This is a genomic window from Streptomyces sp. AC602_WCS936 (genome assembly GCF_019049125.1).
GTDB lineage: Bacteria > Actinomycetota > Actinomycetes > Streptomycetales > Streptomycetaceae > Streptomyces.
Genome location: NZ_JAGMUF010000012.1, coordinates 56,842 through 113,354, shown reverse-complemented (window position 1 = coordinate 113,354; position 56,513 = coordinate 56,842). Strand labels below are relative to the sequence as shown.

54 protein-coding genes (2 of these 54 only partly in view) are annotated in these 56,513 nt (G+C 71.3%); 26 read left to right on the top strand and 28 right to left on the bottom strand.

Going from position 1 to position 56,513, the window contains the following annotated elements; genetic code table 11:
- A protein-coding gene (locus KUM03_RS06395) for a D-arabinono-1,4-lactone oxidase (protein ID WP_217246017.1) crosses the window boundary here: on the bottom strand, positions 1–676 show its 5' portion. It extends 662 nt beyond the left edge of the window; 676 of the gene's 1,338 nt are visible here — the first part of the coding sequence; its start codon is at positions 674–676; its stop codon lies off the left edge, out of view.
- Complete coding sequence (locus KUM03_RS06390) at positions 618–1,874, bottom strand: MFS transporter (RefSeq protein WP_217246016.1); 1,257 nt, start codon at positions 1,872–1,874, stop codon at positions 618–620. The genes KUM03_RS06395 and KUM03_RS06390 overlap by 59 nt, the downstream gene beginning before the upstream one ends.
- A gap of 209 nt (positions 1,875–2,083) precedes the next feature.
- On the opposite strand from KUM03_RS06390, the gene KUM03_RS06385 reads away from it, so the two are divergent.
- Both KUM03_RS06385 and KUM03_RS06380 read left to right on the top strand, forming a co-directional pair.
- A complete protein-coding gene (locus tag KUM03_RS06385; protein ID WP_217246015.1) occupies positions 2,084–3,205 on the top strand; it encodes a ferrochelatase in 1,122 nt (373 codons plus the stop codon).
- 198 nt (positions 3,206–3,403) lie between these two features.
- Positions 3,404–4,222, top strand: a complete 819-nt coding sequence (locus KUM03_RS06380) for an inositol monophosphatase family protein (RefSeq protein ID WP_217246014.1) — start codon at positions 3,404–3,406, stop codon at positions 4,220–4,222.
- 183 nt (positions 4,223–4,405) lie between these two features.
- On the opposite strand, the gene KUM03_RS06375 is transcribed toward KUM03_RS06380, so the two are convergent.
- Complete coding sequence (locus KUM03_RS06375; RefSeq protein WP_019325850.1) at positions 4,406–4,579, bottom strand: hypothetical protein; 174 nt, start codon at positions 4,577–4,579, stop codon at positions 4,406–4,408.
- Between the two features lie 415 nt (positions 4,580–4,994).
- On the opposite strand from KUM03_RS06375, the gene KUM03_RS06370 reads away from it, so the two are divergent.
- From KUM03_RS06370 to KUM03_RS06355, 4 genes are all read left to right on the top strand, one after another.
- Positions 4,995–5,648, top strand: coding sequence for a response regulator transcription factor (locus KUM03_RS06370; RefSeq protein WP_003993508.1), 654 nt, complete (start codon positions 4,995–4,997; stop codon positions 5,646–5,648).
- Positions 5,649–5,654: 6 nt separating this feature from the next.
- The gene (locus tag KUM03_RS06365) at positions 5,655–6,899 is read left to right on the top strand and encodes a HAMP domain-containing sensor histidine kinase (RefSeq protein ID WP_217246013.1); all 1,245 of its coding nucleotides are present in this window, start codon (positions 5,655–5,657) and stop codon (positions 6,897–6,899) included.
- Between the two features lie 406 nt (positions 6,900–7,305).
- Positions 7,306–7,602 (top strand): DUF4193 domain-containing protein, encoded by a 297-nt coding sequence (locus KUM03_RS06360; protein ID WP_003993510.1) that lies wholly within the window; start codon positions 7,306–7,308, stop codon positions 7,600–7,602.
- 13 nt (positions 7,603–7,615) lie between these two features.
- A complete protein-coding gene (locus KUM03_RS06355) occupies positions 7,616–8,584 on the top strand; it encodes a hypothetical protein (RefSeq protein ID WP_217246012.1) in 969 nt (322 codons plus the stop codon).
- Between the two features lie 19 nt (positions 8,585–8,603).
- Here the strand turns inward: KUM03_RS06355 and KUM03_RS06350 are convergent, their stop codons facing one another.
- Complete coding sequence (locus KUM03_RS06350) at positions 8,604–9,065, bottom strand: DUF3093 domain-containing protein (protein WP_073731794.1); 462 nt, start codon at positions 9,063–9,065, stop codon at positions 8,604–8,606.
- A gap of 57 nt (positions 9,066–9,122) precedes the next feature.
- Here KUM03_RS06350 and KUM03_RS06345 point away from each other — a divergent pair, with 57 nt between their 5' ends.
- The 8 genes from KUM03_RS06345 (at position 9,123) to KUM03_RS06310 (ending at position 16,495) form a co-directional block, all read left to right on the top strand.
- Positions 9,123–9,707, top strand: a complete 585-nt coding sequence (locus KUM03_RS06345; RefSeq protein WP_217246011.1) for a PaaI family thioesterase — start codon at positions 9,123–9,125, stop codon at positions 9,705–9,707.
- Positions 9,704–10,282: a dUTP diphosphatase gene (dut, locus tag KUM03_RS06340; RefSeq protein WP_308406264.1), complete on the top strand. Its 579-nt coding sequence runs from the start codon at positions 9,704–9,706 to the stop codon at positions 10,280–10,282. Before KUM03_RS06345 ends, dut begins: the two co-directional genes overlap by 4 nt.
- Before the next feature lies 1 nt (position 10,283).
- Positions 10,284–11,036 carry a DUF3710 domain-containing protein gene (locus KUM03_RS06335; protein ID WP_073731797.1) on the top strand — a complete coding sequence of 251 codons (753 nt, stop codon included), beginning with the start codon at positions 10,284–10,286 and terminating at the stop codon, positions 11,034–11,036.
- A 157-nt stretch (positions 11,037–11,193) separates the two neighbouring features.
- Complete coding sequence (locus tag KUM03_RS06330; protein WP_073731798.1) at positions 11,194–11,892, top strand: ABC transporter ATP-binding protein; 699 nt, start codon at positions 11,194–11,196, stop codon at positions 11,890–11,892.
- A 123-nt stretch (positions 11,893–12,015) separates the two neighbouring features.
- The gene (locus KUM03_RS06325) at positions 12,016–14,562 is read left to right on the top strand and encodes a sensor histidine kinase KdpD (RefSeq protein ID WP_217246010.1); all 2,547 of its coding nucleotides are present in this window, start codon (positions 12,016–12,018) and stop codon (positions 14,560–14,562) included.
- Entirely contained in the window at positions 14,559–15,242 is a 684-nt protein-coding gene (locus tag KUM03_RS06320; protein WP_217246009.1) for a response regulator, read from the top strand. Before KUM03_RS06325 ends, KUM03_RS06320 begins: the two co-directional genes overlap by 4 nt.
- Before the next feature lie 62 nt (positions 15,243–15,304).
- Positions 15,305–15,703, top strand: coding sequence for an OB-fold nucleic acid binding domain-containing protein (locus tag KUM03_RS06315; protein ID WP_217246008.1), 399 nt, complete (start codon positions 15,305–15,307; stop codon positions 15,701–15,703).
- Positions 15,704–15,706: 3 nt separating this feature from the next.
- Positions 15,707–16,495, top strand: coding sequence for a DUF3159 domain-containing protein (locus KUM03_RS06310; protein ID WP_217246007.1), 789 nt, complete (start codon positions 15,707–15,709; stop codon positions 16,493–16,495).
- 107 nt (positions 16,496–16,602) lie between these two features.
- Here the strand turns inward: KUM03_RS06310 and KUM03_RS06305 are convergent, their stop codons facing one another.
- The 3 genes from KUM03_RS06305 to KUM03_RS38835 form a co-directional block, all read right to left on the bottom strand.
- Entirely contained in the window at positions 16,603–17,280 is a 678-nt protein-coding gene (locus KUM03_RS06305) for a TrkA family potassium uptake protein (RefSeq protein ID WP_100047212.1), read from the bottom strand.
- Positions 17,280–17,951: a TrkA family potassium uptake protein gene (locus KUM03_RS06300; protein ID WP_217246006.1), complete on the bottom strand. Its 672-nt coding sequence runs from the start codon at positions 17,949–17,951 to the stop codon at positions 17,280–17,282. Before KUM03_RS06300 ends, KUM03_RS06305 begins: the two co-directional genes overlap by 1 nt.
- A gap of 235 nt (positions 17,952–18,186) precedes the next feature.
- Entirely contained in the window at positions 18,187–18,309 is a 123-nt protein-coding gene (locus KUM03_RS38835; RefSeq protein WP_274535687.1) for a hypothetical protein, read from the bottom strand.
- Positions 18,310–18,517: 208 nt separating this feature from the next.
- Here KUM03_RS38835 and KUM03_RS06295 point away from each other — a divergent pair, with 208 nt between their 5' ends.
- Together KUM03_RS06295 and KUM03_RS06290 are read left to right on the top strand one after the other, a co-directional pair.
- Positions 18,518–20,581 carry an APC family permease gene (locus KUM03_RS06295; RefSeq protein WP_217246005.1) on the top strand — a complete coding sequence of 688 codons (2,064 nt, stop codon included), beginning with the start codon at positions 18,518–18,520 and terminating at the stop codon, positions 20,579–20,581.
- Positions 20,582–20,659: 78 nt separating this feature from the next.
- Positions 20,660–21,988 carry a class I SAM-dependent RNA methyltransferase gene (locus tag KUM03_RS06290; protein WP_217246004.1) on the top strand — a complete coding sequence of 443 codons (1,329 nt, stop codon included), beginning with the start codon at positions 20,660–20,662 and terminating at the stop codon, positions 21,986–21,988.
- 143 nt (positions 21,989–22,131) lie between these two features.
- Here the strand turns inward: KUM03_RS06290 and KUM03_RS06285 are convergent, their stop codons facing one another.
- The 3 genes from KUM03_RS06285 to KUM03_RS06275 form a co-directional block, all read right to left on the bottom strand.
- Positions 22,132–23,280, bottom strand: a complete 1,149-nt coding sequence (locus tag KUM03_RS06285) for a transposase (protein ID WP_302185837.1) — start codon at positions 23,278–23,280, stop codon at positions 22,132–22,134.
- 815 nt (positions 23,281–24,095) lie between these two features.
- Positions 24,096–25,484: a 3-carboxy-cis,cis-muconate cycloisomerase gene (pcaB, locus tag KUM03_RS06280; RefSeq protein ID WP_308406263.1), complete on the bottom strand. Its 1,389-nt coding sequence runs from the start codon at positions 25,482–25,484 to the stop codon at positions 24,096–24,098.
- On the bottom strand, positions 25,481–27,487 hold the full coding sequence (locus KUM03_RS06275; RefSeq protein ID WP_254398916.1) for an FAD/NAD(P)-binding domain-containing protein: 2,007 nt from the start codon (positions 27,485–27,487) through the stop codon (positions 25,481–25,483). The genes pcaB and KUM03_RS06275 overlap by 4 nt, the downstream gene beginning before the upstream one ends.
- A gap of 189 nt (positions 27,488–27,676) precedes the next feature.
- Between KUM03_RS06275 and KUM03_RS06270 the strand changes: the two genes are divergently transcribed.
- Positions 27,677–28,654 carry an NADPH:quinone reductase gene (locus tag KUM03_RS06270; RefSeq protein WP_217246001.1) on the top strand — a complete coding sequence of 326 codons (978 nt, stop codon included), beginning with the start codon at positions 27,677–27,679 and terminating at the stop codon, positions 28,652–28,654.
- Positions 28,655–28,682: 28 nt separating this feature from the next.
- On the opposite strand, the gene KUM03_RS06265 is transcribed toward KUM03_RS06270, so the two are convergent.
- Genes KUM03_RS06265 through KUM03_RS06250 form a run of 4 tightly spaced genes read right to left on the bottom strand, consistent with a single transcriptional unit; the run spans position 28,683 to position 33,293 of the window.
- On the bottom strand, positions 28,683–30,599 hold the full coding sequence (locus KUM03_RS06265) for an anthranilate synthase family protein (protein WP_217246000.1): 1,917 nt from the start codon (positions 30,597–30,599) through the stop codon (positions 28,683–28,685).
- A complete protein-coding gene (locus KUM03_RS06260) occupies positions 30,596–31,276 on the bottom strand; it encodes an isochorismatase family protein (protein WP_217245999.1) in 681 nt (226 codons plus the stop codon). The genes KUM03_RS06265 and KUM03_RS06260 overlap by 4 nt, the downstream gene beginning before the upstream one ends.
- A gap of 15 nt (positions 31,277–31,291) precedes the next feature.
- Entirely contained in the window at positions 31,292–32,080 is a 789-nt protein-coding gene (locus KUM03_RS06255) for a 2,3-dihydro-2,3-dihydroxybenzoate dehydrogenase (RefSeq protein ID WP_217245998.1), read from the bottom strand.
- Positions 32,073–33,293, bottom strand: coding sequence for a 3-deoxy-7-phosphoheptulonate synthase (locus KUM03_RS06250; protein WP_217245997.1), 1,221 nt, complete (start codon positions 33,291–33,293; stop codon positions 32,073–32,075). Before KUM03_RS06250 ends, KUM03_RS06255 begins: the two co-directional genes overlap by 8 nt.
- 284 nt (positions 33,294–33,577) lie before the next feature.
- Between KUM03_RS06250 and KUM03_RS06245 the strand changes: the two genes are divergently transcribed.
- Positions 33,578–35,197, top strand: a complete 1,620-nt coding sequence (locus KUM03_RS06245; RefSeq protein ID WP_217245996.1) for a carboxylesterase family protein — start codon at positions 33,578–33,580, stop codon at positions 35,195–35,197.
- A gap of 23 nt (positions 35,198–35,220) precedes the next feature.
- Here KUM03_RS06245 and KUM03_RS06240 read toward each other — a convergent pair whose 3' ends face one another.
- A complete protein-coding gene (locus KUM03_RS06240; RefSeq protein WP_217245995.1) occupies positions 35,221–36,042 on the bottom strand; it encodes a VOC family protein in 822 nt (273 codons plus the stop codon).
- The gene (locus tag KUM03_RS06235) at positions 36,042–36,710 is read right to left on the bottom strand and encodes an NAD(P)H-dependent oxidoreductase (RefSeq protein ID WP_217245994.1); all 669 of its coding nucleotides are present in this window, start codon (positions 36,708–36,710) and stop codon (positions 36,042–36,044) included. Before KUM03_RS06235 ends, KUM03_RS06240 begins: the two co-directional genes overlap by 1 nt.
- Positions 36,711–36,907: 197 nt before the next feature.
- Here KUM03_RS06235 and KUM03_RS06230 point away from each other — a divergent pair, with 197 nt between their 5' ends.
- Entirely contained in the window at positions 36,908–37,303 is a 396-nt protein-coding gene (locus tag KUM03_RS06230; protein WP_217245993.1) for a DUF4440 domain-containing protein, read from the top strand.
- Between the two features lie 16 nt (positions 37,304–37,319).
- On the opposite strand, the gene KUM03_RS06225 is transcribed toward KUM03_RS06230, so the two are convergent.
- Together KUM03_RS06225 and KUM03_RS06220 are read right to left on the bottom strand one after the other, a co-directional pair.
- Positions 37,320–38,120, bottom strand: coding sequence for an arylamine N-acetyltransferase (locus tag KUM03_RS06225; protein ID WP_217245992.1), 801 nt, complete (start codon positions 38,118–38,120; stop codon positions 37,320–37,322).
- Positions 38,121–38,133: 13 nt separating this feature from the next.
- On the bottom strand, positions 38,134–39,069 hold the full coding sequence (locus KUM03_RS06220; protein ID WP_217245991.1) for an amidohydrolase family protein: 936 nt from the start codon (positions 39,067–39,069) through the stop codon (positions 38,134–38,136).
- Positions 39,070–39,346: 277 nt separating this feature from the next.
- On the opposite strand from KUM03_RS06220, the gene KUM03_RS06215 reads away from it, so the two are divergent.
- From KUM03_RS06215 to KUM03_RS06200, 4 genes are read left to right on the top strand one after another with little or no spacing between them, the layout of a single operon-like run.
- Positions 39,347–40,384: a 3-oxoacyl-ACP synthase III family protein gene (locus tag KUM03_RS06215; protein ID WP_217245990.1), complete on the top strand. Its 1,038-nt coding sequence runs from the start codon at positions 39,347–39,349 to the stop codon at positions 40,382–40,384.
- A 55-nt stretch (positions 40,385–40,439) separates the two neighbouring features.
- Positions 40,440–40,991, top strand: coding sequence for an SRPBCC family protein (locus tag KUM03_RS06210; protein ID WP_217245989.1), 552 nt, complete (start codon positions 40,440–40,442; stop codon positions 40,989–40,991).
- A gap of 41 nt (positions 40,992–41,032) precedes the next feature.
- Entirely contained in the window at positions 41,033–42,625 is a 1,593-nt protein-coding gene (locus KUM03_RS06205; protein ID WP_217245988.1) for a class I adenylate-forming enzyme family protein, read from the top strand.
- A complete protein-coding gene (locus tag KUM03_RS06200) occupies positions 42,622–43,950 on the top strand; it encodes an FAD-dependent monooxygenase (protein WP_217245987.1) in 1,329 nt (442 codons plus the stop codon). Before KUM03_RS06205 ends, KUM03_RS06200 begins: the two co-directional genes overlap by 4 nt.
- Before the next feature lie 177 nt (positions 43,951–44,127).
- On the opposite strand, the gene KUM03_RS06195 is transcribed toward KUM03_RS06200, so the two are convergent.
- The 5 genes from KUM03_RS06195 to KUM03_RS06175 form a co-directional block, all read right to left on the bottom strand.
- Positions 44,128–45,138 (bottom strand): hypothetical protein, encoded by a 1,011-nt coding sequence (locus KUM03_RS06195; RefSeq protein ID WP_217245986.1) that lies wholly within the window; start codon positions 45,136–45,138, stop codon positions 44,128–44,130.
- A gap of 370 nt (positions 45,139–45,508) precedes the next feature.
- Complete coding sequence (locus KUM03_RS06190; protein ID WP_217245985.1) at positions 45,509–46,237, bottom strand: NAD(P)-dependent oxidoreductase; 729 nt, start codon at positions 46,235–46,237, stop codon at positions 45,509–45,511.
- Between the two features lie 51 nt (positions 46,238–46,288).
- On the bottom strand, positions 46,289–47,050 hold the full coding sequence (locus KUM03_RS06185; protein WP_217245984.1) for a class I SAM-dependent methyltransferase: 762 nt from the start codon (positions 47,048–47,050) through the stop codon (positions 46,289–46,291).
- A 30-nt stretch (positions 47,051–47,080) separates the two neighbouring features.
- Positions 47,081–48,073, bottom strand: a complete 993-nt coding sequence (locus KUM03_RS06180) for an isopenicillin N synthase family oxygenase (RefSeq protein WP_217245983.1) — start codon at positions 48,071–48,073, stop codon at positions 47,081–47,083.
- Positions 48,074–48,104: 31 nt separating this feature from the next.
- Positions 48,105–49,598, bottom strand: a complete 1,494-nt coding sequence (locus tag KUM03_RS06175) for an MFS transporter (RefSeq protein WP_308406262.1) — start codon at positions 49,596–49,598, stop codon at positions 48,105–48,107.
- A gap of 252 nt (positions 49,599–49,850) precedes the next feature.
- Here KUM03_RS06175 and KUM03_RS06170 point away from each other — a divergent pair, with 252 nt between their 5' ends.
- From KUM03_RS06170 to KUM03_RS06160, 3 genes are all read left to right on the top strand, one after another.
- The gene (locus tag KUM03_RS06170) at positions 49,851–50,579 is read left to right on the top strand and encodes a TetR/AcrR family transcriptional regulator (protein ID WP_217245981.1); all 729 of its coding nucleotides are present in this window, start codon (positions 49,851–49,853) and stop codon (positions 50,577–50,579) included.
- Positions 50,580–50,732: 153 nt separating this feature from the next.
- Positions 50,733–50,927: a ribbon-helix-helix protein, CopG family gene (locus tag KUM03_RS06165; RefSeq protein ID WP_007445201.1), complete on the top strand. Its 195-nt coding sequence runs from the start codon at positions 50,733–50,735 to the stop codon at positions 50,925–50,927.
- Complete coding sequence (locus KUM03_RS06160; RefSeq protein WP_217245980.1) at positions 50,924–51,316, top strand: type II toxin-antitoxin system death-on-curing family toxin; 393 nt, start codon at positions 50,924–50,926, stop codon at positions 51,314–51,316. Before KUM03_RS06165 ends, KUM03_RS06160 begins: the two co-directional genes overlap by 4 nt.
- Before the next feature lie 109 nt (positions 51,317–51,425).
- On the opposite strand, the gene KUM03_RS06155 is transcribed toward KUM03_RS06160, so the two are convergent.
- The 5 genes in view from KUM03_RS06155 to KUM03_RS06135 are tightly spaced (at most 10 nt apart) and all read right to left on the bottom strand, a layout consistent with a single transcriptional unit that may run on beyond the window.
- Positions 51,426–51,875 (bottom strand): hypothetical protein, encoded by a 450-nt coding sequence (locus tag KUM03_RS06155; protein WP_217245979.1) that lies wholly within the window; start codon positions 51,873–51,875, stop codon positions 51,426–51,428.
- 10 nt (positions 51,876–51,885) lie between these two features.
- The gene (locus KUM03_RS38150) at positions 51,886–52,953 is read right to left on the bottom strand and encodes a hypothetical protein (RefSeq protein ID WP_254398914.1); all 1,068 of its coding nucleotides are present in this window, start codon (positions 52,951–52,953) and stop codon (positions 51,886–51,888) included.
- Positions 52,950–54,938 (bottom strand): hypothetical protein, encoded by a 1,989-nt coding sequence (locus KUM03_RS06145; RefSeq protein WP_217245978.1) that lies wholly within the window; start codon positions 54,936–54,938, stop codon positions 52,950–52,952. The genes KUM03_RS38150 and KUM03_RS06145 overlap by 4 nt, the downstream gene beginning before the upstream one ends.
- On the bottom strand, positions 54,935–55,687 hold the full coding sequence (locus KUM03_RS06140; protein ID WP_217245977.1) for a toll/interleukin-1 receptor domain-containing protein: 753 nt from the start codon (positions 55,685–55,687) through the stop codon (positions 54,935–54,937). The genes KUM03_RS06145 and KUM03_RS06140 overlap by 4 nt, the downstream gene beginning before the upstream one ends.
- Positions 55,684–56,513, bottom strand: partial view of a helix-turn-helix transcriptional regulator gene (locus KUM03_RS06135; RefSeq protein ID WP_254398913.1) — the 3' portion only. It continues 433 nt past the right edge of the window; only the last 830 of its 1,263 coding nucleotides appear in the window; the start codon falls outside the window, past its right edge — the gene reads right to left on this strand; it ends in the stop codon at positions 55,684–55,686. Before KUM03_RS06135 ends, KUM03_RS06140 begins: the two co-directional genes overlap by 4 nt.

Genomic DNA, 56,513 nt, shown 5'->3' with positions numbered 1-56,513 from the left:
ACTCGAAGTGCTCGTTCTCGGACCACAGTTCGTCGAACGCGGCGAGGACCCGCTCGAAGGGCATCGGTTCCTCGCGGGCCGTGAGCAGGAAGACCGGCTCGACGGCGAAGGTGATCGCGGTGACGACACCGAGCGCCCCCAGGCCGATCCGGGCGGCGGCGAAGACGTCGGGGTTCTCCCGTTCGGAACAGGTCAGCACCGAGCCGTCCGCGGTGACCATCTCCAGGCCCCGGATCTGGGCGGCGATGGAGGCGGAGTCGCGGCCGGTGCCGTGCGTGCCGGTGCTGGTGGCCCCGGACACCGTCTGCTCCATGATGTCGCCCATGTTCGTCAGCGACAGGCCCTCCCGCGCGAGGGCCAGGTTGAGGCGCTTGAGCGGGGTGCCGGCCTCGACCGTGACGGTCATCGCCTCGCGGTCGATGCGGCGGATCCCGGTCAGCAGGTGCGGGCGTATGAGCACGCCGTCCGTCGCCGCTATGGACGTGAAGGAGTGGCCGGTGCCGACGGCCTTGACCCGCAGCCCCTCGTCGGCCGCCCCGCGGACGGCCTCGGCCAGTTCCTCGACGGAGGCGGGAGCGACCTCCCGCGCGGGGCGCGCGGAGACGTTGCCGCCCCAGTTACGCCATGTGCCGTTCTTCCCGCTCGCCGTCCCGCTTGCCGTGCGTGTGCTGCTCAACGGTCCCTCCCCGACGCTGAGCCGGCCGCTTGAGCCGGCGGTACCCGAGGAAACCGACCGCGACCGCGACGGCACCGGCCACCGCCGGAACCCCGTACCCGGCACGCGCCCCGGAGGCGTCGATCACCCAGCCGCCCGCGGAGGAGCCGAGCGCGACGCCGACCGCGAGGCCGGTGCTCACCCAGGTCATGCCCTCGGTGAGCTGCGTGCGTGGTACGTGCTGGTCGATGAGGGACATCGTCGTGATCATCGTGGGAGCGATGGACAGACCCGCAACGAACAGCGCCGCGGCCAGAAACAGCAGGTTTCCGACCAGTAGGAGGGGGATCATACTCACGGCCATCGCACAGACGCCCAGGAGCCAGCGACGCTCGGGCGGTCCGGCGAAGCGCAGCAGTCCGAAGATCATGGCCGCCGTGCACGATCCCGCCGCGTACAGGGCGAGCACGACACTGGCGAGGGCCTTGTGGCCCTCCTCCTCGGCGAAGGCCACGGTGACCACATCGATGGACCCGAAGATCGTCCCCGTCGCCACGAAGGTGGCGACCAGGACCTGGAGCCCCCGGGAGCGCAGCGCGGTGCCGCCGCCCTTCTCCTCGCGCGGGTGCGGCTCCGGCTCGGTGGCGCGCTGCGAGGTCAGCCAGAAGACGCCCGTCGCCAGGAAGCAGGCGGCCAGCAGCGGTCCGGCCTCCGGGAACCAGGCCGTGGACAGGCCGATGGAGATGATCGGCCCGAAGATGAAGCAGACCTCGTCCACCACGGACTCGAACGAGTACGCGGTGTGCAGCTGTGGGGTGCCCCGGTACAGCGCCGCCCAGCGGGCGCGGACCATCGCGCCGAGGCTGGGCACGCAGCCGATGCCGACGCAGGCCACGAACAGCACCCAGTCCGGCCACCCGTAGTGCGCGGCCGGCAGCAGCACGGCCGCCGCGGTCAGCGACACCAGGGTCGCCGGGCGCAGCACGCGCCGCTGGCCGTACCGGTCGACCAGGCGGGAGACCTGCGGTCCGGCCAGGGCGGCGGCGAGCGCGATGGTGGCCGACAGGGCACCGGCCAGCCCGTACCGCCCGGTGAGCTGCGAGATCATCGTCACCACGCCGATGCCCATCATCGACAGCGGCATCCGGCCGAGGAAGCCCGCGGTCGAGAATGCCTTGGTGCCGGGGGCGGCGAACAGGGCGCGGTAGGGACTGGGCAACGCGGTCTCCGGGAACGGCTCAGTGGAGTGCTCGGTAAGGTCCGAACGCAGTCGATACAGATTACTCGTGTAGACGCGTGGGAAACACCCCCGCAGGGCACCGGGAAAGACGCCGCAGGACGTCCGGAAACACGTCCGCGGACCAGGTGCGACGCGCGGCGGGACCCCACCGTTGGTCGGGTGTCAGTGGCGGGTGGCAGGATCGAGACATGCCAGACGTGCTCGACGCAAGCCCCTACGACTCCCTGCTCCTGCTCTCGTTCGGCGGCCCGGAGGGTCCCGACGACGTGGTCCCGTTCCTGGAGAACGTGACGCGCGGGCGGGGCATCCCCAAGGAACGCCTCAAGGAAGTCGGCCGGCACTACTTCCTCTTCGGCGGGGTCAGCCCCATCAACGACCAGAACCGCGCCCTGCTGGACGCCCTCCGCAAGGACTTCGCCGAGCACGGCCTGGACCTGCCGGTCTACTGGGGCAACCGCAACTGGGCGCCGTACCTGACGGACACCCTGCGCGAGATGGTCCGCGACGGTCGCCGCCGCGTCCTGGTCCTCGCCACCAGCGCCTACGCCTCGTACTCGGGCTGCCGCCAGTACCGCGAGAACCTCGCGGACGCGCTCGCCGCCCTGGAGGCCGAGGGCCTGGAGCTGCCGGAGATCGACAAGCTGCGGCACTACTTCAACCACCCGGGCTTCGTCGAGCCCATGGTCGACGGGGTCGTCCGGTCCCTCGCCGAGCTGCCCGAGGAGGTGCGGGACGGCGCGCACATCGCCTTCTGCACCCACTCGATCCCCAACTCCGCCGCGGACACCTCCGGCCCGGTCGAGGACCACGGTGACGGCGGGGCGTACGTACGCCAGCACCTGGACGTCGCACAGGTGATCGCCGACGCCGTCCGCGAGCGCACCGGCGTCGACCACCCCTGGCAGCTCGTCTACCAGTCGCGGTCCGGCGCCCCGCACATCCCGTGGCTGGAGCCCGACATCTGCGACCACCTGGAGGAGCGCCACGCGGCCGGCGTGCCCGCCGTGGTGATGGCACCCATCGGCTTCGTCTCCGACCACATGGAGGTCCTGTACGACCTCGACACGGAGGCCACGGCCAAGGCGGAGGAACTGGGGCTGCCGGTGCGCCGCTCGGCCACCGTGGGCGCCGACCCGCGGTTCGCCGCCGCGGTCCGCGACCTCGTGCTGGAGCGGGCCGCCGACGAGCGAGGCCAGGAAGTCGCACCGTGCGCCCTCGGCGCGCTCGGCGCGAGCCACAACCTGTGCCCGGTCGGCTGCTGCCCCGCCCGCACCCCCCGCCCCGCCGCCGCCGGCGCCGACAGCCCTTAGGGGCTGTCGTTTGGACCATGCCGCAGACGCGGGGCCCGGCACGCCCCTGCGGCGTCGTCGTCGGTTGCCAGGGCTCCGCCCTGTCGCCCTCCTCCGCCTTGCAGCTGCACGCACCAGACCCCGCTCACCGGCACTGACCAGCACCGTCTCTTCCCTGCGACCTGATCCGAACGACAGCCCCTACGCGTGAGGAGCCCCGTGACCGACGTGACGCCCGACCCCCTCCATGCCGAGCTGCTGAAGATCGCCCAGGAGGCCGCCCACCGCGCGGGCGAGCTGCTGCGCGACGGCCGCCCGGCCGACCTGGCGGTCGCCGCCACCAAGTCCAGCCCGATCGACGTGGTCACCGAGATGGACATCGCGGCGGAGAAGCTGATCACCGGCCTGATCGCCGACCGCCGTCCGGACGACGGCTTCCTCGGCGAGGAGGGCTCCGCCACCGAGGGCACCAGCGGCGTCCGCTGGGTCGTCGACCCGCTCGACGGCACGGTCAATTACCTCTACGGGCTGCCCACCTGGGCGGTCTCCATCGCCGCCGAGCAGAACGGCGAGCGGGTGGCCGGCGCGGTCGTCGCCCCGATGCGGGGCGAGTCGTACCACGCGGTGCTCGGCGGCGGTGCCTGGGCGACGGGAGCGTGGGACGGCGAACGCCGGCTCGCCTGTCGCGCCCCGGCCCCGCTGGACCAGGCCCTGGTCTCCACCGGCTTCAACTACGTCGCCGACGTCCGCGCCGAGCAGGCCGAGATCGCGCGGCGGCTGATCCCGCTGGTGCGCGACATCCGGCGCGGCGGTTCCGCCGCGATCGACCTGTGCGACGTGGCCGCCGGCCGCCTCGACGGCTACTACGAGCGCGGGCTGCACCCGTGGGACCTCGCGGCCGGGGACCTGATCGCCCGGGAGGCGGGTGCGGTGACCGGTGGACGCCCCGGTGAGCGCCCGTCCGCCGACCTGACGATCGCGGCCACCCCGAAGGTCTTCGAGCCCCTCCAGCGGCTCCTGACGGACTTCGGAGCGTAGGCCTCCGGCGGTTGGGCGGGCAGGGCGGGGCGGTGTGCGCGCCCTCCTCCCGCCGCGGCCCGGGACCGGCGCTGACGTCGCCCGGGTCGGTGGTGACACGTCGGCTGCCCGCCGTCGGACGGCACCGCACACGACAGGGCCCCGGCGCTGGATCCCGCCGGGGCCCTGTCTTTCACGGGCTGGTCAGACGCTGGTCGTGCCGACCTCCACGCCGTGCTCGGCAGCGAGACGGCGCAGGTCGTCGAGCTCTCCCAGCTCCACCTCGACGAGGAACTCGTCCCCCTCGTCGCGGGCCCGGGACAGGTCGGACTCGGTCGTCTTTATGCGCTGCAGAAGTCCTGCGGTGAAAGCGTCCATGCTGCGCCCCCTCGTCCTGGGTCGTGGGTCGGTGGCACGGGGGTGTGCCGTTCGGAAGGGACGATCACGTCTCCGGTGGAGTGCCCAGCGCTGCCCTGCCGGGCGGCGACGGTGCCGGACACCCACGCCCGCTCTGCGGAAGCGGACCGCGACATACCGCGCGGTGACGCGGTACAGGCAGAGCGTGATCGCGGGGTGTAAAGCCGTCCTCCCCCCACTCTCTTCCGCGGAAACCTCAACCACGCGAGAAAATCTCGCATTCCCGCTCCCGTACCGGTGTTCCTCCCGGACCTTCTCTCGTCTTACAGCCGACTTATGGCCGAAAAGGGCAGGATGGAGGCAACACACCCCGCCGGCCCCTGCCCTCGTGCGCCCCGGAAGCGCTACGCGGGTGGACACAGGAAGGACAAGCGACGTGCGCGTACTCGTCGTCGAGGACGAGCAACTGCTCGCCGATGCGGTGGCCACCGGACTGCGCCGGGAGGCCATGGCCGTCGACGTCGTGTACGACGGTGCGGCCGCCCTGGAGCGCATCGGCGTCAACGACTACGACGTGGTCGTCCTCGACCGCGACCTCCCGCTCGTGCACGGCGACGACGTGTGCCGCAAGATCGTCGAGCTGGGCATGCCCACGCGTGTGCTGATGCTCACGGCCTCCGGCGACGTCAGCGACCGGGTCGAGGGCCTGGAGATCGGCGCCGACGACTACCTGCCCAAGCCTTTCGCGTTCAGCGAGCTCATCGCGCGCGTCCGCGCCCTGGGCCGGCGTACCAGCGTGCCCCTGCCGCCCGTCCTGGAGCGCGCCGGCATCAAGCTCGACCCGAACCGCCGCGAGGTCTTCCGCGACGGCAAGGAGGTGCAGCTCGCGCCGAAGGAGTTCGCCGTGCTGGAGGTGCTGATGCGCAGCGAGGGCGCCGTCGTCTCGGCGGAGCAGCTGCTGGAGAAGGCCTGGGACGAGAACACCGACCCGTTCACCAACGTCGTACGAGTGACCGTCATGACCCTGCGCCGCAAGCTGGGCGAGCCGCCCGTCATCGTCACCGTCCCCGGCTCCGGGTACCGGATCTGACCGGCCGTGGCGACGACACCCGCGCCCCCCGGGGCGCCCCCGAAGCCCACCTGGGACCCGCGCTCGGCCACCCCGATGCCGTGGCTGCGGCCCACCATCCGGATAAGGCTCACGCTGCTGTACGGCGGCATGTTCCTCATCGCCGGCATCCTGCTGCTGTCGATCATCTACCTGCTCGCCGCCCAGGCGGTACGCACCGGCAACCAGCCGCTCTACAAGATCGTCGACTTCCAGGACCTCCAGGTCGCCAGCAACGACTGTCCGGGCATCACGGACGGCAACCTGTCGCTGTCGCAGTTCAACGCCGCGATCAGCGACTGCATCGACCGACAGCGCCAGGACGCCCTGGACCGGCTGCTGAGCCGGTCGCTGCTGGCCCTGCTGGGCCTTGCCGTGATCGCCTTCGCCTTCGGTTACGCGATGGCCGGGCGCGTCCTGTCACCGCTGGGCCGGATCACCCGCACCGCGCGCGCGGTGGCGGGCTCCGACCTCTCCCGCCGGATCGAGCTGGACGGCCCGGACGACGAGCTGAAGGAGCTCGCGGACACCTTCGACGACATGCTGGAGCGGCTGCAGCGGGCCTTCACCGCCCAGCAGCGTTTCGTCGGCAACGCCTCCCACGAGCTGCGCACGCCCCTGGCGATCAACCGGACCCTGCTGGAAGTGCACCTGTCCGATCCGGGCGCCCCGGTGGAGCTCCAGCAGCTCGGCAAGACCCTGCTGGCCACCAACGAACGCAGCGAGCAACTCGTCGAGGGCCTGCTGCTGCTCGCCCGCAGCGACAACCAGATCGTCGAGCGCAAACCGGTGGACCTCGCCGAGGTGGCCGGCCAGGCCATCGACCAGGTGCACGCCGAGGCGGACACCAAGGGCGTGGAGATCCGCGGCACGCGGGACCCGTCGGTGGTCCAGGGCAACGGCGTCCTGCTGGAGCGCATCGCCCTGAACCTCGTCCAGAACGCCGTGCGCTACAACGTGGCGGAACGGGGCTGGGTGGAGGTCACCACCTCGGTCGAGAACGGCCAGGCGGTCCTGGTGGTCACCAACACCGGCCCCGTCGTGCCGGCGTACGAGATCGACAACCTCTTCGAGCCGTTCCGCCGCCTGCGCACCGAGCGCACGGGGAGCGACAAGGGCGTCGGTCTCGGGCTGTCCATCGCGCGGTCGGTGGCGAGGGCGCACGGCGGGCACATCTACGCTCAGCCGCGCGAGGGCGGGGGGCTCGTGATGCGAGTGACGCTCCCCGTCTGAGATCATGGCCCCGACATCTCACCGACACCCGAGGATGTTCGCTTTGAGCGGAATTTCCAGGCCGACGGCCCTGGAGTTGCCTGTGTGATCGATCACAGCACCGGCTTTCTCGCCATCTACTCTCCGTGATCATGCACCCTGTCGGAAGGCCGGGAAAGTCCTGGTTTTCAGGGGCCCTGATCACGGGAAGTACACGGTGAGGCGCCTTTGAAGTGCGACATTCGGACCGTGTACGGTCCCCATCGCCATCCAAGCCGATCACTCATGAGGAGTCCGGTTGGGTGTCGATTGAGTAACAGACCTTGATGTGAGGCAAAATCTCCGCCTCGGGTCGGGCACAAGTCCGGCCTCTCACGCGTTACGTGCGCTGGAGACACCCGCAGACACCCAGAGGGGGAGAGCGACCATGGCAACCGATTACGACACTCCACGCAAGACCGACGACGACGTCGACTCGGACAGCCTCGAAGAGCTGAAGGCCAGGCGGAACGACAAGTCCGCCTCGGCCGTCGACGTCGACGAGTTCGAGGCCGCGGAAGGCCTCGAACTTCCCGGCGCCGACCTCTCGAACGAGGAACTGGCGGTCCGTGTACTGCCGAAGCAGCAGGACGAGTTCACCTGCATGAGCTGCTTCCTGGTGCACCACCGCAGCCAGCTGGCCCGGGAGAAGAACGGCCAGCCGATCTGCCGCGACTGCGACTGAGGCGGGGTCGGCCGTGACTGGCTCGACCCCTCCCTGGAAGCGCCGCTTCCACAGGCGGGAAGCGGACCAAGGGCCGCTCGACGGTTCCTACTGCGCGCGTGACGACGAGCGGGGCCCGACCGACACGGGGACGGCCCCGCTCGAATCAGTGGCCGACCGGGGTGACCTCCCGGCGACCACGCAGCCGCCGGCACCCGCTGCCCGGCGCAGGGCAGCGGCGTTCCGGCACAAGGCCGGCCAGGGCGTCCGCAACGGCGGCCAGCGCGCCAGAGCCGCCCTCGCGCACCTCGCCGACCGGATCATCGAACTGGCACCGCGCGTGCCCGTACGGGACCTGGCGACGCTGCGCGGACAGTTCCCCGGCCTCGGTCCCGAGGAGATCGCCGACCGGCTGGTCGCGGGCGCGACCAAGGGCACGGCGACCGTCGGCGCGGGGATCGGCGCGGCGGCGATGATGCCCGTGCCGCCCGCGATGCCGACCGAGCTGGCCGCCGAGGTGACCGGCGTGGCCGCGATCGAGCTCAAACTGATCGCCGAGCTGTACGAGGTGTACGGCCTGCGCCCGCCAGGCAGCCTCGCGCAGCGCAGCACCGCGTACCTGAACTCCTGGTCGGACGAGCGCGGAGTCGACGTGTCCAAACCGTCGACCCTCGGCTCGGCGATGAACAGCCACATGAAGCGCCAGCTGCGCCAGCAGATCATGAAGCGCATGGTGCGCAACCTGCCGAACCTCATGCCGTTCATGGTCGGCGCCGCGGTGGGCGCCGTCATGAACCGCCGCGACACCAGGAAGCTCGCCGACAGGATCCGGGCGGACCTGCGCAAGAGGCAGGTGCCGTGGAGCGCCCTCGACGAGCTCCCCGCCCTGGAGGGACCGCAGGACGCGCTGGACATGGGCTCCCTCACCAAGGAGCTCGGCCCCAAGGGTTTCGGCGGACACAAGGGGTTCGGTCACCGCTCCGACGGGGACGACGGGCACTGACACCCCGCCCGCGGAGGCGTCACGCCGCCGCCTTCGCCGCCTTCAGGGCCTCGACCAGCCGCTCCGGCTCGCGGGTCGACAGGTACAGGTACGGAGTCGGGTCCTCCGGGTCCGTGACCAGCACGCGCACGGCCCTCGGGATGTAGGCCCGCAGCAGCAGGAAGGCGCGGGTGTCCGCCTTGTGGGTCCGCCAGGCGCGGGCCTCCTCCGGATCGAGGATCTCCGCCTCGCCCAGGGCGGAGAGTGGCACCCTCGCCTCGCCCGCGATCAGCGAGTCCCCCACGACGCGGATGCGGACCGCGCCGTACGAACTGGCAGCGACCGCCGCCACCGCCGTTCCGCCGGCCAGGCCGCCCAGCATCGGCAGCGTGCCGAAGGGCAGCAGGATCAGGGCGAACGAGAGCCCCACCAGGAAGGACCCCAGCCACCAGGAGCGGGGCGCGGTGAGGCGTTCTTCGTACGGGGCGGTCGAGAGCTGCATGCAACAAGCTTGGCACGGTATCGGTGTTCGGCCGACGCGCGGGTAAGGTCTGCGCCTGTGAGTGGTACTTCCCCAGGTCTCCAGCCCCCCGCCGACGCCGTGAAGCCCGTACGGCACCCCGACGCGCCCGCCCCCGGCGAGCTGCTCGGCGCCCACTACGGCCAGTGCTTCGGCTGCGGGGGCGACCAGCCCCACGGGCTGCACCTCCAGGCGCGGGCCGGTGAAGGCGTGTCGATCACCGCCGAGTTCACCGTGCAGTCCGCCCACCAGGGCGCCCCCGGTCTCGCCCACGGCGGCGTGCTGGCCAGCGCGCTGGACGAGACCCTCGGCTCGCTCAACTGGCTGCTGCGCATCATCGCGGTGACCGGGCGGCTGGAGACCGACTTCCAGCGGCCGGTGCCCGTCGACACCACGCTGTACCTGGAGGCCGAGGTGACGGCGGTGGCCGGCCGGAAGATCTACTCCACCGCCACCGGCCGCATCGGCGGCCCCGACGGGCCCGTGGCCGTGCGCGCGGACGCCCTCTTCATCGAGGTCAAGGTCGAACACTTCGTGAATCACGGCCGCGAGGAGGAGATCCGCGCCGCCATGGACGACCCCGACCAGGTCCGCCGGGCCCGCGCCTTCGAGGTGAACCCGTGAGCCTGCCGGACCCCGGGCACCGCGAGCCCCGCCCCGACCTCGACGTCCTGATCCGCCGCGTCGACCCCGACGTACCGCTTCCGGAGTACGCGCAGCCCGGCGACGCGGGCGCCGACCTGCGCACCACCGTCGACTGCGAACTGAAGCCCGGTGAGCGCGCCGTACTTCCCACGGGCGTGTCTGTGGCGCTCCCGGAGGGGTACGCGGCCTTCGTGCACCCGCGTTCCGGGCTCGCAGCCCGCTTCGGTGTCGCCCTCGTGAATGCCCCGGGGACGATTGATGCCGGGTACCGTGGGGAGATCAAGGTGATCGTGGTGAATCTCGATCCGCGCGACAGCGTGCGGTTCGAGCGCTTCGACCGGATTGCCCAACTGGTCGTCCAGCAGGTCGAGAGGGTCCGCTTCCACGAGGTCGCGGAGCTTCCCGACTCGGCGCGGGCCGGAGGGGGCTTCGGGTCCACCGGCGGCCACGCCGGGACGGACCGTGCAAGCGGCACAAGCGGTCAGGTCGCCGAGGGCGGCCCGACGGGTGGGAATCGATACGCTTCGGTCGTATCCGACCGGGAAGGACAGTGACGTGTTCGGACGTCGCAAGAAGAGGGATGCCGCCGAGGACGCGGCCGGCGAGGCCGAGCAGGTCGTCGACAGCGTCGACACCGAGGCGGACGAAGAGCGCGAGCGCGTGCGGCTCGAGCCCGAACCGCGGCCCGACGGGCCCTGGGACAGCACCGAGGTCCGCGACCCCGCCGAGGGCCGGGTGGACCTGGGCGGTCTGTTCGTACCCGGAGTCGAGGGCATGGAGCTGCGGGTGGAGGTCGCGGGCGACGCGATCGTCGCCGCGACGGTCGTGCTGCGCGACAGCGCCATCCAGCTGCAGGGCTTCGCCGCGCCCAAGCGCGAGGGCATCTGGGGCGAGGTACGCGAGGAGATCGGCTCCGGCATCACCCAGCAGGGCGGCATCATCGACGAGGTCGAGGGCCCGCTGGGCTGGGAGCTGCGGGCCCAGGTCCCGGTGCAGCTGCCGGACGGCACGGGCGGCTTCCAGGTCGTGCGCTTCGTCGGCGTGGACGGTCCCCGCTGGTTCCTGCGCGGCGTGATCTCCGGCCAGGGCGCGGTGCAGCCGCAGGCCGCCGGTCTGCTGGAGCAGATCTTCCGGGACACGGTCGTGGTCCGCGGCGAGGGTCCGATGGCCCCGCGCGACCCGATCGTCCTCAAGCTCCCCAACGACGCGCAGATGGTCCCCGAGGGCGTCCAGCAGGAGGAGGGCTCCCGCTTCTCCGGCGGCATGGGCCAGCTTCAGCGCGGCCCGGAGATCACCGAGGTCCGGTAGGCGAGCACCAGTACGAGCACTCGGTACGGAGGGCCGCGTCCCGTAGGGGACACGGCCCTCCGGCCATGCCGGGGCCGCGGGACGACAGGCGCCGCACCTTGAACGTTCCGGTGCCGCCCGGCGATACTGGCGCCCGGTTTCCGGCGGGGGAGGGCACATGAGTCAGGGCCAGGTGGTCACCGACACCATGGTGCGCGTCGAGGGCGTGCGCAAGGCGTACGGTCACGGCGCCGCCGCCGTACACGCCCTGCGCGGCGTCTCCTTCGAGGTGCCGCGCGGTGAGCTGGTCGCCCTGAAGGGACGGTCGGGTTCCGGGAAGACCACGCTGCTCAACGTCGTCGGCGGGCTCGACGCGGCCGACGCCGGGCGCGTCGAGGTCGACGGCCGGGACCTCGCGGAACTGGACGAGGACGGCCTGCTCGCCCTGCGCCGGGACCGCGTCGGCTTCGTCTTCCAGTCCTTCGGGCTCATCCCGATCCTCACCGCCGCCGAGAACGTCGGCGTCCCGCTGCGGCTGCGCCGTACCGCACCGCGCGAACGCGAGGAACGCGTGGAACTGCTCCTCTCCCTCGTCGGCCTCGCCGACCACGCCGCCCAGCGTCCCGGCGAGCTGTCCGGCGGGCAGCAGCAGCGGGTCGCCATCGCCCGTGCCCTCGCCAACAACCCGGCGCTGCTGATCGCCGACGAGCCCACCGGCCAGCTGGACGCGGAGACCGGGCACGCCGTGATGGAGCTGCTGCGGGCCGTCGTACGCAGCGAGCGGGTCACCGCCCTCGTCGCCACCCACGACGCCACGCTGCTGGACCTGGCCGACCGGGTGCTCGAACTCCGGGACGGGGAGATCGTCGCGGAGTGACACCGCGGGCGTCAGAGTTACGTCAAAGAGCACCGGCGCCCCGTATCCCGCCCTGATGTGGCGGGATTGCTGGCCGTAGGGTCGACGCTGCGCAACCAGCGCTGACCGGAAGACAATGAGGCCATGGGACGCGGCAAGCTTCGGATCTACCTCGGTGCGGCACCGGGCGTCGGCAAGACGTACGCGATGCTGTCCGAGGCGCACCGCCGCATGGAGCGGGGCACGGACTGCGTCGTGGCCTTCGTGGAGCACCACGGCAGGTCCCGCACCGAAGTGCTGCTGCACGGCCTGGAGCAGGTGCCGCGCCGGGAGCTGGCGCACCGCGGCGCCGTCTTCACCGAACTGGACCTGGACGCGGTGCTGGAACGCGCCCCCCGGGTCGCCCTGGTGGACGAACTGGCGCACACCAACGTCCCCGGCGCCCGCAACGCCAAACGGTGGCAGGACGTGGAGGAGCTGCTGGCCGCCGGGATCGACGTGATCTCCACCGTCAACATCCAGCACCTGGAGTCCCTCGGCGACGTCGTCGAGTCGATCACGGGCGTACGGCAGCAGGAGACCGTGCCGGACGAGGTGGTGCGCCGGGCCGACCAGATAGAGCTCGTCGACATGTCGCCGCAGGCGCTGCGCCGGCGCATGGCCCACGGCAACATCTACCAGCCGGACAAGGTCGACGCGGCGCTGTCCAACTACTTCCGCCCGGGCAACCTCACCGCTCTGCGCGAGCTGGCCCTCCTGTGGGTGGCGGACCGGGTCGACGAGTACCTCCAGCAGTACCGCAGCGAGCACCGCGTCTCGAAGATCTGGGGCTCGCGCGAGCGCATCGTGGTCGGCCTGACCGGCGGCCCCGAGGGCCGGACCCTGATACGCCGGGCGTCGCGTCTCGCCGAGAAGGGCGCCGGCGGTGAGGTGCTGGCCGTCTACATAGCCCGCAGCGACGGGCTCACCGCGGCATCCCCCAAGGAACTGGCGGTGCAGCGCACCTTGGTGGAGGACCTCGGCGGCACCTTCCACCACGTGCTCGGCGACGACATACCGGCCGCCCTGCTCGACTTCGCGCGCGGCAGCAACGCCACCCAGATCGTCCTCGGCTCCTCGCGCCGCAAGGCCTGGCAGTACGTCTTCGGCCCCGGCGTCGGCGCCACGGTGGCCCGCGAGTCCGGGCCCGACCTGGACGTCCACATCGTGACCCACGAGGAGGTCGCCAAGGGCCGCGGACTGCCCGTGGCCACCGGCGCGCGGCTCGGCCGCTCCCGGAGCGTCTGGGGCTGGCTCACCGGCCTCGGCGGCCCGGTGCTGCTGACCCTGCTGCTGAACACCGTCCACCTCGGCCTCGCCAACGACGTGCTGCTGTACCTGGCGCTGACCGTGGCCGCCGCGCTGCTCGGCGGCCTGTATCCGGCGCTCGCCTCGGCCGCGGTCGGCTCCCTCCTGCTGAACTGGTTCTTCACGCCCCCGGTCAACCGGATCACCATCGCCGACCCCCGGAACATGCTTGCGCTCGCCATATTCGTGGGCGTCGCGCTCTCCGTGGCCTCGGTCGTCGACGTCGCGGCCCGCCGCACCCACCAGGCCGCCCGGCTGCGCGCCGAGTCGGAGATCCTCTCCTTCCTCGCCGGTGACGTCCTGCGCGGCGAGACCAGCCTGGAGACCCTGCTGGAGCGGGTCCGCGAGACCTTCGGCATGGAGTCGGCCGCCCTGCTGGAACGGGAGGGCGACGTGGCGCCCTGGACCTGCGCCGGACGGGCCGGGACGGGCCCGCCGGTCGACCGCCCGGAGGACGCGGACGTGGACATGCCGGTCGGGGACCACATGGCCCTCGCGCTGACCGGCCGGGTGCTGCCCGCCGAGGACCGTCGGGTGCTGGCCGCCTTCGCCGCCCAGGCCGCCGTCGTCCTGGACCGCCGGCGCCTGCGCGAGGAGGCCGACCGGGCCCGCGCGCTGGCCGAGGGCAACCGCATCCGCACCGCGCTGCTGGCCGCCGTCAGCCACGACCTGCGGACACCGCTCGCCGGGATCAAGGCCGCGGTCACCAGTCTGCGTTCCGACGACGTGGCGTGGTCCGAGGAGGACCGGGCCGAGCTGCTGGAGGGCATCGAGGACGGCGCCGACCGCCTCGACCACCTGGTGGGCAACCTGCTCGACATGTCCCGCCTGCAGACCGGCACGGTCACGCCGCTGATCCGCGAGATCGACGTCGACGAGGTGGTGCCGATGGCGCTCGGCGGCGTCCCCGAGGGCAGCGTCGAGCTGGACGTCCCCGAGACGCTGCCCATGGTCGCCGTCGACGCGGGGCTGCTGGAGCGGGCGATGGCCAACCTGATCGAGAACGCCGTCAAGTACAGCCCCGTCGGCCGGACCGTCCTGGTCGCCGCCAGCGCCCTCGCGGACCGCGTCGAGGTGCGGGTCGTCGACCGGGGGCCGGGCGTGCCGGACGACGCCAAGGAGCGCATCTTCGAGCCCTTCCAGCGGTACGGCGACGCCCCGCGCGGGGCCGGAGTGGGCCTGGGCCTGGCCGTGGCCCGGGGCTTCGCCGAGGCGATGGCCGGCACGCTGAACGCCGAGGACACCCCCGGCGGCGGCCTCACCATGGTGCTCACCCTCCGCGCGGCCGGCACACACACCGGCGCTCTCCCCGTCACGACAGCAGAAAGGCAGGCCGCCCGATGACCCGGGTGCTCGTGATCGACGACGAACCGCAGATCGTGCGGGCCCTCGTGATCAACCTCAAGGCCCGGCACTACGAGGTCGACGCCGCCCACGACGGCGCCACCGCCCTCCAGCTCGCCGCCGCCCGCCACCCCGACGTGGTGGTGCTGGACCTGGGCCTGCCCGACATGGACGGCGTCGAGGTGATCCGGGGCCTGCGCGGCTGGACCCGGGTGCCGATCCTGGTGCTCTCCGCCCGGCACTCCTCCGACGAGAAGGTCGAGGCGCTCGACGCGGGCGCCGACGACTACGTCACCAAGCCCTTCGGCATGGACGAACTGCTGGCCCGCCTGCGCGCCGCCGTCCGCCGGGCCGAACCCGTCCCGGGCGGCGAGGACGACGTGATCGTCGACACCGCCGAGTTCACCGTCGACCTGGCCGCGAAGAAGGTGAACCGGGACGGCAGGGACGTACGGCTGACGCCCACCGAGTGGCACCTGCTGGAGGTACTGGTGCGCAACACCGGGCGCCTGGTCAGCCAGAAGCAGCTCCTCCAGGAGGTGTGGGGACCGTCGTACGGGACGGAGACGAACTACCTGCGGGTCTACATGGCGCAGCTGCGCCGCAAGCTGGAGACGGACCCGGCGCACCCGCGCCACTTCATCACGGAGCCGGGCATGGGGTACCGCTTCGAGAAGTGAGCCTCGCGATACCGGTCCGGAGAGGGTGTATGGCTGTCGGCCCGTCCCGGTACGCTTCAGACATGAGTGCTGCTCCGCGTTCCGACAAGCCGGTGGGCCGGTTCCGGCGCATGTTCGACCGGCTCTCCTCGTCGCAGGAGGACCTGGAGTCCGAGGAACTGCGCGAGGACGCCGACACCGCCGGCTGCACCCGCATCTGCGACTGCCAGGACCGCCAGATCGTCTCGGTTACTGGTACCTTGCGCACGGTCACCCTGCGACCGCGCGCGGGCGTCCCGGCCCTGGAGGCCGAGCTGTTCGACGGCTCCGCCGCACTGGACGTGGTGTGGCTGGGCAGACGCTCCATCGTGGGCATAGAGCCGGGGCGCAAGCTCATCGCATCGGGCCGGGTCTCCATGAGCCGGGGCCGCCGGGTGCTCTTCAACCCGAAATACGAACTGAGACCCCTCGGACGGGAGTAGCCGGTGACGTCGCTCGACAAGCCGACCGAAGACACCCAGGACACGGAAGCCGGCGACGCCCGGGCGGTGACGGAGGCCGCGCTGTTCGAGGCGTTCGGCGGCGTGCGGGGCATGGTCGAGACGGTGCTGCCGGGCCTGCTCTTCGTCACCATCTTCACGCTCAACAACGACCTGCACATGTCGGCGATCGCGGCGCTCGCCGTGTCGCTGGTGCTGGTCGTGGTCCGGCTGGCGATGAAGGACACCGTCAAGCACGCCTTCAGCGGCGTCTTCGGCGTCGCCTTCGGCGTGGTCTTCGCGATGATGACCGACAACGCCAAGAACTTCTACCTGCCGGGCATGCTCTACACCCTGGGCCTGGCCCTGGCCTACATCGTCACCGCGCTGGCCGGAGTGCCCCTGATCGGCCTGATCCTCGGCCCGGTCTTCAAGGAGAACCTCTCCTGGCGCACCCGGAACCCGGGACGCAAGAAGGCCTACACCAAGGCCAGCTACGCCTGGGGCCTCATCCTGCTCGCCAAGTCCGCGATCCTCTTCCCGCTGTACTGGTGGGCGGACACCGAGCAGCTCGGCTGGGTCCTGGTCACCCTGAAGATCCCGCCCTTCCTGCTCGCCGTCTGGCTGACCTGGGTCTTCCTGGCCAAGGCGCCGGCCCCCATCGACGTGTTCGCGGAGATGGAGGCGGCGGAGCAGGCCGAGAAGGAGCGCGAGGAGCGCGCGAAGGCCGAGCGCGAGGCGCGGGGCGAGGACGCCCTGGACCCCGCGCCCGGCGGCAGGCACCGCAAGGGCTGACGAACCCCGCGGGGTGACGGCATACGACGGTGGGGCGCCCGGAGATCTCCGGGCGCCCCACCGTCGTATGCGCAACGTATGCGCGGACCGTACGCCGGTCAGCGTGCTCAGCGTGCCGTACTGCCCTTGCGCGCCGACAGCAGGTCCTCCAGCTGCTCCTCGCGGGCCTGCGCCGCCACGAACAGCAGCTCGTCGCCGGCCTCCAGGGAGTCCTCCCTGGACGGCGTCAGTACCCGGGTGCCGCGGATGATCGTGACCAGCGAGGTGTCCTCGGGCCATTCCACGTCCCCGACCTGCGTGCCGGCCAGGGCCGACTCCTCCGGCAGCGTCAGCTCCACCAGGTTGGCGTCGCCGTGGCTGAAGCGCAGCAGCCGGACCAGGTCGCCGACGCTCACCGCCTCCTCGACCAGGGCCGACATCAGCCGCGGTGTGGAGACGGCGACGTCCACGCCCCAGGACTCGTTGAACAGCCACTCGTTCTTAGGGTTGTTCACCCGGGCGACGACGCGCGGAACGCCGTACTCCGTCTTGGCCAGCAGGGAGACGACCAGGTTGACCTTGTCGTCGCCCGTCGCGGCGATGACGACGTTGCAGCGCTGGAGCGCCGCCTCGTCCAGGGACGTGATCTCGCACGCGTCCGCGAGCAGCCACTCCGCCATCGGCACCCGCTCGACCGAGATCGCGGTCGGCGCCTTGTCGATGAGCAGAACCTCGTGGCCGTTCTCCAGCAGCTCGCCCGCGATCGAACGGCCGACCGCACCGGCTCCGGCAATGGCGACCCTCATCAGTGACCGCCCTCCTCTTCGGGACCCTGGGCGAACGCCGCCTCGACCTTGTCGACCTCGTCGGTGCGCATCATCACGTGCACCAGGTCACCCTCCTGCAGCACCGTCTGCGAGGAGGGCAGGATCGCCTCCCCGAGCCGGGTGAGGAACGCCACCCGCACCCCGGTCTCCTCCTGGAGCCGACTGATCTTGTGGCCGACCCAGGACGCCGAGGTGTGCACCTCGGCGAGCTGGACGCCGCCGGTGGGGTCGCGCCACAGGGGCTCGGCGCCGGAGGGGAGCAGCCGGCGCAGCATCTGGTCGGCCGTCCAGCGGACGGTGGCGACCGTGGGGATGCCCAGGCGCTGGTAGACCTCGGCGCGGCGGGGGTCGTAGATGCGGGCGGCGACGTTCTCCACGCCGAACATCTCGCGGGCCACCCGGGCGGCGATGATGTTGGAGTTGTCGCCGCTGGAGACGGCGGCGAAGGCGCCGGCCTCCTCGATGCCCGCCTCGCGCAGGGTGTCCTGGTCGAAGCCGATGCCGGTGACCCGGCGGCCGCCGAACGAGGAGCCGAGGCGGCGGAAGGAGGTGGGGTCCTGGTCGATCACGGCGACCGTGTGCCCCTGCTGCTCCAGATTCTGCGCGAGGGCCGAGCCCACACGCCCGCAGCCCATGATCACGATGTGCATCGCCTCACACCCCGCTTCCTGCGGGCCCGCCGGCCTTAGTGGATGTCCTGCTCATGTCTCTCTTTCGGCTCGCCTGGCGACACGTCGCGGCCGGTGTGCGGGCCGCAGGGGAACATCATGCCGGTGAGCACCGACCCTGACGCCTCCCGGGGCCCCGGGAAGTCCGGAACCCCGAACGGAAGCCGGGTTTCCCCGTCGTCCGCCCCCAACGTAGCGGCAGGCCGCAGGGGCCGTCTCACCCTCCGGCCGAGGACCCCCGCCGGCCGATGCTGCGAATGCTGGCAAGAGTCAGGATTCCGAGGCCGACGAGCGTGGCGGCGCCGCCGATCAGCTCTGCGCTCAGGTCGCTCAGGTGCATGGGACCTCCAGGGGGCGGTGCAACAGCCGGGGAGCGGTCGGCAATCGAGCAGTCTTCCTCATACAGTCAGACATTCAGGCACGCCGACCGCGCGACCTGCGGAATCCGCAGCCCTGCCGGCCGCCGAATTCACCCGTAGAGCAGAGGGCGGGCCGATCGGGGGTGGCGGGTGGGCGGGCGCCCGTTCGAACGCTTACGATCCTCTGTTGTGTCCAAACTGACCGACGTGCCCAAGCGGATTCTGATCGGGCGCGCACTGCGCAGTGACCGGCTGGGGGAAACGCTCCTGCCGAAGCGCATCGCCCTCCCCGTCTTCGCCTCCGACCCGCTGTCCTCCGTGGCGTACGCGCCCGGCGAGGTCCTGCTGGTCCTGTCCATCGCGGGCGTGTCGGCGTACCACTTCAGCCCCTGGATCGCGGTCGCGGTCGTCGTGCTGATGTTCACCGTGGTCGCCTCCTACCGGCAGAACGTGCACGCCTACCCGAGCGGCGGCGGCGACTACGAGGTGGCGAACACGAACCTCGGCCCGAAGGCGGGCCTGACGGTGGCGAGCGCGCTCCTGGTCGACTACGTGCTGACCGTCGCCGTCTCCATCTCCTCCGGCATCGAGAACCTCGGCTCCGCGATCCCCTTCGTGGTCGAGCACAAGGTCCTCTGCGCCGTCGCCGTCATCCTGCTGCTGACGCTGATGAACCTGCGCGGCGTCAAGGAGTCGGGCACGCTCTTCGCCATTCCGACGTACGTCTTCGTCGCGGGCGTCTTCATCATGATCGCCTGGGGTGCCTTCCGCGGCCTGGTCCTGGACGACACCATGCGCGCCCCCACCGCGGACTACGAGATCAAGCCGGAGCACGGCGGCCTCGCGGGCTTCGCCCTGGTCTTCCTCCTGCTACGCGCCTTCTCCTCCGGCTGCGCCGCCCTCACCGGCGTGGAGGCGATCTCCAACGGCGTCCCGGCCTTCCGCAAGCCCAAGTCGAAGAACGCGGGCAACACCCTCGCGCTGATGGGCCTGCTCGCCGTCACCATGTTCTGCGGCATCATCGCCCTGGCCGCCGCGACCGACGTCCGTATGTCGGAGAACCCGGCCACCGACCTCTTCCACAACGGCGTCGCGCTCGGCTCGGACTACGTGCAGCACCCGGTGATCTCGCAGGTCGCCGAGGCGGTCTTCGGAGAGGGCAGCTTCCTCTTCATCGTCCTGGCCGCGGCAACCGCACTCGTCCTCTTCCTCGCCGCGAACACCGCGTACAACGGCTTCCCGCTGCTCGGCTCGATCCTCGCCCAGGACCGCTACCTGCCCCGCCAGCTGCACACCCGCGGCGACCGCCTGGCCTTCTCCAACGGCATCGTCCTCCTCGCCGGCGCCGCGATGCTCCTGGTCTTCGTCTACGGAGCCGACTCCACCCGCCTCATCCAGCTCTACATCGTCGGCGTCTTCGTCTCCTTCACGCTCAGCCAGATCGGCATGGTCCGCCACTGGAACCGCCACCTGGCCACCGAGAAGGACCCGGCCGCCCGCCGCCGCATGATCCGCTCCCGCGCGATCAACGCCTTCGGCGCCTTCTTCACCGGCCTGGTCCTGGTCGTCGTACTGGCCACGAAGTTCACACACGGCGCCTGGGTCGCCCTGCTCGGCATGTGCATCTTCTTCGCGACGATGACGGCCATCCGCAAGCACTACGACCGCGTCGCCGAGGAGATCGCGGCCCCCGAGGACCCTCAGGAGGCGCAGACCGACGACATGGTCCGCCCGTCCCGCGTCCACTCGGTCGTCCTCATCTCCAAGATCCACCGCCCCACTCTCCGCGCCCTCGCCTACGCCAAGCTCATGCGCTCCGACACCCTGGAGGCGCTCAGCGTCAACGTCGACCCGGCCGAGACCAAGGCCCTGCGCGACGAATGGGAACGGCGCGGCATCGCCGTACCGCTGAAGGTGCTGGACTCGCCCTACCGCGAGATCACGCGCCCGGTCATCGAGTACGTCAAGAGCCTGCGCAAGGAGTCCCCGCGCGACGCGGTCTCGGTGATCATCCCCGAGTACGTGGTCGGCCACTGGTACGAACACCTGCTGCACAACCAGAGCGCTCTGCGCCTCAAGGGCCGCCTGCTCTTCACCCCCGGGGTCATGGTCACCTCGGTCCCGTACCAGCTCCAGTCCTCCGAGGCCGCCAAGCGGCGCGCGCGCAAGCGCCAGGACTGGAACGCGCCCGGCGCGGTCCGGCGCGGGCCCGCGGGCCCCGACCGGGCGAAGGAGTCCTCGCCGTCGAAGTAGACTGGACGGCTGTTGTCCTTCGGCGCCCGCCTTCCGGCGGCCGTGCCTTGTCGTCCCGTTCTCTGGAGTCACCCCGCCATGCAGGCAGAACCGAAGAAATCGCTGGTGGGGGAGGAGTACGAGGTCGAGGTCGGCCCCGTCGCCCACGGCGGCCACTGCATCGCCCGTACGTCCGAGGGGCAGGTGCTGTTCGTCCGGCACACGCTGCCCGGCGAGCGGGTCGTGGCCCGGGTGACCGAGGGTGAGGAGGGCGCCCGCTTCCTGCGCGCCGACGCGGTCGAGATCCTGGACGCCTCCAAGGACCGCATCGAGGCCCCCTGCCCCTTCGCCGGCCCCGGCCGCTGCGGCGGCTGCGACTGGCAGCACGCCAAGCCGGGCGCCCAGCGCCGCCTGAAGGGCGAGGTCGTCGCCGAGCAGCTGAAGCGCCTCGCGGGCCTCACCCCCGAGGAGGCCGGCTGGGACGGCACGGTGATGCCGGCCGAGGGCGACAAGGTGCCCGCCGGCCAGGTCCCCTCCTGGCGCACCCGCGTCCAGTACGCCGTCGACTCCGAGGGCCGCGCGGGCCTGCGCAAGCACCGCTCGCACGAGGTCCAGCCGATCGACCACTGCATGATCGCCGCGGAGGGCGTCAGCGAGCTGGGCATCGAGGCGCGGGACTGGACGGGCATGGAGTCCGTCGAGGCCATCGCGGCGACCGGTTCGCAGGACCGGCAGGTCATCCTGACCCCCCGGCCGGGTGCGAGGCTCCCCATCGTCGAACTGGACCGCCCGGTCTCGGTGATGCGCGTCGGGGAGAAGGACGGCGGCGTCCACCGCGTCCACGGCCGCCCCTTCGTCCGCGAACGTGCCGACGACCGCACCTACCGCGTCGGCAACGGCGGCTTCTGGCAGGTCCACCCCAAGGCGGCCGACACCCTGGTCAAGGCGGTCATGCAGGGCCTGCTCCCGCGCAAGGGCGACATGGCCCTCGACCTGTACTGCGGAGTCGGCCTCTTCGCCGGCGCCCTGGCCGACCGGATCGGCGACAAGGGCGCCGTCCTCGGCATCGAGTCCGGCAAGCGCGCGGTCGAGGACGCCCGGCACAACCTCGCCGACTTCGACCGGGTGCGGATCGAGCAGGGCAAGGTGGAGTCCGTCCTGCCGCGCACGGGCATCGACGAGGTCGACCTGATCGTCCTGGACCCGCCGCGCGCGGGGGCGGGGCGGAAGACGGTGCAGCACCTCGCGTCCCTGGGGGCGCGTCGCATCGCCTACGTGGCGTGCGACCCGGCGGCGCTGGCGCGGGATCTGGGGTACTTCCGGGACGGAGGGTATCGGGTGCGGATGCTGCGGGTGTTCGATCTGTTTCCGATGACGCATCATGTGGAGTGTGTCGCGATCCTTGAGCCCACCGAGAAGGGCCGCTGACCTGTGGCTTTAGTCGGTGCGCATGATGTGCGCCATGGGCGCGGCGGGCCGAGGGCTGTGCGCTGGAGGCGGGTCGACCCACCAGGGCCCTCGGGTACGGCGGGTTCAGGGTCCCGGTGGGGGTGGGTGGTCATGGGGGTCGGCTAGGCCGCCAGTCTGCGTTCCGCCAGTTCCGTGGCCGCGTGGGCGACGGACGCGAGGGTGGCGTGGCGGTGCCAGCCGGCGAAGGAGCGGCCGACGAAGTCCCGGATGCCCACGCGCTCGGCGCGCGGCATGCCGCGGCTCTCCACCCGCCGGCTGTGACCCACGAGCCGCAGCAGGGCGGCAGGATCCGCCGTGCGCACATCGGTCAGCCACAGCTCCTCGGGCCAGCGGGATCCGCCGCGGCCGACGGCGAGGAGCAGGAACTCCGGACGGCCGCGGCCGCAGCGGGTGGAGTCGAGCACGGTCGGCAGGCGGACGCGCACCGTGGCGACGAGCTCCATGGAGCCGTGCGTGCCCGTCGGGTAGACCGCCACGCGTCGGCGGCCCGCCTTGGCCAGATGTGCGATCTGGCTCGCCTGTAACGGGCTCTCCCCCCAGCCGGGCAGCGCGGGGTCGTCGGGCAGCAGCCAGGTGTCGCCGGAGATCCGGGCGATGTGGTTCAGGCCGGCGGCGCTGAGTCGCGAGCTGATCCTGATGGCGTCGAGCCGCTCCGCGTTCAGCGTCACGGGGCAGCGCGGCAGATGCAGACGGGACACCGTCTCCAGATAGGCGCTGACCATCGAGTCCTCGGGTGTCGCCGGTCCGGCTGCCTCGGCGACGGACGGCGTCCGACCGTCCCGGGAAGCTCCCCGGGTTCCCTCCGGCGGCATGTGGATCCACCAGTTGAGCGGGCTCGCGGTGCGCGCGGACACGCCCCAGACGCCGATCACCTGCTGCGCGGTGACGGCCTGACCGCGCTCCCAGGAGAATGTCCGGGCCACACCGACCGAGTGGGGGCCTGACTTCGGTATGACCATCAGGTGCAGCACACACGCCTGCAGCGGCAGGTGATGGATCAGGTGACGGCCGAGGGTCTCGCGCATGGGGGCCCACTCCCAGGTCGAGTCGTTGATGAAGTGGTGCAGGCCCTGGTCGTTGACCTGGTCTCCGAGGAAGGCGGCGATATTTCTTATCGACTTCCGTCCGGTGGCTCCCAGCAGGCCCCGCAGGTACATCATCCCTTTTCGTCGTTGATCGGCCCGCGGAAGCGATGAGAAAACAATGGGGGACAATTCGGATACGGAGCGGTCGAGGGCTGCTCTACGCATTGCGTCGGAGTCGAGCGGGTTCGCGAGTGGAGGCCGAATCCGGGTGTGGTCGGGCACACCGCTGATCATGGTCATACCGATCTCCTCGTGGGGGGTTCGGTGGAAGAGGGCGGCTTTTATTCCCGCGTGAATGGAATGCGTTCGGCATGCGTGGACGCCCCACCGGATGCCGGACGTCGGGCCGTGCTGTCCCGCGGGCGCGGCGCATCGCCGTTCCGACGGCGTTCCGACGGCGCGCGGGCGGATGTCGCCCACGGCGGTGTGGACGGGCTCGGTCGGGAACGGCGGGCGGCGTGCTACGGCGACTGTGCCGGTGGCACGGCTGCGGGACCGGGGGAAGGCGTGCTCAGAAGAGCACGTCGGTCCACGGACATGACGGGCCCCGGGCCGCAGCTGTGCGGCGTGCCCGAGGGTGCCCGGGTGAAAGGGAACGGCGCAGATTCCCCGAACAATTCAGCGCGCCTACGGCCGCAATCTCAGTGGTTCCTTCTGGGAGCGGCGGTGTGCATCGTGAGGCGGTTTCTCCGTGTCAGGCATGGACCATCCATCACGTCCCCCTTTTTCGAGCACCTTTCGAGGGGCTTCTTCAGCTGAAAGTGCCACCGTCAATTCAAGTGGCTTTCTTGCCCCTCAGTGGTCTCTCGGACTTTCTGAAATTCAAACCCAGCGCCCCGCGCCGCGCAAGGTCGTCGACCGGTCAGCTCGTCATGAGCAAGGTCAGGTTGGTCAGCACCGTACGTCGGTCCGGCAACGGTCAGATCAGGGTCAGGAAGGCGTCGGCGAAGGGCCGGAAGGTCGGAACCGGGTGCTTCTGCTCAGTCCCGCAGCGACCTGTCCACCAGGTCGGCGGCGGCGCCCACATAGCTGCCCGGATCGCACAACCGGGCCAGCTGGTCCGGGGTGAATCGACCCGCGAGCTCGGGCTGCCCCAGGAGTTGCTCGGCCAGCGGCCTGCCGAGACGGTCCGAGGCGTCGGCAGCACGCGTCAGGACGTCACGCGCGGCCTCCTTGCCCACCAGGGGAGCCAGCAGCGCCACCAGACGCTCGGCGACGATCCGGCCTCCGGTGAGCCGCAGATCGGAGAGCATCCGTTCCGGCCGCACCACCAGGCCCTCGGCGAGCTCCACCGCCGTGTGGGCGGCGCCGCCGGCCAGCCGCAGGCACTCCCGCAGCGGCTGCCACTCCGCGTGCCACACCCCGGCCGACCGCTCGTCCTCGGTGACCAGGCACTGAGTCAGCACCGCCGTCAGCGCAGGCACCTGGAGCGCGGCGCTGCGGATCAACGTCGCCAGTACCGGGTTGCGCTTCTGCGGCATGGCGGACGAACCGCCCCGCCCGGGAACGGCCGGCTCGGCCACCTCACCGACCTCAGTCCTGGTCAGTGACAGCACATCGACGGCCACCTTGCCCAGGGCGCCCGTGGTGTGGGCCAGGGCGGCGGCGAGATCGGCCACCGGCGTGCGCAGGGCGTGCCAGGGAAGCACGGGTGCGCACAGCCCCGTACGGGCCGCGAAGGCCGCCAATAGGCGTTCGGCGTCGGCGCCGTGCTCGAGATACCCGGCCAGCGTTCCCGCGGCGCCGCCCAGGGACACCGGCAGGGCCGTGAGCACCCCGGCCACCCGGGCGTCGGCGTCGAGCACCAGCCTGCGCCAGCCGGCGGCCTTCAGCCCGAACGTGGTGGGCACGGCGTGCAGGGCCAGGGTGCGTCCGGGAAGCGCGGTATCGCGGTGCTCGCGAGCCAGCACCACGAACGCGGCCGCGACGCGCGCGAGGTCCGCGCGCAACAGTCCCAGCGCGTCGCGGGCGACGAGCATCGCCGCGGTGTCGAAGATGTCCTGGCTGGTCGACCCCAGGTGCACGTACTCGGCCGCCGCGGGGTCCAGGGCGGCCACCGCGCGCGTCAGCTCCCGGACCAGGGCGACCACCGGGTTGGCGCTCTCGCGCGCCGCCACGGCGAGGGCCCGCAGATCCAGCCGGTGCGCTCGCGCGGCCCGGCCGATGGTCTCCGCAGCCCACGGCGGCACGACGCCGATCGCGGCCTGTGCGTACGCCAGCGCGGCCTCCGCGTCCAGCATCGCCCGCAGCCACGCGTGGTCGGACACCGCCCGCTCGACGGGGGTGCCGGCGCGCACCGGTGACAGCAGGCCCGCGTCCGTCGTGTGCGGACCGTCCTTCGGCCCCCCGTCCGTCCCACGCGTCGTCACACGGTCACCTCGACGGGTGCGTGCTCCGCGCTCTGGCCCGCGTCCGCCCGGCTGGAGCCCAGGGCGAGCACCGCCTGGGCGATCGCGTCGGCGTCGGCGATGGTCACCGAGTCGACACCCGGCCGGATCCCCGCCGCCGTCACCCAGTGGACCGACTCGGTCGGCACGCCGTACGCGAACCGCCGCGGGTGCGCTCGGCCCTGCGGGTCGATCAGCCGGTAGGGCCGGGTCGTCACCGCAAGGCCGCCGGTCTCGTACGCCGCCCCGTCCCCGGTGGGGATGCGGTACGCGGCACACGACTCGGTGCTCAGCATGTGCCGCAGCAGCGGATCGGCCGTACGCCGCAGGTCGGGTGTCGGCAGCCGGGCCTCGATGAGGGTGCGCGCCCGGACGGTGGGCCCGGGGACCGTGTCGGAGCCGGCGACGAACCAGCCGCCGCCCGCGTCGAACCGGATCCGGGTGCCCGGCCCGGTCAGCTGCACCACCCCGGCCTCGATCAGCGCGATCATCTCCTGTGTGCGCTGCGGAGGGGGACCGATGGACAGGAACGCGTTGAGCGGGGTGTACCACCGCTCGAGTTCGTCGCGGTGCGACACTCCGTCCAGGCCACCGTGGTCGACGGCCAGCCGCACCTCGTTGCGCAGGTCGCGCAGCACGTCCAGGGAGGCTTTGAGCGGGCCGCTCACGTTGCCCTGCCGCGCGTGCCGGACATCCTCGCGCAACCAGCCGAGCAGCCAGGTCCGGAAGTCGTCCCGGTCCGCGAAGTCCCGCTGCCCCGCGGGGTCGGCGATCGCCCCCCAGGACCAACGGAGTTCGGGCGGAACGCCGTGATCGCTCAGCAGGGCCTCGCGTTCGGACTCTTCCGCGCAGGCGAGGTAGCGCTCGGCGAACCCGGCGCGCGCGGCGTCCCCTCGGCCGTTCGCCAGCAGCGTCTCGTAGTAGACGGACTCCACCTCGCGCGCGATGAGCGGCCACAGGTCCTCGGTGAAGGACAGGGGCGGGCCGCCCGCCGCCGTCCGCCGGCGCAGGTCCGCCACGCGCCGCGCGGACAGCAGCCGCGGCAGGTGACGGCCGTACGCGCCCTTCTCGTTCGCGCCGCGCGAATGGAAGGGCACCCCGCGCCGTGAACTGGCGTACAGCACCGGCTCCTCGCCGCTGGGGCGGTACACCAGCCCGTCGCCGGCGGTCTCGAACCGGCCGCCACGGCCGAGGGTGAGCAGCGCCATGTAGTCGAAGAAACACAGGCCCAGGCCGCGCAGGAGCACCGGCTGCCCGGCCCGGACGCCGTCCAGGTCGGCGTCGGCGGGGTTGCCGGGCGGCAGATAGGTGAGGTGGTGGATCCGGGACAGGCTCGCCGTGCGTTCCTCCTGCGGCGTCGGCCGGGTGGGCACATGACCCTGGGCCAGGACGATGCCGTCCAGATGGTTCAGCCGGGTACCGTCCGCCAGGCGAACGCCCTGCGGGCCGCCCGGGAAGCCCAGGGTGTCGGCCACCGCCACGGCACGCGAGCGATGCACCCGGATCTCCACGTGGCCGGGGGCCGCGACCACGACGCGGCGGAAGCAGTCGGCGTAGTACTGCCCGCACAGGGCGCGGGTCGGGTAGCCGTCCGGTTCCAGCGAGCGCGCCTCGGCCAGGGTGGCGGCGTCGGGCACCGAGCCGTCGGCCCCGCCGCCCACGAGGTCACGGCCCTCAGGCGCGTACCCGTCCCGCAACGACACCGCCCACTCGTACAGGCTCGGCCCCGGCTCGACCGGTCCGGCGATGCGGGACGCCGCGTCGGAGTAGATGGTGATCTGCGACGCGACGGTGTTGGCGAGCAGGTACCGCGACTGGTCGGGGCGCCACACCGCGCCCGCTCCGGGCGGGCCGGCATCCACGACGTGGATGAGTACCCGAGGGTGCGAGGGCCGCGCCCGCTCGTGCGCGCACAGTCGCTCCAGCACCGCGAGTCCACGCGGGCCGGCGCCGATGACCGCGATCTCGTGCACTGTCCTGGTCAATCCGAGCACCCCTTCTCCACTCCGGACGCTCTGATCCTGAAACCGGCGACCGTACGTGGGCAACGCTGGCTCCGACAGTCCGTCAGGTGCGGTGTCACAGGCGGCGAATCCGGCGGCGAGGTGACACATTCGGTGGCCGTCGGCCCCGGAAGACGGCCGTGCCGGAGCCCGCGGGGCAAAGGTCTCGGTATGCGTGCTGCCTACATCGACGAATTCGGTCCCGCACACTCCATACGCTTCGGCGCGCTCGCCGATCCCCGGCCGGGCGCGCACGACGTCCTGGTGGACGTGGAGATGACGACCGCCAACCACGTCGACACCTTCATCCGGGCCGGCGCGGTGCGTACCGCGGTGGAGTTCCCCTTCGTCGTCGGCCGCGATCTGGTCGGCCGGGTCGCCGCCGTGGGGGAGCGGGTGACGGGCTTCGAGGCGGGGGAGCGGGTGTGGTGCAACAGCCTCGGCCACGCCGGCCGGCAGGGCGCGGCGGCCGAGCGCGCCGTCGTACCGGCCGAGCGGCTGTACCGGCTCCCGGACGGTGTCGACCCCGAGAGCGCGGTGACCCAGCTGCATCCCGCCGCCACGGCCTATCTGGGCCTGGTGACCCACGGAGGGCTGCGCGCCGGATCGACCGTGGTCGTGGTCGGGGCCGCCGGCAACGTCGGCTCCGCCATGGTGGTCATCGCGTCCCGGGCAGGTGCCCGGGTCGTGGCCGTCGCCCATGGACGCGACGCCGCGCACTGCCGTGCGCTGGGGGCCGACACCGTCGTCGACCGCACCCGCGACGACCTCGGGGCGCGGCTGGCCCGGGTGTGCCCCGAGGGCGTCGACCTCTACGTGGACGCGGCGGGCGTCAACGACCTGGCCACCGCGGTGGACCTGCTCGCCTGGCGGGGCCGGATCGTCCTGCTCGCGGGCCTGCGCACCACACCGGCGCTGCCGGCCGGGCCGCTGTACGTGCGGGACCGGTCCGTCGTCGGCTTCGCCATCACCGGGGCCCCGGCCGCCGAACTCGCCGACGCCGCGCGGTGCGTCAACGACCTGTTGGCTCAGGGCCGCCTGCGCCCCCGCGAGGTGCGCGTGCTGCCACTGAGCGCCACCGCCGAGGTCCACCGCATGCTGGAGGCGAACGAACTGAACGGCAGGCGGGTCGCATTGACCACTGCGTGAGGCCGCTGGCGTCCGGGCCATGCGGGGATCAGGAAGGGACCGGGCGTTGCGTTCCATCGAGTACGCCCGCCAGCAGTGTGCCCAGGATGCGCACCCCGTCCCGGGTGAGCACCGACTCGGCGTGGAACTGCACGCCGGCGAAGAACGCACCGCGCAGCGCGTGGACATCACCGGCCACGGGATCCCGGCTGATCTCCACGTCACCGACGCCCGGCACATCGAGCCGGTCGGACACACTGCGCGCCACGAAGCTGTTGTAGAAACCGACGCGTTCGCGGCTGCCGAAGAGGTCGATGTCCCGCTGCACGCCCTGGTGCGGTGTGTCCCGCCGCCGCACGTCGAGGCCCAGCCGATGACAGAGCACCTGGTGACTCAGGCAGACGGCGAGGAAGGGACGCCGCTCGGCGAGCAGCGTGCCGATGTCGTCGTGCAGCCGGGCGATCCGGTGTTCGTCGGTGTGCAGCGGGTCGCCGGGGCCCGGGCCCATCACGATCAGGTCGTGTTCGTGGAAGGCGTAGGACTCGTCGTGCCGGCGGGTGGTCACCGCCAGGCCGGTCGCCTTCAGCTGGTGGGCGATCATCGAGGTGAAGGTGTCCTCGGCGTCGACGACCAGGAGGCGCTGGCCGGACGGCACCGCACCGGCCGCCGCGGGGGCCGGGCCGCGCAGCCAGAAGTCGGCGATGTCGTCGTTGCGGGCGCGCAGCGCGGACAGCACGGACGGATGATGGCCCAACGCCCCCTGGGGTTCGGCCCGCAGCGCGCTGAGCAGGCCGGTCGCCTTCGCCCGCGTCTCCGCGACCTCCGCCACCGGGTCGGAGTCGCGCACCAGGGTCGCGCCCACCCCGATCGCGAGGCGCCCAGAGGCGTCGATGTCGGCCGTGCGGATGAGGATCGACGAGTCCAGCGTGCGACCGCCCCGGCCGTCCCTGCCGACCAGGGCGACCACACCGCTGTAGTAACCGCGGCCCTCCGGTTCGTACTTGGCGATCACCCGGCTCGCGTTCTCCAGCGGGCTGCCCGTGACGGTCGGGGCGAACAGGGTGCCGTGCAGGATCTCCCGGACGTCGCGCTCCGTGCGCCCCTCGATGACGTACTCGGTGTGGGCGAGCCGGGCCATCTCCTTGAGGTACGGGCCCACCACGCGCACGTCCCTGTCGCAGACCCGGGACATCATCTTGAGTTCCTCGTCCACCACCATGAACAGCTCGTACTTCTCCTTGTGGTCCCCGAGGAAGTCCATGACGCCCGAAAGGGTCGGCCCCGACGCCGGGTAGCGGTAGGTGCCGCTGATCGGGTTCATGACCGCGGCCCCGTCCCGCAGGCTGACGTGCCGCTCCGGGGTGGCCCCCACCAGGGTCCGCTCGCCGGTGTGGACCAGGAAGGTCCAGTAGACACCGGACTCCCGCGCCAGCAGCCGCCGGAAGAGCGCCGCGGCCGTCGCCGGGGAGTAGTCCGAGATGTCGGCGAGGAAGCGGCGCTTGACGACGAAGTTCGCACCCTCGCCGACAGCGATCTCGTCGGCGAGCACCCGGCGCACGAGATCCGCGTACGTGTCGTCGTCGATGTCGAAGTGCTCGCCCGTCATCCGGATCGGCACGTCGGGTACGCGGGCGAGTACCGCCGCCCGGCTGAGCGAGGCCTGCTCCCGCACGGTCATGGCGAGCAGCGGCCGCCCGTCGTCGGGCACGGGGAAGCCGCGCTCGGCCAACTGCCGGTACGGCAGCAGCGCCAGGACGTGCGCTCCGGCCGGGCCGTGCGCCGAGTCCGGCAGCGGCAGGTCGGCGACCCGGTCCACCGCGTCCACCGGGCCGGTCAGGATCTCCACCCGGTCGACGTCGGTGACCGTGGGGCGGTACAGCAGAGCGAACGGCTGCGTGTGGGGGAGGGACAGGACGCGGTCCAGGAGGGCCTCGGCCGCCCCGGTCACCACCGGCCGGGCGGTCATGCGACGGCTCGCTTCCCGGGCTCGTCGCGGCCCTCGCCGAGGAGCGTGCCGCCCTCGACGGGCAGGTGCCGCGTGGTGGACACGAACGCGCAGCGCCGGGCGGCGTAGGTGAGGGCGAGCCGGTGCTCCTGCGCGGAGAAGTCGGCGACGGCGTCGGCGACGAGGAACGTCCGGATGTCCTGGGCGAACGCGTCGACGGCGGTGGCGAGGACACCGATGTGGGCGTAGACCCCGCAGAGGATCAACTGGTCGCGGCCGGACGCGCTGAGCCGCTCCAGCAGGCCGGAGCGGACGAAGGCGCTGTAGCGCCACTTGGTGAACTGCCAGTCGCCCGGGCGCGGCGCCAGCGCGTCGGTCACGGCCCAGTCCTCGGGCGCCGGACGCATCCCCGGGCCCCAGAAGTCCATGAGCAGCCCGCGCTCCTCCCTGGTCATGCTGCCGGGCTGCGCCGTGAACGCGACGGGTATCCCGAGACGGTCGCACCGCTCCCGCAGCAGCGCGATGTTGCTGATCAGTGCACGGCGCTGGTCCTCGGCGAACGGCCTGAGGAAGTACCGCTGCATGTCGTGCACGAGCAGCACGGCACGGTCCGCACGCACCGTCCAGCGCACGGTGTTGGCCGGCAGGTCGTCCTCGCCTGGCATCGGGTATGCGGCGATGTCGGGGATCCCGGGCATGGTCAGGTCTTCCTCTCAGGCGCCCAGCGAGGCGCCGCCGTCGACCGTCAGGTCGTGCAGGGTGATGTGCCGGGCCTTCTCGGACAGCAGGAAGAGCACCGCGGCGGCGACATCCTCGGGCCGGGCGATTCTGCCCAGCGGGATGCCGACGCGGAAGTCGTCGGCGCTGCCGTGGAGCGTGTGGGCGCGCCCGCTGTCGTCCGCCCACATCGACCACAGCATGGGCGTCTCGGTCGAACCGGGTGCCACGACGTTGCAGCGGATCCCGTGCCGCGCGACCTCCAGGCCCAGCGATTTGGTGAACATCATGGCCGCCGCCTTGGACGCGGCGTATCCGGCCATATTCGCCCGCGGTGTGGCGGCGGCGTTCGAGGCCACGGTGACCACCGCGCCCCGGCCGCGTGGCACCATACGGTCCACCACGGCACGGCAGACATGGAACACCCCGGCGGCGTTGACCGCGAACATGGCCGCCCAGTCAAGCGGACTCAACTCCCGGACCGGGCCCGTGTGCAGCAGACCCGCGGCGTTGACCAGGTACTCCACCGGCCCCAGGCGTTCCTCCGCCACCGCCACCGCCGCCTCCACCTCGTCGGCGTCGGTGACGTCGGCGGGACACGCCGTCACGGGCAGCCCCGACCGGTTCAACTCGGCGACGCACGTGTGCAGGGCGCCGTGGTCGCGGTCGACGGCCGCGACGGCCGTGCCCCGCTCGGCGAGCGCCCGGACCACGGCCCTGCCGATCCCGCCGGCGGCCCCGGTGACCAGGGCGACATCGCCCTGCTCCACGGTCGTTTCAGCCATCGTGAGCCTCCTGTCGTGTGCCGCCGGGCGGCCTCATCGCGGGCGAGGGAAGAGCCGTCCACGCCTCCAGCAGGTCGAGCGCCTGGTCCACGGTGAGCCGGGGGTCGCAGAAACTCGTGTAGGCCTTGCCGACCCGGTCGGCCTCCCACTCGTCGAGGACGCACTCGGTGACCTGGTCGGGGGTGGTCTCCAGATGCAGACCCCCGGGGAACGCGCCTTCCTCCATGAGCGCGGCACGGAACTCACGGACCTCACGCTGCATCGTCCGCACGTAACGGGTCTTGTGGCCGCTGGGCGTGACGACGGTGTTGCCGTGCATGGGATCGACCAGCCACACCACCGGATGCCCCGCCGAGCGGACGGCGCGGACCAGCGGGGGCAGCCGCTCCGCCACGGTCCGTGCCCCCATCCGGACGATGAGGGTGAGCCGCCCCGGAGTGCGCTCGGGGTCCAGCCGTCCGCACAGCGCCAGGAGTTCGTCCCGGTCGATGCCCGGCCCCACCTTGACGGCCACCGGGTTGAGCACCTGCGCGAGCAGCGCGACATGGGGGCCGTCGGCCTGGCGGGTGCGCTCCCCGATCCATGGCCAGTGCGCCGAGGCGAGCAGCAACCCGCCGTCCGCGCCGCGCCGCAGCAAGGGGAGTTCGTAGTCCAGGACCAGTGCTTCGTGGCTGGTCCACACCGGGTGCTCGATACCGCCCGGGCGGCCCCAGCCGAGGTGGCCCATGATGTCCGCGGCGGCCATGTAGCCGGTGACCAGACGCAGCGGATCCGCGCTGCGCTCCTCGGGTTCGGGAGCCGGGCCGTTGACCAAGTGGCCGCGGTACACGGGGAGTTCCAGGTCGCCGAAACGTTCCGTCGGTTGCGACCGGGGCTTGGCGAACTGACCCGCGATCCGGCCCGCCCGCACCACCGGACGGTGCCCGGCCAGCTTCATCGCACCCGCCAGCAGATCGAGCACGGCGACCTTGCGGGCGACGTCCGACGCCGTGCACTCGGCAGGGTCCTCGGCGCAGTCACCGGCCTGCACGACCTCCGCCGCGCCCGCGCTGACCCGCGCCAGCTGACCGCGCAGCGTCTCGACGTCGTGCGCCTCGACGAGCCCCGGCCGGCCCGCGAGGGTCTCCCGGGCACGCCGCAGCCGCGAGAGGTCCTCCCATTCGGGCTGCTGCCCCGCCTTTTCCGACGGAACGGACACCAAGTCACCAGTCATTCCCGACTCCATCCCTCATATGCCGATCCGGGACGGTCGAAGGTGCTCGAAACAATGGCCCGGCGTGGAAAGTGATCTGGATATCGATGCGAAATGAGTAAAGGAGACACGCCACCACACTCCCGCCTCCCCGGGAGGTGGCCAACATGCGCCGGTCCGGTTCGTCATGTCGGCCGAAGTCTGTCAATTGAGCGCACCTGACACATGCTTTCCCGGCTTCTTGGCCGGGTCGGCCGGCGGCTGAGAACGTGCTGCGGACACCGGTGTGCAGGGGAGGGGTTGTGATGGGGCGGATACGGCAGACCCGGCCGCCGGTGGTGCGGACCCCGGCCGGTGCGCTGCACGCGACGGCGGCCGGTCCGGCGGGGGGTGACGCATCCGTCCACGCGTTCCTCGGCGTGCCCTTCATGGCCCCGCCGACGGGACCGCTGCGCTTCGCCTCGCCCCGGCCGGTGGAGCCGTGGACCGGTGTCCGGCCCGCGGCCGCGCTGCCACCGGCCTTCCCGCAGCCCGGGGGCCCGGGACCGGTCGGCGCCCCGGCACCCGCCGAGGCCTTCGCCGAACACGCCGTGCGGGCCAACGTCTGGACGCCGGACGTCCACGGTTCCCGTCCGGTGCTGATCTACGTGCACGGCGGCGGCTGGCGGGCGGGCTCCGCCTCCAGTCCGACCTTCGACGGCGCGCGACTCGCCGCCCGTGCGGACCTCGTCGTCGTCACCTTCAACTACCGCCTGGGGCCCTTCGGTTACGGCCTGCACGAGCAGCTCGCCGACCCGGAGACCGGACTGTGCGCCAACTGGGGCCTTCAGGACCAGGCCGCCCTCGTGGAGTGGGTGCGGTCCTCCATCGCGGCCTTCGGGGGCGACCCGGAGAACATCACGCTGTCCGGTACGTCCGCCGGTGGTGCAGCCGTCCGGCAGCTCGCGTTGCTTCCACGGCTGCGCGGCGCGGTCCGCCGCCTGGTTCCGATCAGTGCCGCCCACCTCTGGGCGCCTGCCTACGCCCTGGAACCGGACGACGCCCGTACGGCGTTCGACCTCCTCGCGGACCGGCTCGGCGTCGGCGTCCCCGGTCTGCGTGGCGTGGCCGTGGACACGCTGCTGGCCGCCTGGGAGGACTGTTTCAGAGGCGCCCCGGACCAGCGGCCGGTGGCCTCCGGGCGCTGGTACCGGGGGCCCGTCCAGGACGGCGAGCTGGTGCCCGGACCGGACGCGCACCGGCCCGTGCCCGACCTGCCGACCCTGACCGTGACGACCGACACCGAGGGCTCGTTCTACACCGCCGGCGCGCTGCCGCAACCGGTCGACGACACGGAACTGCGCGGCATGGTGCGCGCCCACCTGCTCCAGGGGCGGGCCGGCGTCCCCGGCGAGGCCGCGGACCTGGCCGTCCGGCACTACCGCGCACGGGCCCGCGAGGAGGGACGCGCCGACGACGCGGTCTCCCTCTACGCGGAGATCGTCGGGGACAGCATGTTCCGCCACCAGATCGTCCGCCTGGCCGAGCGGGCCGCCACGGAGAGCAGGGCGCCCGGATACGTCCTGCACTTCGACCACCCCGTGGGGCCACCCTCCTTCGGCACACCGCACGAAGCGACCGCGCCGTTCCTGTTCGGCACCCACGGGATCCCCTGGCACCGCGAGATCTTCGGTGACGGACCGGTCGAACGGCACGTCTCGCAGACCCTCATGGACCTGGTGTCGTCCTTCGCGCACGACGGCGTCCCCCGCAGCGAGGCGGTTCCGTACTGGCCCGCCTTCACCGAGCGGAACCCCAGGGTCCTGTGCCTCGGCGGTCCGGCGGGGCCGCGGATCACGGCCCTGCCCAAGGCGGCCCAGCTGGAGTTCTGGGACACGGCCGGATGGCACCCGGCTCCGGACGCCCGCGGCGGCCCCGGCCGCTGACCGGCCGGGGCCGCGCGCCCCGGTCAGAGCGGCTCGCCGGCCGCCAGCACCGCCTCGCCGACCTCCAGCACCTCGAACGGCGTGCCCTGCTCGTCGGCGACGCGGGCGCACCGTCCCTCCGGGGTGCCGAAGGGGCCCTCGTGCACCGTGCCGCCGAGTTCTGTGATCGTCTTCAGGGCTGTGTCCAGATCGCCGACGCCGAACCGGACCCGCCAGTGCGAGGCAACCCCGGCGGACCCGTCCGTGCCCGCCTCGCCGATCCCGGCCACCGGACGCCCGTCGAGTTCCAGCACGAGGCGCTGCTCGCCGTCCGGACCGCGGGACCGGCCCACGGTGTGCCCGAACACCTCGGCGTAGAAGGCCAGTGACGCCGCCAGGTCGGTGCTCAGACAGTGGTGCCACACCACCGCACCGGCCACCCCGGCGATCTGCGTGCCCGCGTACTCCCGCGCCTGCCAGACGGCGAACGTCGCCCCGGCCGGGTCGGCGGCGACCGCGAACCTGCCGTGCGTCCCCACGTCGAGCGGGGGGAGCAGCAGGGTGCCCCCCGCCCGGGTGATCCGCTCCGCCGCCGCGTCGGTGCTGTCCACCGCGAAGCAGACGAGCCAGGCGGAGGGCCCCTCCCCGGTGTGCTCGGGGGGCCTCGGCCCGATGTCGGCCACCGCGCGGCCCTCCAGCCGGGCCGTCAGATAGTGCTGGTAGTCGGGGCCGTGGTCGAAGTACGTCCAGCCGAACAGCTGCCCGTAGAAGGCGGAGGCCCGCTCGACGTGCTCGACCTGTACCTCGACCCAGCACGGCTGACCCTCCGGCCAGGGCCCGTCGCGCAGCACCTTGCCGGGGCGCATCAGATGTCCAGACCGAACGTGCGCAGCCGCTCGTCGCTCACCATGGCGATCTTCGGCTCGGGTCGCAGCCCCTCGGACAGCGCCCGGGCGACCTGCAGCGTGCGCAGCGTCTGGTACTCGATCGCGTCGAAGTTGTCCTCGGTCACGCTGTTGGCCTGGTGACGCGAAATGGTCCCGGTGCCGTACGGTGCGCCGTTGCCCGGCTGGTGCAGCACGGCCGCCGCGGAGCCGTTCGGCACGATGATCGCGCCCCAGTGGCAGAACGCGTTGTGCAGCGCCAGGATCGCCGCCTGCTGACCGGCGTGCGGCATCGAGCCGGAGGCGAACGCGGACACCGCCTTGTCCATCAGCTTGCCCGGGATGGCGACGGGGCCGGTGTGGTCGATGAAGTTGAGGATCTGCGGCGCCGGCAGGCCGTAGTGCACCGGTGTGCCGACCATGATCGCATCGGCCCAGACCAGGTCGTCCAGGCCCGCCTCGGGCACGCCCCGGGTGGCGGCGGCCAGGTCGGCGTACGCCTCCCGGTCGAGGATCATCGGGTCGGGGAGCTCGGGCGTCTTGCGGACGCGGACCTCGGCACCCGCGTCGAGCGCCGCTTTCGCCGCCCTTTCCACCAGCTGATGGACGTTACCGCTGCGGGAATGGAAGACAATGGTGAGGTTCGTCAAAGGAAACACTCCTTGCCGGCCTTGCGGATTCATGGCTGCGCATTCCATCGGCATCGTGCCCGTGCGTTCCTGCGACCGGCCACGTCCACCGTCGTGATCTGTCAGGTCGTCGCGTTCTGCTCGGCGGGCGGGCAAAGGTGACAGATATCGGTTCCGCGCACTGCCCGCCGGCATTCCGGGCTGCTGTACTCGGTCCCATGTCCGACATACCTGTCAGTGCCGGCCTGCCCGTCGACGCGGCCGACCTTCCCTATGTGTTCGCCGACGCCTTCAACGCGCGGAACCTGGATCTGCTCCAGGCCTTGTTCGAGCCGGAGGCCGCGCATGTCGTGCGGCCCGGCACGGTGTCGTCCGGCGCGCGGCGGCGCGCGGCGCTGCCGACGGTGGTGCGGGACCGGATCCCCATCACCGTGTCGCTGCGTCAGGCCTACGTGGTCGGCGACATCGCCCTGATCATCAACGACTACGTCCACGACGGCATCGGACCGGACGGCGCCCGGGTGCACACCGAGGGCACGGCCACGGACATCGCCCGCCGGGGAACCGACGGGCACTGGCGCTACCTCATCTCCAACCCGTCCGGTACGGCCTGACCCCGGGCGGGCGTGCTCAGTCGAACGACATCGGCACGCTCGTGCCCGAGTCCGCCTTCACCGGCAGCCGCTCCAGCCTGATGCCGAACCATTTGTCGTACGCCGCGCGTACCTCGTCGTCATCGGCCAGCACCCGGCTCTCCCGTTCACCGCCGTCGACGAGCGTGAGCTGGTTCTCCTTCAGCGTGACCCGGCCGTTCTCCGTCGGCAGCGAGCAGAACAGGTTCTGCAGGAAGGGCGAGTCCGGTGCCGTGCGGTACCACCACAGGGTGGGCCCGAAGTCGGAGACCTCGCACGGCACGTCGTACACCCGGTACAGGGGCGCGTCGTTGACGCTCACGTCCACACCGCCGTCGTCGGCGGCCTCGACCCGGTACTCGCCGTGCGGGTCGGGCTGCACGCCGTCCGTCTCCAGGGACAGCGGGTACCGGCTGTTGCGCCCGAAGCCGACGTCGACCAGCCACGCGTGCCCGTCGATGCGAACCTTGAGCGCCAGGTGGCACAGCGGCGCCGTCAGCCGGCCCTTGATCCACACCCGCCCCGGCAGGAACGACACGTCGTGGCCGATGCCGCGCAGCAGATGGGCGAGGCCGGGATTGACCTCGTAACAACCGCCGCCGCGACGCTCCTTGACGATCTTCTCGACGACCCTCTCGTCCATGTGGATCTCTTCACCGAGGTGGTAGCCCAGATTCTCGAAGGGCACCGACAGCAGATGACGCATCTGCAGGTTCCGCAGCGACTCCAGGTCCGCCCGCTGGGGGCGAGGTGCGGAAATGCGGTCCAGATACGCGGTGATCGTGGTTTCGTCGAGCACGCTGAGAGCCTCTCTACTGGTACTTCGCCAACCGAGGGAAAAGGTCGAAGGCGTTGCCGGTCTCGATGCGTTCCAGTTCCTGGCCGGAGAATCCGCCGTGCTCGGCGATGTAGCGGCCGCCCTGCCCGCTGAACTCCTCCGGCATGAAAGGAAAGTCCGAACCGACCAGAACCCGGTCCGGTGAAGCGAACGCACGCACCGCGGGAAACGCGTGCGGATCGCCGATCATGGCGGTGTCGCTGTAGAGACGCCGCAGATATGCGATCGGGTCGGCGGGCAGCCGCTCGGCGAGATCGGCCCGGATCAGCGGTCCACAGGCCAGCCGCGCCGCGTAGTACGCCAGACCGCCACCGCCGTGGGACAGGATGACGCGCAGTCCCGGATGGCGGTCCAGGGTGCGGTTGTAGAGCAACTGGGCCGCCAGCCGCACCGTCTCGAAGGGGAACTCGCAGAGGGAGACCGGCAGACCGAAGGCCGGCTGATCGACCGGAGGCGCCGTCGGATGGACGAACAGCGGCGTCCCGCGCCGGGCGGCCTCGGCGTGGAACGCGTCGAGTGACGGGTCCCCGACGTACACGCCGCCGTAGTTGGTGACCAGCCCCGCTCCGTCGAGACCGAGGACGTCGGTGCTGTGGGCGAGTTCCTCCAGCGAGGCGTCCACGTGCGGCAGCGGCAGCACGGCGAAGGCCCCGAGGCGCCCCGGGTGCGCGGCCACGAGCTCCGCGAGGTACTCGTTGACCCGGCGGGCGAACCGGGCCGCGGTGACGGCGTCGACGGCCGGCACACCGGGCCACACGTTGACCACGGCGGCCCGGATGCCCTGCCGGTCCATCATCGACAGACTGGTCTCAACCCGCCATTCGGGCTTGTCGACACCGGGCAGAGTGGAGGCGAACCCGATGTTCCGGAGTTCCTCCACATAGAAATCCGGAATGATGTGGTGATGCACGTCGATGGCATTGGACCAAGGCGAATCTCTCGTCGCCGGGTCGCTACTCCCCATGCGGTGTCCTTTGTCGGACGGACAGGCATATCGGCCCCCAACGCTACGATTCGAACTCCGCGGCGTCGACGAATCCGGCGGGAAGTCTGTCAACTCCCGTACGGGTGACGGTCGTATACGCCCCGGAGGTGACATTCATTCTTCCCGACGCTGGGGCGGGCCCCGCACGGCTGACTATCTTCCGACACGGAACCAAGTATCGGACGACCTGAAATGAGCCACCATGGACAGTCGTGCAATACGGGTCCGTGACGAGGACTCGATCGGGCTCCTGGGCACGGGCTCGTGCCTGCCCGGCAACGTCGTCACCAACGACGACGTCGGACTCCCCGCGGGTGTGACGGACGAATGGATCAGGCGGAAGACCGCCATCCGGGAACGACGCTGGGCGAAGTCCGACGAGTCCACCTCGGACCTGGCAACGATGGCCGCGCGCATGGCGCTCCACGACGCCGGCCTGCGCGCGGAGGAGATCACGCTGGTCGTGGTGGCCACGTCGACGCCCGACTCGCCCCAGCCACCCACCGCCACCGCCGTCGCGGCGGAACTGGGCGTCGCCCCCGGGACACCGGCCTTCGACCTCAACGCCGTCTGCAGCGGCTTCGTCTTCGCCCTGGCGACGGCGGAACGCATGATCCGCGGTTCCGGCGGCCGCGCCCTGGTCATCGGCGCCGACATCTACTCCCGTACCCTGGACCCGCACGACCGGAGCACGGTCATCCTCTTCGGTGACGGAGCCGGCGCCGTGGTCCTGGGGCCCACCGGGAGCGGCGGCGTGCTCGCGACCCGGCTCGCCACCTTCGCCGAGCACAGAGGCCTCATCCGGGTCCCCGCGGGCGGCTCGCAGATCCCCGCCTCACCGGAGTCCGTCGAACAGGGTCTGCACCACTTCACGATGGACGGTCCGGCGGTACGCCGCTTCGTGGAGAGCCGGGTCGCACCGCTGATCCGGACCTTCCTGGACACCCATCTCCCGGACACCACACGGCCGTTGCACTTCGTCCCGCACCAGGCGAACGGCCGGATGATCGAACGACTGGCCGCGGACCTCGGCTTCCCGCCCGAGCGCGTGCACACCACCGTCACCTGGTCCGGCAACACCGGAGCCGCCTCCGTCCCCCTCACCCTGGACCGGGCCGCCGCCCGGATCGCCCCCGGCGACCTGGTGCTCCTGGCCGGATTCGGCGGCGGCATGGCCGCCGGGCTGGCACTGGTCGAATGGTCCGCGAAAGGGCCACGCGAGCGGACGGACGCGACCTGACGAATCCGGCAGAGCCGCATTGCCCGCCCCTCACCCATCCGACAACGATGAGCCCATGGACTCAAAAATCAATACGGAAAACGAAAAGCCGCACCTCTTCGACCTGTCCGTCGAAACGCACGTCGCCCGTACTCCCGAAATCGTCTACACGGTGGTCAGCGATCTGCCGCGCAGTCACCAGTGGAGCGAGGAATGCACGGGCGGTGAGTGGATCGAGGGCGAACCCGGCGCCCTCGGCGCCGTCTTCCGCGGGCACAACAACCGGCCCGCCGACGTCGTGGCCTGGGCACCGGTGGTCCGCGGCTCCTGGACCACGACGGCCGAGATCGTGACCAGCGAACCCCCACACCGCTTCGCGTGGGCCATGCGCACCCTGTCCGGCCGGGCCCAGGACAGCGTCTGGGGCTTCACCCTGCACACCGCCGACGGCGCGACCCGGCTCGTCCACCACTTCCGTATGGGCGCCCCCACCGAAGGCATCCGGAAGATCACCGCCGGAATGGACGAGGACGAGCGGAAAAGGTTCTTCCACGAGTGGGGGACAAAGGTCGAGAACGACATGACCGCCACGCTCGAACGGCTGAAAAAGGTCATGGAAAGCGACTGACACGGCGTTCCCCGGACATCCGACCAGATCGAGGTTGACGCATGTTTCTCCAGCGCGTAGGAAATCGCGGCATCAGGCTGGGTGCGCTGTTCGACCGGGCGGCCGCCCGGTACCCCACGAACGTCCTGCTCCTCGACCACGACCTGGACATCGCGCCGGAACGCGGCCGGGCCATGACGATGAGCGACGTCGCCGACCTCGTCGCCGACTTCGGCTCGCGCCTGTGGCGGGCGGGACTCCGGCCCGGCGACCACGTGGTGATCCACAAGAGCAACGCCTTCGACATCACCCTGCTAGCCGTCGCGGCCACCCGGATCGGCGCCGTACCGGCCCTGCTGTCGCCCCAGTTGGACGGCGACACGGTCACCGCCCTGCTGCGCAGGGTCGACCGGCCCTACCTCATCACGGACGCCGCACTGCTCGCCGGCTCCCTGCCGGAGGCGGTCTTCGCCCTCACCCGCCGCGTGCTGCTCGCGTCCGGCACCCATGACCGCGCCACCCCCCTGGCCGATCTGGCCGGCGCCCCGCGCATCCCCCTGCTGGAGCTGCCCGCCGACCATCCGACCCTCGTCACGCACACCTCCGGCACCACGGGCATCCCGAAGCTGGCCGTCCACACGGCGTTCAGCCTCCAGGCCCGGTACCGGCCGCAGGCGCTCGCCACCGCGCTGATGCGGCGACGGGAACCGGTGGCCATCCACGTCTCGTTCGTGCACTCGCGGCTCTTCACGGCACTCGCCATCGCCCTGCTGCGCGGCTTCCCGGTGGCGATCCTCGCCGACGCCGAACCCGGGCACGTGGCTCGGCTGTTCGCCCGGCTGCGCCCCGCCGTCCTGGAAGCCCACCCGAACACGTACATGAGCTGGGAGCGGCTCGCCGGCGAGCCGCTCGAACCACTCGCCAACGTCAAGCTCTTCAGCAGCACGTTCGACGCGCTGCACCCGCGTACGGTGCGCACCCTCATCGGCGCGTCCCGCCGCCGCTCCCCGAAGTTCGGCCAGATCTACGGGCAGAGCGAGATCGGGCCGACCGTCGCCCGCAGTTACGGCCGGTACCGTTCCCCCGAGGCCGACGGCCGCTGCGTGGGCATACCGTTCCCGGGCATGACCGGAGTACGGGTGGTGAGCCGCGACGGCAAGCGGCCCACATCGTCCTCACCGGGGTACATCGAGGTCAGCAGCGACGGCCGGATCCGCACCTACCTGGGCGAGCAGGACCGCTTCGACCGGCAGGCGGACCAAGGCTGGTGGCGCATGGGGGACCTGGGCTACCGCACGCGCTGGGGATGCCTGCACCTGATGGACCGGGAAGTGGACGAGATTCCCGGCTTCGGCAGCACCCTGGGGGTGGAGGACCGGCTGTTCTCGCGCCTCCCCGACGTCACCGAGGTCGTGATCGTCCCCTCGCCGAACGGGCTTCCCCGCCCGGTGATCTGCACCAGGGACGACCGCCCGCTCGATCCGAAGGCGTGGCGGACGGCCGTGGCGGACCTGCCGGACATGGCGGAGCCGGTGCAGTGGAACCAGGCGGATCTGCCCCAGACCGCCACCGCCAAGATCAAACGGCTGGAACTCGCCCGCCTGCTGACCTGGGAGGAACACCCCGACCAGGGCCGGACGGGAGCGCCGGCATGACGAGGGTCGTCATCGCCGGCGGCGGCATCGGCGGACTCGCCGCGGCGCTGAGCGTCTCCGCCCGGGGCCACCGCGTGGTGGTGTGCGAGCGCAACAGCGAGTTCGCCGAACTCGGAGCGGGGATCCAGCTCGCCCCGAACGGCATGCACGCCCTGGACCGGCTCGGGGTCGCCGAGGCGGTCCGCCGGATCGCCGTACCGGTCCGCGAACTGCGCTTCATGGACGGCGTCTCCGGCGACCACGTCGTGAGCATGTCCCTGGAGGAGCGCTACCGGACCCGCTTCCGCAACGCCTACGTCGTGGTGCACCGCGGCGAGCTCCACCGGCTGCTGCTGCGGGCGTGCAGGGACAGCGACCGGATCGAGCTGCGGCCCGCCGCCGAGGTCGTCGGCTACGACCACACCGGGCAGGCCGTGCGCGTGCTGCTCGCGGGAGGCCGGACGCTGACCGCCGACGCCCTGATCGGCGCCGACGGGCTGCACTCCGCCGTGCGGGGCCGGCTCGTCGGGGACGGCGAGCCGCGCAACGCGGGCATCACCGTGTACCGGGCGATCGTGCCCATGGAGCGGGTGCCCGCCGACCTGAGGCACCCGTCGGTGACGTGGTGGGCGGGGCCCGGCCGGCACTTCGTGCACTATCCCATCGCCGGCGGCCGCAGCCTCAACCTCGCCCCCAGCGCCGAGAACCAGCCGGCCGAGACCTTCTCCGGAGTGGCGGTGCCCGCCCCTCGGGTCCGAGAGCAGTTCTCCGCGCTCTGCGACGCCGCGCAACGGCTCCTCGCGCTGGCCACGGAGTGGAAGGCATGGGTCATGGTCGACCGCGCCCCCGTGGACGTCTGGACCGACGACCGGGTCGCCCTGCTCGGCGACGCGGCCCACCCGATGCTGCACTACGCGGCCCAGGGCGCCTGCATGGCGCTGGAGGACGCGGTGGTGCTCGGGGACCTGCTGGACTGCACGTCCGCCGAGTTCGCCGCGCGGCTGCGGCGCTACAACGCCGCGCGCAGGGAACGCATTTCGAGGGTCCACCGGCTGGCCCGGGACAGCATCGGCCTCTGGCACGCCGCGGGTGCGGCGGCAGACGCCCGCAACAAGGCACTGACCGCCATGTCGACGACCGACCTCCACGACCGTCTGGCCTGGCTGCACGGTGCGCGGGACTTCGCGGCGCCGGACCCCGCCCCGGCGCCGCGCCCCGCGCGGGAGGACACGTACACCCTGGCCGGCGTGCTGGGCGCCGGCGACGGCGAGGACCCCGGCCGCGGCGCGGCGACGGGGGCCTACACCCTGGGCGGATATCTGGCACCGCCCGACCGGTCCCGCTGACGGGGCCCGGCCACGACACCGTTCCCGGACCGCCTTTCCCCGAGGCGCCCGCGACCCCTCCGGGCGCCTCGGGGAGGGCCTCGGCGCCCGCGCTGATCGCTCGGGTCCGCCTCCGGGCGTACCGGGCATGGCCTCGGCGCACGCGTCGGTCGCTCCGGGCACGGTTTCGCCGCCCTGTCAGTCCCCCCGGGCCGCCCCCCGCACCCCCGCCGGGCCGCCGCAGCAGGTCAGTTCGGCGCGTGATGCCGCCGCGCGTGGAGCCGTCCGGGGGCGGGGAGGCACCGGTGGTCGCGGGGCGGTGTCGTCGTCCCGGCTCAGCAGGGCCGCGGCGATACGTTCCTCCAGCACGAGGAGGTGGACCATGTCGTCGTCCGGGTCGGTGGTGTCCATCCGGCGCGACTCCTCCTCGGAATCAGCGCGCGGACACGCCTCCAGTGACGCCGCCTCAAGGGACGCTTGGAGCGAGCGCAGTACGCCGGGCACGGCGTCCTCGATGCCGATGTCGGCGAGCTTGATGAGCCGCAGCGCGTCCCGTCCGTTGCCGCACTTGGTGAGGTGGTAGCTGAGGCAGGACAGAATGTACGCGCCCAGGTTGCGGTCGCCCGCGAGGCCGGACGCGTGCAGGGCGACCAGGAGGTACTGCTGGCCCTGGGCGTAGTGGCCCTTCTCCTCCGCGGTCCAGCCGGCGAGCTGGGCCAGCTCCGCGATCGCGCCGTACAGCCGTCTGCCGGTGGGTGCGTCGTAGGAGGTGTTCCTGGCAAGGTCGCGGGCCCAGTGCAGCTCGTGCACGACCCACCTGCCGATCAGCGCGCTGTTGTGCGGGGCGCTGAGCCCGCGCAGCCGCGTGATCCGGCCGACCAGCACCTCGATCATGTCGGCGGAGAGTTCGGGGCCGCCCGAGCGCGCCGGGGCCAGCCTGGTGTCGGCCGTGAGCCAGTCGACGGTCAGGGAGACCAGTTCGAGCCCGGACACCGGCTCGCCGCACCGCGGGTTCCCCCCGGCGCCGTTCTCCTCCTGGTCGAGAAGGAGTTGCAGGGCGCGGTCGATGTGCTCCTCGGACCAGGGGACGCCGGTGGCCGGACGGTCGGCGCGGTGGTCGGTGCCCGCCGAGCGCTCCGGCCATATCTGGCCTATACCGATCGGTCTGCCCAGTTGGTCGGAGAGGATGGCGGCGACGAAACAGGGCACCTTACCGCGTGGATATGCCCCCTTCGTCCAGCCGTACGGAGCTTTCAGACTGACCGTGCCCTCGCCGTATCTCCGATTGATTTCGCGGGCCAGCCGTTCGGGCGACCAATTCAGGCTCTCGAGGAATGCTGCGAGCTGTGAACCTTTGTGCACGGGCGCATCTCCCCCTTGAAGCTCCCCTTCGAGTGTCAGGGTAGGTGTCTTTCCTATTTCAGATTGTCACACCTGTTGCGGTATTTCCACCACGCAAAGCCGAGTGGTCCAGATTTAGACGATCGTAGATGTGCGGGTTCTGTGAATGCATACGGAAACGCGTCGATGGCCACACCACCCATATCGGGTGGTGTCGCCATTCGAGGCGGCCTGACCGCTACTTGTGATCCCAGGAGCCGATGCGCATGACCTCCTTCTTCAGCACATCACCAAAGGTCGGCACTCCCTGCGTGGTGAAGACGGCGACGACCGAGCGGACATGCTCGTTTCCGGTCACTTCCGTCAGCAGGGAATGGGCCAGATCGATACGCGAGGTATAAAGCCCCGGAGACTGCGGCGGGCCGAAGTGGTAGGGGCTCACCGTGTCGGTGTTGAAGAGCGCGGAGGGCCGGACGATCGTCCAGTCGAGATCCGTCGCGCGCACGATCTGCTCCATGCGCACCATGTCGTCGTAGAGCGTCCGGCCCAGGGTGGTGAGGAACGGGTACATCACTCTGCGGTACATGAACCGCTCACGCAGCGGCTCCTCCCCGGCCGCCCGGCCGGCATGCACGGCCAGCAGCCGCGATGTCACCGTGACCAGGCGCTTGACACCGTGCTGGACCATGGCGTCGGTGATGTGGGTGATGCCCCGCGAGAGCACCGTCACCGGCCGGCGCCCGTACGGCACGCCCAGGATGGACACGACCGCGTCCTGCCCCGCGACCGCCCGCTCAACCGCCTGCCGGTCGGTCACGTCCGCGCCGCAGACGTCCAGACGCGGATCGGTGAGGGGGAACTCTCCGGGCCGCCGCACCACGGCGGTCACCGTGTGGCCCGCGGCGAGCGCCTGTTCAGTGAGGTGCCGCCCGGTCGAACTGTTCGCTCCGAACACAGCCAGCTTCAATGGACTTCTCCGTCTCGACAGTTGCCGCCATCCTGTTCGGGTCGGACACGGTCACGGCTTCGTCGCCGTGTAGAGGGCGAACGGCGGGTTCGCCACGAAGTCCGCCCAGTAGCCCTTCTCCGACAGGCCCGCCACGTGCCCGGGGGCGCGGTTCGGCAGACGGCGCACATCGGTGAGACCGGCCTTCTCCATCGCCTCCTCCGTGGTGCCGGCCGGCCAGAAGAAGCCGTCGAAGCCGACGTGCGGGTCGACGTCCATCTCGATGTGGATCACCTGGCGCTCGCCGTGCTTCTCCTTGGGCGTGATGGACAGGCCGTAGCGCGGATAGACGGACATCCCGTCGAGGTCGATGTCCGGGTTCGAGCACAGGGCCACCATGGTGCCGCCGGAGACCAGGTTGGCGGCACAGCGCGCCACCATCTCGTGGTACTCGGCGGTGTCCTTGGCGTGGACGAACGCCCAGATGGGGGCGACCACGTCGAACTCCCCGAGCACCGGCAGCTCGGCCGCGTCCCCCACCTCGTAGGTGATGCCGAGCGGCTGCTCCGCCTCTATCCCGCGGGCCACCTCCACCATGCTCGTCTCGATGTCGATGCCGACGACGCTCTCCGCGCCCAGGCGCTTGAAGATGCGTGAGTAGAAGCCGGTGCCGCAGGCCACGTCCAGGACCCGCTTCCCGGTGAGGTCGGGCATCCCGGAGAGCAGGGTCTCGCGCTCGACGAACGCGTAGGGGAGGTTCTTCACGTTGTCGTACTGGGTGCTGGAGGCCTGGTACTGCTCACTGATCCTGTCGTGATGGACGCTCTTCTGCATGATCCACTGCCTTTCCGGAGCAGGACGGGCTCAGCTGAAAATCTTCTGCACCTTGCGCGACACCCAGTCGCTGACCGTCACGGAGTCGAACCGTTCCACGGTGGGGGAGTCGGTGAACGGGCGCATGGGTTCGATGAGGGCGTCGTGGTTGGGGAGGTAGAAGTAGGGGATGGTGAGGCGGGAGTTGGTGTCGTCGGGGTGGGGGGTGGCGACGCGGTGCATGGTGGAGACCCAGCGTCCGCCGGTCCACAGGGCCATGAGGTCGCCGATGTTGACGACGAAGCTGCCGGGGATGGCGCTGACGTCGCGCCAGTCGTTCTCGCCCTGGAGGACTTGGAGGCCGCCGCGGTTGTCCTCCTGGTAGAGGATGGTGAGGCTGCCGAAGTCGGTGTGGGGGCCGCGTCGCCATTGGCCGGGCAGGGGCGGGGTGAGTTGGGGTGGGTAGTAGTTGACGGCGATGGATGAGCCGTGGTGGTCGAACTTGTCGTCGAAGAACTTCTCGTCCAGGTCGAGGGCGGTGGCGAAGAGGTGCATGAGGTCGGCGGCCAGTTCGCCCATGGCCGTCATGTACTCCTGCCATACCTTCCGGAACTCCGGCGGATTCTCCGGCCAGACGTTGGCCAGCGTCCAGGTCGCCCACTCGTTGCCGAGCTTGCGGCGCTCTTCCCCGCTCAGTTCGCCCGTCGCGTGGACGGAGAAGGCCTCGCACAGATCCGGGGGCGTCTGCTGGTCGAGGCTGTGCGCGGTCGACCCGCCGGTCTTGCGGTAGCCGGAGACACCCGGGCGGTGCGCGACCGCCTTCTTCTCCTCGTCGGGCAGCCTGAAGAACGCGTACGTCGTGTGGAACATGCGGTCGATGAGTTCCTGGGGAATTCCGTGACCGACGATGACGAAGAACCCCGAGCCCGTGCAGGCGGCGTCGATGGCCTTGGCGAGGGCCGCGCGCCCTTCGGCGGTGTCTCTGGACGACAGGTCGATGACGGGAACGAATCCCTTGGCGACGGTTGCGCCGGCGGTGAGCATGACTGTTCTCCTCCTTCGTGGCGGCAGGGCCTCAGCCGGTGGCTTCGGCCGCCGTTTCCGGGTGGGGGGTTCGGTGCCGGCCCCGGGACAGGAGGCCGACGAGGAGAGCGCCGGCCACGAGGATGCCGAAGGCCACCCAGAGCGCCACGGTGTAGCCGTGCACCGTCCCGGTGGTGACGGTGTCCGCGTCCGTGCCGTGGTCGTGGAGGTAGGCCCCGGTGACACTCGTGGCGATGGAGTTGAGCAGTGCGGTGCCAAACGCGGCTCCCACCTGCTGCACGGTGTTGTAGGCCGCCGACGCGACACCCGCCTCGGCGGGGTCCAGCTGGACCGTCGCCGTGTTCGTCGCCGTGGCGAGCAGACAGCCGAGACCGATTCCGGTGAGGATCATGGACGGGGTGAGGTACACCGCGAAGACGTTCGAACTGTTCACCTCGAGCTGCGTGAGGATCAGCATTCCGGCGGCCGACGACAGCAGGCTGCCCGCGATCAGGGCGTCGGTGCCGACCCGGCGGTGCAGCCGGCCGGCGATGAGCATCGCGCCGATGGTGGTGCTCACGGCGTTGACCAGCAGCGTCATACCGGCCTTGACCGGTGAGTAGCCGAGGATCGTCTGCGTGTAGTAGCTCACGAACAGGTAGAAGCCGAACATCGCGGCGAACATCAGGCACACGGAGAGGAACGCGGTGCCGCGCACACGGTGCAGCAGGATCCGCAGCGGCAGCAGCGGATGCCGTGTCCTGGCCTCCACCAGCACGAACAGGGCCAGCAGGAGCAGGCCGCCGACGAGCAGGGCGAGGACCATCGGGTCGCCCCAGCCGTGCGGCTCCGCCTGTGTGAAGCCGTAGACGAGCAGTACGAGGCCCGCGGCGCTGAGCAGCACCCCGGGGACGTCCAGGTTGCGCAGGCTGCCGCCCGGGCGGTCGCGCAGGATGAGCGGGACGCCGAGCAGGGCGATCGCGGTCATGGGGATGTTGATGTAGAGGCACCAGCGCCAGTTGGCGTACTCGGTGAGCAGCCCGCCCGCCACGACGCCGAGGGCCGCTCCGCCCGCGCCGACGCCGGCGAAGACGCCGAAGGCCTTCCCGCGCTCACGCCCGTCGGTGAACGTGAGGATGAGCAGCGACAGCGCCGCCGGGGCCAGCAGCGCGGCGAAGACGCCCTGCCCGGCACGTGCCGCGAAGAGGGTCGCGGCGTCGCCCGCCGCACCACCGAGCGCCGAGGCCAGGGCGAAGCCGATCAGGCCGATGGTGAAGGCCCGCCGGTGTCCGATCGCACTGCACACCCGTCCGCCCACCAGCAGCAGGCCGCCGAAGGCGAGGGCGTAGGCCGTGATGACCCAGTGACGGTCGGTGTCGGTTATGCCCAGGGTGTCCTGGGCCGAGGGGAGCGCGATGTTCACGATGGTCGCGTCGAGCACGACCATCAGCTGGGCCAGGCTCACGACCGGAAGGGTCCACCAGCGTTTCCGGGACCGAGGGGGTGATGGAGCGTCTTGCTGGATGTCTGTCACGGCTACTCGCACTATGGTCGGGTGACTCGAACGTTGGTCTAGTGGAGGGGACCCTACTACAACCCAGCGCAGCCGTGCCATTACGGAAGCGTTCGGCGCGGCCACCACGGGGGCCGCAAGTGGTCCAAAAGGAAAGGGAGTTGAAGAAAGGATGAGAGGTCACGGTGACAGTGCCATCGGGCTCGCCGCGGGGAGCGGGCCCGGACGTGCGAGACTCGCCCCGAACACTCAGTGACGCGATGTGCACCCTCGAGGGTGAGCCGCATGGATCCGGAGGTGAAGGTCATAGCGGGCAAGGAACGCGCGAGGGGGCAGGACAGTGCGGGAATCGGCAACGTCTGGCTGCGCTCCCCGCGGGGGAACAAGGGAGAACCACCGCTGACGCGGGAACGCATCGTCCAGGCCGCCGTCGCCCTGCTGGACGAGGAGGGGATGGACCGGCTCACCATGCGTCACCTGGCCGAACGGCTCCAGGTGGGCGCCACGACCCTGTACTGGCACGTGGCCACGAAGGCTGACGTCATCGACCTGGCCGTCGACGCCATCTTCGGGGAGACCTCGCTCCCGGACCAGCGCTCCGAGAACCCCCGGGACGACATCGTGGCGCTGGTCGACACCTGGCGGGAGGCCATGCTGCGGCACCCCTGGGCGGCCACCCTGCCCGCGCGGCAGCGGCCCTTGATGGGCCCGAACTTCCTGGCGTGGATGGAGTTCCTGCAGTCCGCCCTGCTGCGGGCCGGGCTGACCGACAAGCGGCTCAACGCCGCCACGTGGGCGCTGTACAACCACGTGATGGGTGCCACCGCCACGCAGTCCAGCCTGCACCTGTCCCCCGAGGAGGCCAGGCTGGGGCAGGAGTATCTGGAGAACCGGCGCGAGCAGTACCCGACCGTGGCGGCGAACAACTACATCGCCGATGTCGACTGGGACTCCAGTTTCAAGGTCGGGCTGGAACTGCTGCTCGACGGAATCGAGGCACGGACCAGGGGCTGAGGCGCCCCGCCGTCCGCACGGGCCGCGCACGGGGGAAGGGCGCTCCGGTCATCCGCCGGGGCGCCCGCGGACCCGGGCCCGCGAGCCCCGCGCCGCTTTCCGGCCCGGGCCGCGCGGAACGCCGCCGTGATACCGTTCTGGTATCATGGCTGCATGGCGATGACACTTCGACTCCCCGACGACCTTGACGCGAAACTCACCGAGCGGGCTCGTCGGGAGGGTCGCAGCAAGCAGGAACTTGCCATTGAGGCCATCCGTGACGCGCAGGACCGGGCCGAGCTGAAGGTCGATGACGTTCTGGCCGAGCTGATGGACAGCGATGCGGAGATTCTGGACTACCTGAAGTGACGAACGTGCGCTACATCCAGATCGACGAGATCCTGGCCATCGCCCGTACGGTCAACGGTACCGAGCACAGCGTGCGTGACATGGGCCTTCTGGTGTCGGCGATCGAGCGACCCCGGACGAACGTGTTCGGGGCCGAGTTGTATCCCACGCTGCACGAGAAGGCGGCGGCGCTGCTGCACTCCGTTGCCCGCAATCACGCGCTGATCGACGGCAACAAGCGCACCGCCTGGCTCGCCATGCGTGTCTGCCTGCGGTTCAACGGCGTGAGCGCCAGTACCGTCCCGCCGCCCGTCTCCGTTGCCGGCCCGTTCGTCGAGGACGTCGCGCAGGACAACGTCGATGTACCGGTCATTGCCAAGCGCCTGGCGGCCTGGCTCCCCGTTTCCTGACGTTCGACGACGTGCGGGCAGGACACGGGTGCCGTGACCACCGGGCGCCGCGTAGCTACGAGGCTGCCTCGGGGCGGCCAACTCGCTCGCCGCGCCGGCACTACTGGCGCTACTGGTGGTCTGCGCGATCGACGTGATCCATGTGGAAGGTCAGCCCGGCAACGGTGCCCGACTGGACGACGGGGCCGTGCTGGACTCCACCGCTGATGTGGTTGTCCACCGTGCGCCAGCTGTCTGCCGCGGACGCCGAGAGTGGCAGTAACGAGGTCAGCAGAGCACGCAGGGCCTCGCCGTTGCCGTCGTCGGCTTCCGCGAGTCGGTGCAGACGGTCACCGTATCGTCGGCTGATCTCGCGGGTGGTCCGTTCACGTTCCGTGGCGTCGGCGGCGAGGAGCCGGGTCCTGGCGTCCTGCAGGTCGTCGAACGCGTCGGGGGCCGCGCCTGTGCGGGTCAGGTACCGCCCGACGAGTTCCCGGGCGTGTGTCCAGGAGTCGGTGACCATGAGGGAGACCAGTGTGGTGGCGCCCGACGCCGCGAGTACGGCCAGTTCGCTGTCCATGTGTCATCTCCTAGGCGAGGGGGGAGCCGGAGGCGGGCGCCTCGTCGTCGTCCAGAGCGGGGGACGCCGGCGGATCGAAGTGGTGCTGGATCTCCTCGGCGGTCTCGTGGCGGTTCTGCTCCTTGATGAGGCCGGCGATCTGTGCCGCGAGCATCGGGCGGCGTACATCTCCGTCGGTGAAACCGATGCTGTCGAGGAAGTCGGAGAGACGCACCGTGGCTGTCTCCCGTCCCTGCGGCGCTGAGGGAGGCCCCGCCTCGGGAAAGTCCGACGTCGTCGGCTCGCCGGGCTGCTGAGAGATCAGATCCTGAAGCCGTTCGGGAATGTCGGTGTCATTGGCCGCCGAGGTGAGCTGAGCGAGCAGGGCCAGGTCGTTCACCGTACGTTCCACGTGCTCGTCGTTCCTGGCGAGCCACCAGACCACTGCGCTGCCGGTGTCCTTGAGGACATCCTCGCCCAAGTACCGGCGCCTGCTCTGCTCGTACTTGCGCTGGTGCACCCAGACCGCCTCGTCCTTGCGTACGTCGGCGAGCTTGTCGAGGCGCTCCTGGTCCTGCTGCACCAGGACGAGCTGGATGTTCTCCGCCATCGCCTGGAGGTGCCCGGTGGACTCAGGCACCATCCGGCTGAGGGCGCCGGACAGTTCCTGCTCGACGAGTGAGGACCGGACCGGTTCTCGTTGCTCGGTGACGGCGCGGGCCCGCTTCAGGACCGCGTCGACGGCGAGGCCCGCCGGATTGAGAACGGGGGCACTCGCGGGAGCGTCGACGAGGCACCAGCGCACCGTCGCGGAGAAGACAAAGTCGTAGTCGGCCCACTTGCTGGGCAGCACTACCCGGCTGACGCGGTGTTCCGTGCGTTCCACGGGGGCGGCCGTGAGCTGCTCCTCGAAAGCCACCGGTACCGTGCCGCGGCGCATCGCGGCGACCCGGAAGACGGCCGCGGGGACGACGAGCAGCAGCACTGCCAGCAGTGGCCAAGTCCATGCGGGCCACCGCTGCGTCAGACCGACGATGCTCAACAGGAGACCGCTCAGAACGGTGAGGAAGACGGTTGTGGTTTTCCGTGCGGTGGTCATGGTCGAGTCCCCCTGGGTGAGGTCGTCGGCGGTGTGGCCGGAGCGATGCCTTGAGCCGCGCTGATCTTGTGGAGCAGCAGACCGGTGGTCTCCGAGGCCCGCGCCGCATCCCCCGGACCGGTGCGCTCGGCGTCGCGGGCGCACGCGTACAGCAGAGCGAAGACCTTGCCCCGCTTCTCCGTGCACCGCTGTGCCGCGCTGACGAGCAGGTCGAGCAGGAGCCCGCCGTGCGGTCCGGTGCCGGCGGCCGCCCAGTGGAGCCAGCGTCGTGCTCCGGCCTGCCACTGCGGAGGCGGCAGCTCGGTCAGTACGGCGTGCCAGCAGGTTGTCAGGGAGCGCTGCGCGCCCTGCTCGTCGACCAGCGCGTGCGAGGTGCCGGGGCGGAGCGTCAACAGTTCGGGGTCGCTGGCCTGGAGGAAGATCCCGAGATTGGCGGGTGAGAAGTCGGAACGGGCGAGACGGTCGAGCAGCACGCGGTGCAGCCTGCGGCTGCGCGCCACCAGATCGCACAGCGCCTGCCGGGCACGCGTCGTGCCGCGCTCACGCCGGGCCAGGTGGTAGAGCCTGACCAGGGCTTGATCGGGATGACTGGTCGCGAGGACGTCGGCACAGACGCGGACCAGCACCTGTGCGAGCTCCCCCCTGAGGTGCCGGTTGGCGCACCACTGGTAGATCTGCTCGCGGAAGTCCCTGGCATGCACCGGGTCCGCCAGCCCACGGGTGAGCGCATGAACGGCCGCTTCCAGGCGACGCCGGCTCGTCGCACCGGTGCTCCAGCGTTCGACGAGGGTCCCCAGTCCGTCCGCGCGTCCGGTCCGCAGGTATTCACCGGCCACGCGTTCCACCAGGCCGTCGCGTACGACGGTGACGACGTGCGGATCGTTCAGCTCCACCACACTCGCGACCCAAGTGCCGAGGTGGGGGCGGAGATCGGGCAAGTGGTCCCAGAAATGGGCACGAACGGCGGAGTCCAAGTCCAGCTTCTCGAACCGGACCTGTCCGTTGGGGGCGGCAGTGGCCGAGATCTCGAGGAGTCGCTCGGCGAGGTCTCGTTGCTGCAGCGGCGAGACGCGCTCCGACGGAAGCCCGAGGGTGCTCAGCAGTTGCTCGGCCGCGCGGTGAACGACATCGGCATGTGCCCCATGCAGCATGGACACGGCGATCAGCAGGGCTCGTTGCGGCGCCTCCCGCAGCTCGGTGACGAGCGCGGCGGCTTCCCGTCGGCCGTCGTTCCGCGCCCGTCCGGCCGCCTCGCACCACTGGCCGAATTCGTCCCCGGGCTGACCGGCCTCGCGTGCCCTGCGCACCAGGTCGGCGAACTCCGCGATCTCCCGCATCGGCCTGTTCGCCGTCAGGAACCTGGTGACGGTGCCATCCGGCCGTAGATATTGCTCAGGCGGCACACCGTGCAGGCGCAGATGCCGCCGGAGAACGCCGATGCCGGGTGGCCGTTCGAGCACCACGCGGCAGTACTGCAGGTCCGGGTCGAGAACGCCGCGGTGCGGCATGACCACGACCAGGTGGGCCCGCTGCTCGTGCACGGCCTTGCGCAGCGCCGGGAGGTCGGCCCGGGCCGCGGCCCAGCGGCGGTCGTCCGCGGCGGACAGGTCCAACAGCAACTGATCACCGGTCCCGACCAGAGCGGGGTCCTGGAAGTGAAGCTCGCCCTCCTCACCGGGCAGGAGTTCGCGGAAGACACCACTGTCCCGGTGATGTTCGTGCAGCAGTACGCGGGCCACGGCCGACCGGCCGCTGCCCGGGACACCGTCCAGGATGACGGTGCCGGAGTCGGCGAGTACGGCACGAGCCTCGCCCATACGCGGTGGAGCGACCAGCACGTAGCGCAGTCGGCGGAGTTGGTCCTCGGCGATTCGGCGGAAAGCCGGTTTGTCCGAGTCCTGCAGCTGCGTGCCGATGTAGACGTCGCCGGGCCCCGTGACCGTGACGCCCGAGTCCCGGACCCAGGTGCCGGTGTGCTGGTTCACCGGTCCTTGTCCTCGTGACCGTCCCGTTCACCGAATCGGTGCTGGACGGTGCCGTGGTGGTCACCCTCGAAGTACGTCATCCCGTCACCCGAGAAGTGACGGTCGCCCGAGACATGACGTGAGTGCGAGTAGATGTTGCCGTTCCCGGTGTGGACAGGACCGTGGGCGCCCTTGACGACCGTGCCGACGTCACCGGTGAAGTCACGGCTCTGTACGGCTGTACCGTTCACGGTCCCGATGGAATTGGTCACGCTGCCCGGCGCGGGCGTCCCCGCCTCGTTCCCGGGCCGGTCGTCGAGGCCGGGAATCAGATCGGCCATCAGATCACCGATGCGCGCGACACACGCCTCGGTGTCACCGGAGTCGAACGCGATGGACTGGAGATCGGCGAGCCGTCGCAACGCGGGCGGGAGATCGGCCTTGCTCAGCCGGCTGGTCTTGCGTCCGTCCAGAACGGGGACCACCGGGACCTCACACTCGAAAGCCTCCTCGATCTCCTTGCGCACCCAGTCCTCGGGATCCTCCAACCGGCTACGGAAGTGCGTCCAGTCCGGTCCGATGACGGCCAGGAGTACGGAGCTGCGCCGTACAGCGGCCAGTAGCCGTTCGGGCCAGCTTTCACCAGGGACGATGGACTGTGACGCGTGAAACGCGTGTCCCGGGCCGAAGCGGTGCGACAGCCCTTGGCGGAGCAGGGCCGCGGTCTTCTCCCCGTCCCCCGTGCGGTAGTTGATGAAGATCTCGCTCATGACGGTGACTCCTCAAGAGGGGTGGTCGGGCGGGACAAGGTGCCGAGTCGCGGTGCCAGCCGGCGTACCGGTGGGTGGTCCGGGTAGCGGCCCAACACGCGGACGAGCCGTCGAAGGTCAGTCGTGACGGTCGCCGAGCGCACCGCCGTCACGCCGTCGAGCAGTGGCTCCGTCAGGGCGCACGCGTGGTCGATCTCGCCGGCGGATGCATAGGCGAGCGCGCGGCGTACGCCGTACCGGACCTGCGTACGCACCGCGTCGGGGCCGACCAGAGTGAGCTGCCGGTCCAGTTCCTCGCCCGCCTCGCGTGGCCGCCCGAGATCGACGAGGCACCAGCCGGTGATCATGCCGACCGGATCGGGAAGGTGCATAGAGCCGATCACCGGATCGTCGGCACCGTCGTTCCGGCGGGCGAGCAGCATACGAGCCCGGTCCAGGGCACGGAAACAGGCGCGGATGTCACCGGCGAGGGCATGGCCCTGCGCTTCGCGCTGTGCGGCGAGGCCGCGGACCCGTGACGGCAGCACGCCGCTCTGCGCCCGGCGGGCCAGCGCGATCGTCTGCTCGGCGTCCTCCCGGTACAGCGTGACCAACGCCCTGCGGACCAGCGCATAACCGGCCAGTGCCTGATCACCGCCGGCGGCGGCCAGATCGACCGCACGCTGCGTCCACCACAGCGCCGCACGCTCGTCTCCGGTTTCCTGCACCAGCCAGCCCACGTACTCGGCGTACCGGGAACCGAGCGCCAGCAGGCGACGCCCGGTGCCGCTGTCACTCTGCGCCGACAACTCCCGCAGCGTGTGTGTCTGCGCGATCAGAACGGGCA

What these genes read in the sequence shown, in the direction of transcription:
- KUM03_RS06385 (WP_217246015.1), top strand. Translation starts at nt 2,084, where the DNA reads ATGCCAGACGTGCTCGACGCAAGCCCCTACGACTCCCTGCTCCTGCTC.
- KUM03_RS06375 (WP_019325850.1), bottom strand. Translation starts at nt 4,579, where the DNA reads ATGGACGCTTTCACCGCAGGACTTCTGCAGCGCATAAAGACGACCGAG.
- KUM03_RS06360 (WP_003993510.1), top strand. Translation starts at nt 7,306, where the DNA reads ATGGCAACCGATTACGACACTCCACGCAAGACCGACGACGACGTCGAC.
- KUM03_RS06350 (WP_073731794.1), bottom strand. Translation starts at nt 9,065, where the DNA reads ATGCAGCTCTCGACCGCCCCGTACGAAGAACGCCTCACCGCGCCCCGC.
- KUM03_RS06330 (WP_073731798.1), top strand. Translation starts at nt 11,194, where the DNA reads ATGAGTCAGGGCCAGGTGGTCACCGACACCATGGTGCGCGTCGAGGGC.
- KUM03_RS06325 (WP_217246010.1), top strand. Translation starts at nt 12,016, where the DNA reads ATGGGACGCGGCAAGCTTCGGATCTACCTCGGTGCGGCACCGGGCGTC.
- KUM03_RS06320 (WP_217246009.1), top strand. Translation starts at nt 14,559, where the DNA reads ATGACCCGGGTGCTCGTGATCGACGACGAACCGCAGATCGTGCGGGCC.
- KUM03_RS06315 (WP_217246008.1), top strand. Translation starts at nt 15,305, where the DNA reads ATGAGTGCTGCTCCGCGTTCCGACAAGCCGGTGGGCCGGTTCCGGCGC.
- KUM03_RS06305 (WP_100047212.1), bottom strand. Translation starts at nt 17,280, where the DNA reads ATGAGGGTCGCCATTGCCGGAGCCGGTGCGGTCGGCCGTTCGATCGCG.
- KUM03_RS06300 (WP_217246006.1), bottom strand. Translation starts at nt 17,951, where the DNA reads ATGCACATCGTGATCATGGGCTGCGGGCGTGTGGGCTCGGCCCTCGCG.
- KUM03_RS38835 (WP_274535687.1), bottom strand. Translation starts at nt 18,309, where the DNA reads ATGCACCTGAGCGACCTGAGCGCAGAGCTGATCGGCGGCGCCGCCACG.
- KUM03_RS06290 (WP_217246004.1), top strand. Translation starts at nt 20,660, where the DNA reads ATGCAGGCAGAACCGAAGAAATCGCTGGTGGGGGAGGAGTACGAGGTC.
- KUM03_RS06285 (WP_302185837.1), bottom strand. Translation starts at nt 23,280, where the DNA reads ATGCGTAGAGCAGCCCTCGACCGCTCCGTATCCGAATTGTCCCCCATT.
- KUM03_RS06270 (WP_217246001.1), top strand. Translation starts at nt 27,677, where the DNA reads ATGCGTGCTGCCTACATCGACGAATTCGGTCCCGCACACTCCATACGC.
- KUM03_RS06265 (WP_217246000.1), bottom strand. Translation starts at nt 30,599, where the DNA reads ATGACCGCCCGGCCGGTGGTGACCGGGGCGGCCGAGGCCCTCCTGGAC.
- KUM03_RS06260 (WP_217245999.1), bottom strand. Translation starts at nt 31,276, where the DNA reads ATGCCCGGGATCCCCGACATCGCCGCATACCCGATGCCAGGCGAGGAC.
- KUM03_RS06255 (WP_217245998.1), bottom strand. Translation starts at nt 32,080, where the DNA reads ATGGCTGAAACGACCGTGGAGCAGGGCGATGTCGCCCTGGTCACCGGG.
- KUM03_RS06250 (WP_217245997.1), bottom strand. Translation starts at nt 33,293, where the DNA reads ATGACTGGTGACTTGGTGTCCGTTCCGTCGGAAAAGGCGGGGCAGCAG.
- KUM03_RS06245 (WP_217245996.1), top strand. Translation starts at nt 33,578, where the DNA reads ATGGGGCGGATACGGCAGACCCGGCCGCCGGTGGTGCGGACCCCGGCC.
- KUM03_RS06240 (WP_217245995.1), bottom strand. Translation starts at nt 36,042, where the DNA reads ATGCGCCCCGGCAAGGTGCTGCGCGACGGGCCCTGGCCGGAGGGTCAG.
- KUM03_RS06230 (WP_217245993.1), top strand. Translation starts at nt 36,908, where the DNA reads ATGTCCGACATACCTGTCAGTGCCGGCCTGCCCGTCGACGCGGCCGAC.
- KUM03_RS06215 (WP_217245990.1), top strand. Translation starts at nt 39,347, where the DNA reads ATGGACAGTCGTGCAATACGGGTCCGTGACGAGGACTCGATCGGGCTC.
- KUM03_RS06210 (WP_217245989.1), top strand. Translation starts at nt 40,440, where the DNA reads ATGGACTCAAAAATCAATACGGAAAACGAAAAGCCGCACCTCTTCGAC.
- KUM03_RS06205 (WP_217245988.1), top strand. Translation starts at nt 41,033, where the DNA reads ATGTTTCTCCAGCGCGTAGGAAATCGCGGCATCAGGCTGGGTGCGCTG.
- KUM03_RS06200 (WP_217245987.1), top strand. Translation starts at nt 42,622, where the DNA reads ATGACGAGGGTCGTCATCGCCGGCGGCGGCATCGGCGGACTCGCCGCG.
- KUM03_RS06185 (WP_217245984.1), bottom strand. Translation starts at nt 47,050, where the DNA reads ATGCAGAAGAGCGTCCATCACGACAGGATCAGTGAGCAGTACCAGGCC.
- KUM03_RS06180 (WP_217245983.1), bottom strand. Translation starts at nt 48,073, where the DNA reads ATGCTCACCGCCGGCGCAACCGTCGCCAAGGGATTCGTTCCCGTCATC.
- KUM03_RS06170 (WP_217245981.1), top strand. Translation starts at nt 49,851, where the DNA reads ATGGATCCGGAGGTGAAGGTCATAGCGGGCAAGGAACGCGCGAGGGGG.
- KUM03_RS06165 (WP_007445201.1), top strand. Translation starts at nt 50,733, where the DNA reads ATGGCGATGACACTTCGACTCCCCGACGACCTTGACGCGAAACTCACC.
- KUM03_RS06155 (WP_217245979.1), bottom strand. Translation starts at nt 51,875, where the DNA reads ATGGACAGCGAACTGGCCGTACTCGCGGCGTCGGGCGCCACCACACTG.
- KUM03_RS38150 (WP_254398914.1), bottom strand. Translation starts at nt 52,953, where the DNA reads ATGACCACCGCACGGAAAACCACAACCGTCTTCCTCACCGTTCTGAGC.
- KUM03_RS06140 (WP_217245977.1), bottom strand. Translation starts at nt 55,687, where the DNA reads ATGAGCGAGATCTTCATCAACTACCGCACGGGGGACGGGGAGAAGACC.